Source organism: Klebsiella sp. 7-CIP_Kleb., from assembly GCF_050378655.1.
Lineage (GTDB): Bacteria > Pseudomonadota > Gammaproteobacteria > Enterobacterales > Enterobacteriaceae > Klebsiella > Klebsiella quasipneumoniae.
Genome location: NZ_JBNRLJ010000002.1, coordinates 54517 through 110443 on the forward strand (window position 1 = coordinate 54517; position 55927 = coordinate 110443).

At 60.6% G+C, this 55927-nt stretch carries 56 protein-coding genes and 1 pseudogene (2 of these 57 running past the window's edge); 32 read left to right on the plus strand and 25 right to left on the minus strand.

Going from position 1 to position 55927, the window contains the following annotated elements; translation table 11 throughout:
• The 4 genes in view from trpD to trpA are tightly spaced (at most 9 nt apart) and all read left to right on the plus strand, a layout consistent with a single transcriptional unit that may run on beyond the window.
• Positions 1-545: the final stretch of a bifunctional anthranilate synthase glutamate amidotransferase component TrpG/anthranilate phosphoribosyltransferase TrpD gene (gene trpD / locus ACQUTI_RS07845; protein ID WP_004148109.1), read on the plus strand. It extends 1051 nt beyond the left edge of the window; only the last 545 of its 1596 coding nucleotides appear in the window; its start codon lies off the left edge, out of view; it ends in the stop codon at positions 543-545.
• Between the two features lie 3 nt (positions 546-548).
• Positions 549-1907, plus strand: coding sequence for a bifunctional indole-3-glycerol-phosphate synthase TrpC/phosphoribosylanthranilate isomerase TrpF (gene trpCF / locus ACQUTI_RS07850; RefSeq protein ID WP_004203862.1), 1359 nt, complete (start codon positions 549-551; stop codon positions 1905-1907).
• 9 nt (positions 1908-1916) lie between these two features.
• Positions 1917-3110: a tryptophan synthase subunit beta gene (gene trpB / locus ACQUTI_RS07855; RefSeq protein ID WP_004203860.1), complete on the plus strand. Its 1194-nt coding sequence runs from the start codon at positions 1917-1919 to the stop codon at positions 3108-3110.
• Complete coding sequence (trpA, locus tag ACQUTI_RS07860) at positions 3110-3919, plus strand: tryptophan synthase subunit alpha (protein WP_122543466.1); 810 nt, start codon at positions 3110-3112, stop codon at positions 3917-3919. Before trpB ends, trpA begins: the two co-directional genes overlap by 1 nt.
• A gap of 3 nt (positions 3920-3922) precedes the next feature.
• Here the strand turns inward: trpA and ACQUTI_RS07865 are convergent, their stop codons facing one another.
• The gene (locus tag ACQUTI_RS07865; RefSeq protein WP_017898672.1) at positions 3923-4405 is read right to left on the minus strand and encodes a MarR family winged helix-turn-helix transcriptional regulator; all 483 of its coding nucleotides are present in this window, start codon (positions 4403-4405) and stop codon (positions 3923-3925) included.
• Between the two features lie 74 nt (positions 4406-4479).
• Between ACQUTI_RS07865 and ACQUTI_RS07870 the strand changes: the two genes are divergently transcribed.
• Positions 4480-5427, plus strand: coding sequence for a quinone oxidoreductase family protein (locus ACQUTI_RS07870; protein ID WP_043521244.1), 948 nt, complete (start codon positions 4480-4482; stop codon positions 5425-5427).
• Positions 5428-5581: 154 nt separating this feature from the next.
• Here ACQUTI_RS07870 and ACQUTI_RS07875 read toward each other — a convergent pair.
• Positions 5582-6123 (minus strand): annotated as a pseudogene (locus ACQUTI_RS07875) (LysR family transcriptional regulator); the annotation flags it as partial.
• A gap of 355 nt (positions 6124-6478) precedes the next feature.
• Here ACQUTI_RS07875 and ACQUTI_RS07880 point away from each other — a divergent pair.
• Both ACQUTI_RS07880 and ybiX read left to right on the plus strand, forming a co-directional pair.
• Positions 6479-8764, plus strand: a complete 2286-nt coding sequence (locus tag ACQUTI_RS07880) for a catecholate siderophore receptor Fiu (RefSeq protein ID WP_194007447.1) — start codon at positions 6479-6481, stop codon at positions 8762-8764.
• Positions 8765-8812: 48 nt separating this feature from the next.
• Positions 8813-9490 (plus strand): PKHD-type hydroxylase YbiX, encoded by a 678-nt coding sequence (ybiX, locus tag ACQUTI_RS07885; RefSeq protein WP_023318024.1) that lies wholly within the window; start codon positions 8813-8815, stop codon positions 9488-9490.
• A gap of 78 nt (positions 9491-9568) precedes the next feature.
• Here ybiX and ompW read toward each other — a convergent pair whose 3' ends face one another.
• Positions 9569-10207, minus strand: a complete 639-nt coding sequence (gene ompW / locus ACQUTI_RS07890) for an outer membrane protein OmpW (RefSeq protein WP_004203849.1) — start codon at positions 10205-10207, stop codon at positions 9569-9571.
• A 269-nt stretch (positions 10208-10476) separates the two neighbouring features.
• Here ompW and ACQUTI_RS07895 point away from each other — a divergent pair, with 269 nt between their 5' ends.
• From ACQUTI_RS07895 to yciA, 4 genes are all read left to right on the plus strand, one after another.
• Positions 10477-10890 carry a YkgJ family cysteine cluster protein gene (locus ACQUTI_RS07895; protein WP_004203847.1) on the plus strand — a complete coding sequence of 138 codons (414 nt, stop codon included), beginning with the start codon at positions 10477-10479 and terminating at the stop codon, positions 10888-10890.
• 25 nt (positions 10891-10915) lie between these two features.
• Positions 10916-11659 (plus strand): YciC family protein, encoded by a 744-nt coding sequence (locus ACQUTI_RS07900; RefSeq protein WP_004203845.1) that lies wholly within the window; start codon positions 10916-10918, stop codon positions 11657-11659.
• 54 nt (positions 11660-11713) lie between these two features.
• A complete protein-coding gene (locus ACQUTI_RS07905) occupies positions 11714-12253 on the plus strand; it encodes a septation protein A (RefSeq protein WP_004203842.1) in 540 nt (179 codons plus the stop codon).
• Between the two features lie 106 nt (positions 12254-12359).
• Complete coding sequence (yciA, locus tag ACQUTI_RS07910) at positions 12360-12758, plus strand: acyl-CoA thioester hydrolase YciA (RefSeq protein ID WP_122543464.1); 399 nt, start codon at positions 12360-12362, stop codon at positions 12756-12758.
• Between the two features lie 29 nt (positions 12759-12787).
• Here yciA and ACQUTI_RS07915 read toward each other — a convergent pair whose 3' ends face one another.
• Entirely contained in the window at positions 12788-13324 is a 537-nt protein-coding gene (locus ACQUTI_RS07915; RefSeq protein ID WP_004203839.1) for a YniB family protein, read from the minus strand.
• A 188-nt stretch (positions 13325-13512) separates the two neighbouring features.
• Between ACQUTI_RS07915 and hxpB the strand changes: the two genes are divergently transcribed.
• From hxpB to ACQUTI_RS07935, 4 genes are all read left to right on the plus strand, one after another.
• Positions 13513-14181, plus strand: coding sequence for a hexitol phosphatase HxpB (gene hxpB / locus ACQUTI_RS07920; RefSeq protein WP_048294543.1), 669 nt, complete (start codon positions 13513-13515; stop codon positions 14179-14181).
• A gap of 149 nt (positions 14182-14330) precedes the next feature.
• Positions 14331-15092 carry a 2-dehydro-3-deoxy-D-gluconate 5-dehydrogenase KduD gene (gene kduD / locus ACQUTI_RS07925; protein ID WP_254465583.1) on the plus strand — a complete coding sequence of 254 codons (762 nt, stop codon included), beginning with the start codon at positions 14331-14333 and terminating at the stop codon, positions 15090-15092.
• Between the two features lie 91 nt (positions 15093-15183).
• Positions 15184-15774, plus strand: a complete 591-nt coding sequence (locus ACQUTI_RS07930) for a metal-dependent hydrolase (protein ID WP_004203834.1) — start codon at positions 15184-15186, stop codon at positions 15772-15774.
• A 135-nt stretch (positions 15775-15909) separates the two neighbouring features.
• On the plus strand, positions 15910-17301 hold the full coding sequence (locus tag ACQUTI_RS07935; RefSeq protein ID WP_017898666.1) for an L-cystine transporter: 1392 nt from the start codon (positions 15910-15912) through the stop codon (positions 17299-17301).
• Between the two features lie 57 nt (positions 17302-17358).
• Here the strand turns inward: ACQUTI_RS07935 and cedA are convergent, their stop codons facing one another.
• The gene (gene cedA, locus ACQUTI_RS07940) at positions 17359-17613 is read right to left on the minus strand and encodes a cell division activator CedA (protein ID WP_008807754.1); all 255 of its coding nucleotides are present in this window, start codon (positions 17611-17613) and stop codon (positions 17359-17361) included.
• Between the two features lie 190 nt (positions 17614-17803).
• Between cedA and katE the strand changes: the two genes are divergently transcribed.
• Positions 17804-20062, plus strand: a complete 2259-nt coding sequence (gene katE, locus ACQUTI_RS07945) for a catalase HPII (protein WP_428923236.1) — start codon at positions 17804-17806, stop codon at positions 20060-20062.
• Between the two features lie 55 nt (positions 20063-20117).
• Here the strand turns inward: katE and chbG are convergent, their stop codons facing one another.
• The 8 genes from chbG to osmE all read right to left on the minus strand — a co-directional run bounded on the left by chbG (position 20118) and on the right by osmE (position 26042).
• The gene (gene chbG, locus ACQUTI_RS07950; RefSeq protein WP_043521254.1) at positions 20118-20876 is read right to left on the minus strand and encodes a chitin disaccharide deacetylase; all 759 of its coding nucleotides are present in this window, start codon (positions 20874-20876) and stop codon (positions 20118-20120) included.
• 12 nt (positions 20877-20888) lie between these two features.
• On the minus strand, positions 20889-22235 hold the full coding sequence (locus tag ACQUTI_RS07955; protein ID WP_043521257.1) for a 6-phospho-beta-glucosidase: 1347 nt from the start codon (positions 22233-22235) through the stop codon (positions 20889-20891).
• 110 nt (positions 22236-22345) lie between these two features.
• The gene (gene chbR, locus ACQUTI_RS07960; RefSeq protein WP_004203825.1) at positions 22346-23170 is read right to left on the minus strand and encodes a transcriptional regulator ChbR; all 825 of its coding nucleotides are present in this window, start codon (positions 23168-23170) and stop codon (positions 22346-22348) included.
• A 27-nt stretch (positions 23171-23197) separates the two neighbouring features.
• Complete coding sequence (gene chbA / locus ACQUTI_RS07965) at positions 23198-23545, minus strand: PTS N,N'-diacetylchitobiose transporter subunit IIA (protein ID WP_004203824.1); 348 nt, start codon at positions 23543-23545, stop codon at positions 23198-23200.
• Positions 23546-23598: 53 nt separating this feature from the next.
• Positions 23599-24957 carry a PTS N,N'-diacetylchitobiose transporter subunit IIC gene (chbC, locus tag ACQUTI_RS07970; RefSeq protein WP_004203823.1) on the minus strand — a complete coding sequence of 453 codons (1359 nt, stop codon included), beginning with the start codon at positions 24955-24957 and terminating at the stop codon, positions 23599-23601.
• Positions 24958-24968: 11 nt separating this feature from the next.
• On the minus strand, positions 24969-25085 hold the full coding sequence (locus ACQUTI_RS07975; protein ID WP_032425961.1) for a hypothetical protein: 117 nt from the start codon (positions 25083-25085) through the stop codon (positions 24969-24971).
• Positions 25086-25104: 19 nt separating this feature from the next.
• Complete coding sequence (gene chbB / locus ACQUTI_RS07980; RefSeq protein ID WP_002901547.1) at positions 25105-25425, minus strand: PTS N,N'-diacetylchitobiose transporter subunit IIB; 321 nt, start codon at positions 25423-25425, stop codon at positions 25105-25107.
• A 278-nt stretch (positions 25426-25703) separates the two neighbouring features.
• Positions 25704-26042: an osmotically-inducible lipoprotein OsmE gene (gene osmE / locus ACQUTI_RS07985; RefSeq protein WP_023289302.1), complete on the minus strand. Its 339-nt coding sequence runs from the start codon at positions 26040-26042 to the stop codon at positions 25704-25706.
• Positions 26043-26324: 282 nt separating this feature from the next.
• Here osmE and nadE point away from each other — a divergent pair, with 282 nt between their 5' ends.
• Positions 26325-27152 (plus strand): ammonia-dependent NAD(+) synthetase, encoded by an 828-nt coding sequence (nadE, locus tag ACQUTI_RS07990; RefSeq protein WP_122543460.1) that lies wholly within the window; start codon positions 26325-26327, stop codon positions 27150-27152.
• Positions 27153-27251: 99 nt separating this feature from the next.
• Positions 27252-28115, plus strand: a complete 864-nt coding sequence (gene cho, locus ACQUTI_RS07995) for an excinuclease Cho (RefSeq protein WP_004203820.1) — start codon at positions 27252-27254, stop codon at positions 28113-28115.
• 87 nt (positions 28116-28202) lie between these two features.
• On the opposite strand, the gene spy is transcribed toward cho, so the two are convergent.
• From spy to astC, 6 genes are all read right to left on the minus strand, one after another.
• Positions 28203-28688: an ATP-independent periplasmic protein-refolding chaperone Spy gene (gene spy, locus ACQUTI_RS08000; RefSeq protein WP_165455290.1), complete on the minus strand. Its 486-nt coding sequence runs from the start codon at positions 28686-28688 to the stop codon at positions 28203-28205.
• 343 nt (positions 28689-29031) lie between these two features.
• On the minus strand, positions 29032-29997 hold the full coding sequence (astE, locus tag ACQUTI_RS08005) for a succinylglutamate desuccinylase (protein WP_004203816.1): 966 nt from the start codon (positions 29995-29997) through the stop codon (positions 29032-29034).
• A 9-nt stretch (positions 29998-30006) separates the two neighbouring features.
• A complete protein-coding gene (astB, locus tag ACQUTI_RS08010) occupies positions 30007-31332 on the minus strand; it encodes an N-succinylarginine dihydrolase (RefSeq protein ID WP_122543458.1) in 1326 nt (441 codons plus the stop codon).
• On the minus strand, positions 31329-32807 hold the full coding sequence (gene astD / locus ACQUTI_RS08015; RefSeq protein ID WP_017898661.1) for a succinylglutamate-semialdehyde dehydrogenase: 1479 nt from the start codon (positions 32805-32807) through the stop codon (positions 31329-31331). The genes astB and astD overlap by 4 nt, the downstream gene beginning before the upstream one ends.
• Positions 32804-33838 carry an arginine N-succinyltransferase gene (gene astA, locus ACQUTI_RS08020; RefSeq protein WP_122543456.1) on the minus strand — a complete coding sequence of 345 codons (1035 nt, stop codon included), beginning with the start codon at positions 33836-33838 and terminating at the stop codon, positions 32804-32806. The genes astD and astA overlap by 4 nt, the downstream gene beginning before the upstream one ends.
• Positions 33835-35055, minus strand: coding sequence for a succinylornithine/acetylornithine transaminase (astC, locus tag ACQUTI_RS08025; RefSeq protein ID WP_032455857.1), 1221 nt, complete (start codon positions 35053-35055; stop codon positions 33835-33837). The genes astA and astC overlap by 4 nt, the downstream gene beginning before the upstream one ends.
• A gap of 438 nt (positions 35056-35493) precedes the next feature.
• Between astC and xthA the strand changes: the two genes are divergently transcribed.
• Positions 35494-36300, plus strand: coding sequence for an exodeoxyribonuclease III (gene xthA, locus ACQUTI_RS08030; protein WP_004203811.1), 807 nt, complete (start codon positions 35494-35496; stop codon positions 36298-36300).
• 156 nt (positions 36301-36456) lie between these two features.
• Here the strand turns inward: xthA and ACQUTI_RS08035 are convergent, their stop codons facing one another.
• Positions 36457-36600 carry a hypothetical protein gene (locus ACQUTI_RS08035; RefSeq protein WP_017898588.1) on the minus strand — a complete coding sequence of 48 codons (144 nt, stop codon included), beginning with the start codon at positions 36598-36600 and terminating at the stop codon, positions 36457-36459.
• Here ACQUTI_RS08035 and ACQUTI_RS08040 point away from each other — a divergent pair.
• From ACQUTI_RS08040 to ACQUTI_RS08070, 7 genes are all read left to right on the plus strand, one after another.
• Positions 36532-37170: a TVP38/TMEM64 family protein gene (locus tag ACQUTI_RS08040; RefSeq protein WP_227544985.1), complete on the plus strand. Its 639-nt coding sequence runs from the start codon at positions 36532-36534 to the stop codon at positions 37168-37170. The genes ACQUTI_RS08035 and ACQUTI_RS08040 overlap by 69 nt on opposite strands.
• Complete coding sequence (locus ACQUTI_RS08045) at positions 37157-37867, plus strand: TVP38/TMEM64 family protein (protein WP_122543452.1); 711 nt, start codon at positions 37157-37159, stop codon at positions 37865-37867. The genes ACQUTI_RS08040 and ACQUTI_RS08045 overlap by 14 nt, the downstream gene beginning before the upstream one ends.
• On the plus strand, positions 37864-38424 hold the full coding sequence (locus ACQUTI_RS08050) for a carboxymuconolactone decarboxylase family protein (protein WP_122543450.1): 561 nt from the start codon (positions 37864-37866) through the stop codon (positions 38422-38424). Before ACQUTI_RS08045 ends, ACQUTI_RS08050 begins: the two co-directional genes overlap by 4 nt.
• Before the next feature lie 2 nt (positions 38425-38426).
• Complete coding sequence (locus tag ACQUTI_RS08055) at positions 38427-39605, plus strand: ABC transporter substrate-binding protein (protein WP_138100173.1); 1179 nt, start codon at positions 38427-38429, stop codon at positions 39603-39605.
• Positions 39578-41113 (plus strand): ABC transporter permease subunit, encoded by a 1536-nt coding sequence (locus tag ACQUTI_RS08060; RefSeq protein WP_254465562.1) that lies wholly within the window; start codon positions 39578-39580, stop codon positions 41111-41113. Before ACQUTI_RS08055 ends, ACQUTI_RS08060 begins: the two co-directional genes overlap by 28 nt.
• Positions 41113-41745, plus strand: a complete 633-nt coding sequence (locus ACQUTI_RS08065) for an ATP-binding cassette domain-containing protein (protein ID WP_254465561.1) — start codon at positions 41113-41115, stop codon at positions 41743-41745. The genes ACQUTI_RS08060 and ACQUTI_RS08065 overlap by 1 nt, the downstream gene beginning before the upstream one ends.
• Positions 41746-41838: 93 nt before the next feature.
• A complete protein-coding gene (locus tag ACQUTI_RS08070) occupies positions 41839-43146 on the plus strand; it encodes a sulfurtransferase (RefSeq protein WP_004203802.1) in 1308 nt (435 codons plus the stop codon).
• 50 nt (positions 43147-43196) lie between these two features.
• On the opposite strand, the gene ACQUTI_RS08075 is transcribed toward ACQUTI_RS08070, so the two are convergent.
• Complete coding sequence (locus tag ACQUTI_RS08075; RefSeq protein ID WP_254465560.1) at positions 43197-43811, minus strand: CDP-alcohol phosphatidyltransferase family protein; 615 nt, start codon at positions 43809-43811, stop codon at positions 43197-43199.
• 86 nt (positions 43812-43897) lie between these two features.
• On the opposite strand from ACQUTI_RS08075, the gene ACQUTI_RS08080 reads away from it, so the two are divergent.
• Both ACQUTI_RS08080 and gdhA read left to right on the plus strand, forming a co-directional pair.
• Positions 43898-44308 carry a pyrimidine (deoxy)nucleoside triphosphate diphosphatase gene (locus tag ACQUTI_RS08080; RefSeq protein WP_057216769.1) on the plus strand — a complete coding sequence of 137 codons (411 nt, stop codon included), beginning with the start codon at positions 43898-43900 and terminating at the stop codon, positions 44306-44308.
• 182 nt (positions 44309-44490) lie between these two features.
• Positions 44491-45834: an NADP-specific glutamate dehydrogenase gene (gdhA, locus tag ACQUTI_RS08085; protein WP_004203797.1), complete on the plus strand. Its 1344-nt coding sequence runs from the start codon at positions 44491-44493 to the stop codon at positions 45832-45834.
• A 43-nt stretch (positions 45835-45877) separates the two neighbouring features.
• Here gdhA and ACQUTI_RS08090 read toward each other — a convergent pair whose 3' ends face one another.
• The 3 genes from ACQUTI_RS08090 to selD form a co-directional block, all read right to left on the minus strand.
• Positions 45878-46858 carry an NAD(P)H-quinone oxidoreductase gene (locus ACQUTI_RS08090; RefSeq protein WP_117124067.1) on the minus strand — a complete coding sequence of 327 codons (981 nt, stop codon included), beginning with the start codon at positions 46856-46858 and terminating at the stop codon, positions 45878-45880.
• 175 nt (positions 46859-47033) lie between these two features.
• Positions 47034-48974: a DNA topoisomerase III gene (locus ACQUTI_RS08095; protein WP_004203795.1), complete on the minus strand. Its 1941-nt coding sequence runs from the start codon at positions 48972-48974 to the stop codon at positions 47034-47036.
• Positions 48975-48978: 4 nt separating this feature from the next.
• Positions 48979-50022, minus strand: a complete 1044-nt coding sequence (selD, locus tag ACQUTI_RS08100; RefSeq protein WP_023318002.1) for a selenide, water dikinase SelD — start codon at positions 50020-50022, stop codon at positions 48979-48981.
• 225 nt (positions 50023-50247) lie between these two features.
• Here selD and phoC point away from each other — a divergent pair, with 225 nt between their 5' ends.
• Entirely contained in the window at positions 50248-50994 is a 747-nt protein-coding gene (gene phoC, locus ACQUTI_RS08105; protein ID WP_004203793.1) for an acid phosphatase PhoC, read from the plus strand.
• Between the two features lie 734 nt (positions 50995-51728).
• Here the strand turns inward: phoC and ACQUTI_RS08110 are convergent.
• Positions 51729-52280 (minus strand): NAD(P)H nitroreductase, encoded by a 552-nt coding sequence (locus ACQUTI_RS08110; RefSeq protein ID WP_004176531.1) that lies wholly within the window; start codon positions 52278-52280, stop codon positions 51729-51731.
• A gap of 166 nt (positions 52281-52446) precedes the next feature.
• On the opposite strand from ACQUTI_RS08110, the gene sppA reads away from it, so the two are divergent.
• The 3 genes from sppA to pncA form a co-directional block, all read left to right on the plus strand.
• Positions 52447-54300, plus strand: a complete 1854-nt coding sequence (gene sppA, locus ACQUTI_RS08115) for a signal peptide peptidase SppA (RefSeq protein ID WP_254465559.1) — start codon at positions 52447-52449, stop codon at positions 54298-54300.
• Between the two features lie 138 nt (positions 54301-54438).
• On the plus strand, positions 54439-55458 hold the full coding sequence (gene ansA, locus ACQUTI_RS08120) for an asparaginase (RefSeq protein WP_064794772.1): 1020 nt from the start codon (positions 54439-54441) through the stop codon (positions 55456-55458).
• A gap of 9 nt (positions 55459-55467) precedes the next feature.
• Positions 55468-55927, plus strand: partial view of a bifunctional nicotinamidase/pyrazinamidase gene (gene pncA / locus ACQUTI_RS08125; RefSeq protein ID WP_254465558.1) — the 5' portion only. It continues 182 nt past the right edge of the window; 460 of the gene's 642 nt are visible here — the first part of the coding sequence; the start codon lies at positions 55468-55470; its stop codon lies beyond the right edge, outside the window.

Here is a 55927-nt window from a genome sequence, read left to right on the forward strand (position 1 = left end):
CGAAGTACCACACCGGTTTCCGCCACGCGATGCCGGTCCGTCAGCAGCTGAAGACCCGTACTCTGTTTAACGTGCTGGGCCCGCTGATCAACCCGGCGCATCCGCCGCTGGCGCTGATTGGCGTCTACAGCCCGGAACTGGTGTTGCCGATTGCGGAAACCTTGCGCGTACTCGGTTATCAGCGCGCTGCCGTGGTGCACAGCGGCGGGATGGATGAAGTCTCGCTGCATGCGCCCACGGTGGTCGCCGAGCTGCATAACGGGGAAATTAAAAGCTATCAGCTGACCGCCGACGATTTCGGCCTGACGCCTTACCATCAGGCGCAGCTGGCGGGCGGCACGCCGGAAGAAAACCGTGACATTCTGACGCGCTTGCTACAAGGTAAAGGTGAAGCCGCTCACGAAGCCGCCGTCGCCGCCAACGTCGCCATGTTGATGCGTTTACACGGGCATGAAGATCTGAAAGCTAACGCTCAGCAGGTACTGGATGTGCTGCACAGCGGCGCGGCCTATGACAGAGTGACCGCCTTAGCGGCAAGAGGGTAAAGAATGCAGACCGTTTTAGCAAAAATCGTTGCCGACAAAGCGATTTGGGTGGAAGCCCGCAAACAACAACAACCGTTAGCCAGTTTTCAGAATGAGGTCGTCCCGACGCAGCGCAATTTCTATGACGCGCTGGCCGGCACCCGCACCGCGTTTATTCTCGAGTGCAAAAAGGCTTCGCCGTCGAAGGGGTTGATTCGCGAAGATTTCGATCCGGCGGCGATCGCCAGCATCTACAAACACTACGCCTCGGCGATCTCGGTGCTGTGTGATGAGAAATATTTCCAGGGCAGCTTCGATTTTCTGCCGATCGTCAGCAAGGTAGCGCCGCAGCCGATCCTGTGTAAGGACTTCACCATCGACCCTTACCAGATCTACCTGGCGCGCTACTATCAGGCCGACGCCTGCCTGCTGATGCTGTCGGTGCTCGACGATGAACAGTATCGTCAGCTCTCGGCGGTGGCTCACAGCCTGAATATGGGCGTGCTCACCGAAGTCAGCAATGATGAGGAGCTGGAGCGCGCCATCGCCCTGAAGGCGAAGGTGGTGGGCATCAACAACCGCGACCTGCGCGATATGTCGATTGACCTCAACCGCACCCGTCAGCTGGCGGCGCGTCTCGGCCCTGATGTCACGGTGATCAGCGAATCCGGCATCCATACCTATGCCGAAGTGCGTGAGCTGAGCCACTTCGCCAATGGCTTCCTGATCGGCTCCGCCCTGATGGAGCAGGCGGATCTGGAAGCGGCGGTCAAGCGCGTGCTGCTCGGCGAGAACAAAGTGTGCGGCCTGACGCGCCCGCAGGATGCGCAGGTGGCCTGGGAGTCTGGCGCCATCTACGGTGGGCTGATCTTCGTCCCGACCTCGCCGCGGGCGGTAAATGACGCCCAGGCTAAAGCGGTGATCGCCGCCGCGCCGCTGCAGTACGTCGGCGTCTTCCGCAATGCGCCGCTGGATGAGGTGGTCGCCCGCGCCCAGGCCCTGGAGCTGGCCGCCGTACAGCTGCACGGTGATGAAGACCAGGCCTATATCGACGCGCTGCGCGACGCCCTCGCGGATAGCGTCCGCATCTGGAAAGCGCTGAGCGTTGGCGAAACCTTGCCGTCCCGTACACTCCGCCATGTCGATAAGTATCTGCTCGACAACGGCCAGGGCGGCAGCGGCCAGCGTTTTGACTGGAGCCTGCTGCAGGGCCAGGACCTGCGCAACGTCATGCTGGCTGGCGGCCTCGGCGCCGATAACTGTGTGGAAGCGGCCAAAAGCGGCTGTGCCGGACTCGATTTCAATTCAGGCGTAGAGTCGCAACCCGGGATTAAAGACGCCAGCAAGCTGGCCTCCGTTTTCCAGACGCTGCGCGCATATTAAGGAGCAATAATGAGCACTTTACTGAACCCCTACTTCGGCGAATTCGGCGGCATGTATGTGCCGCAGATCCTGATGCCCGCCCTGCGCCAGCTGGAAGAGGCCTTTGTCAGCGCGCAGAAGGACCCGGCCTTTCAGGCGGAATTCACCGACCTGCTGAAAAACTACGCCGGTCGTCCGACGGCCCTGACCAAATGCCGGAACCTGACCGAAGGGACCCGCACTACCCTGTACCTGAAACGCGAAGATCTGCTGCACGGCGGCGCGCACAAAACCAACCAGGTGCTGGGCCAGGCTCTGCTGGCCAAACGGATGGGCAAAACCGAAATTATCGCCGAGACCGGCGCCGGTCAGCACGGCGTCGCCTCAGCGCTGGCCAGCGCCCTGCTCGGTCTGAAATGCCGTATCTACATGGGCGCCAAGGACGTCGAGCGCCAGTCGCCGAACGTCTTCCGTATGCGCCTGATGGGCGCCGAGGTGATCCCGGTGCACAGCGGCTCCGCCACGCTGAAAGATGCCTGTAACGAGGCGCTGCGCGACTGGTCCGGCAGCTACGAGAAGGCGCACTATATGCTGGGCACCGCCGCCGGTCCGCACCCGTTCCCGACCATCGTGCGTGAATTCCAGCGCATGATCGGCGAAGAGACCAAAGCGCAGATCCTCGAAAAAGAGGGCCGTCTGCCGGACGCGGTGATCGCCTGCGTCGGCGGCGGGTCAAACGCCATCGGCATGTTCGCTGATTTTATCGAGGAAACCCGCGTCGGCCTGATCGGCGTGGAGCCTGCCGGGCACGGTATCGAAAGCGGGGAGCACGGCGCGCCGCTGAAGCATGGTCGTGTGGGGATCTACTTCGGGATGAAGTCGCCGATGATGCAAACCGCCGACGGCCAGATCGAGGAATCTTACTCCATTTCCGCCGGGCTGGACTTCCCGTCCGTTGGGCCGCAGCACGCGTTTCTGAACAGCACCGGGCGCGCCGACTATGTGTCGATCACCGATGACGAAGCGCTGGAGGCGTTTAAAGCGCTCTCCCGCCACGAAGGGATCATCCCGGCGCTGGAGTCCTCTCACGCTCTGGCCCATGCGCTGAAAATGATGCGCGAGAACCCGGAAAAAGAGCAGCTGCTGGTGGTTAACCTCTCCGGCCGCGGCGATAAAGACATTTTCACCGTACACGACATCCTGAAAGCGCGAGGGGAAATCTGATGGAACGCTATGAGACGCTGTTTGCCCAACTGAAAAACCGCCAGGAAGGCGCTTTCGTCCCCTTTGTCACCCTTGGCGATCCGGGACCGGAGCAGTCGCTGAAAATTATCGATGCGCTGATCGAAGGCGGCGCCGATGCCCTTGAGCTGGGGATCCCCTTCTCCGACCCGCTGGCGGACGGCCCGACCATCCAGGGCGCGGCCCTGCGCGCCTTCGCCGCGGGGGTAACCCCGGCGCTGTGCTTTGAGATGCTGGCGGCGATCCGCCAGAAGCATCCAACGATCCCAATCGGCCTGCTGATGTACGCCAACCTCGTCTTCAGCCCGGGTATCGATGAGTTCTATGCCCAGTGCGCCCGCGTCGGCGTCGACTCGGTGCTGGTAGCCGACGTGCCGGTGGAAGAGTCCGCCCCGTTCCGCCAGGCGGCGATGCGCCATAACATCGCGCCAATTTTCATTTGCCCGCCCAACGCGGATGACGATTTACTGCGCCAGATCGCCTCTTATGGCCGCGGCTACACCTATCTGCTGTCGCGCGCCGGGGTGACGGGTGCGGAAAATCGCGCTGCGCTGCCGCTGCACCATCTGGTGGAGAAGCTGGCGGAATATCACGCTGCGCCGCCGCTGCAGGGCTTTGGCATCTCCGCGCCGGAGCAGGTGAGCGCCGCCATTGACGCCGGGGCCGCCGGGGCGATCTCCGGTTCCGCCATCGTCAAAATCATCGAACGTCATCTTGATGAGCCGCAAACCATGCTCGACGAGCTGAAAGCCTTCGTCCAGAGCCTGAAGGCGGCGACCAAAACCGCCTGACCGTCAGCCGCCTGGCATCGCGCCAGGCGGCGATGATTTCTGCAAACTGTCGGCGTATTTGCGCGTTAAGCGAAACAGCGCCTGCACTTCATCTTCCGGCCACTGCGCCAGCACCTGATTCATTAACCGCCGCCGCGCGACGGCGATCCTGTCGATCATCTGTTGTCCCCTGGCGCTAAGCGTCACTTCGCTGATCCGTCGGTCATGACGGTTCGGTTGCTTACCGGCAAGCCCCTGGGCTTCCAGTTTCTTCACCTGACGACTGACGGTGGTGTAATCGCGCCCTAAATGATCCGCCAGCTCAACCACCCCCACCGGGCCATAGCGCCCTACCGCCACCAGAAGCGGAAACAGCATCTGTTCCAGCTTGACGCCAGCTGCCTGGAGGATCTGCTCGTCGCGCACCGGCTGGTTCATCACGCTGATGATATCCAGCAGCGCGCCGTGAAAGTCGGTAATGTCGTAGCCATTATGTGCATCTTGCATGTATTAATTTTCCGCGTATAGTGCTGCAAAACAATATGTGTATTTTACACATAATTCCCGACAGGAGATAATTTATGAAAGCAGGCGTGGTTTTTGATCTCGCAGAAGGCCCGGTTTGGGCCGATTTCATCGAGCCGCAGCCCGCGCCCGGCCAGACGCTTATTGACGTCCGCGCCGCCGCGATGAGCCATGTGGTCAAGGCCCGGGCATCAGGACGCCATTACAGCTTCGACGGCAATCTGCCTTTTGTACCCGGTATCGATGGTGTCGGCACTACATCCCAGGGCCAGCGCGTCTACTTCGCCTTCCCCACTGCCCCCTTCGGCAGTATGGCGCAGCGGGCGCCGGTCGCCCTGCAGAATTGCCTGCCGCTGCCGGATGAGCTCGATGATATCCCGGCGGCGGCGATGGCCAACCCCGGCATGTCCGCGTGGGCGTCTCTGGTGACTCGCGCCCAGCTTCAGGCCGGCGAAACGGTGCTGATTAACGGCGCCACCGGCAGCGCCGGTCAGCTGGCGGTGCAGATTGCCCGCTACCTGGGCGCAAAAAAAATCATTGCGACCGGACGCAATGCGCAGTCGCTGGCGGCGATCGGCGCCGATGAATGTATTCAGTTAACGGCGGATGATAAGACGTTAACTGCACAGTTTTCAGCGGTCAGCGCCGCGCAGATCGATGTGGTCATCGATTATCTGTGGGGACACAGCGCGGAATTATTATTGCCGGCCCTGGCCAAATATACCCCGGCCGGCAGGCCGGTGCGCTATGTGCAAGTGGGGTCCCTGGCTGGGGCCGATATCGCGTTAAATGGCGCGGTTCTGCGTTCCGCCCCGCTCCTGCTGATGGGCAGCGGGATCGGTAGCCTGACGATGCCGCAGCTGCTGGCGGCGACCGGCGAAATGCTGCAGGCGGCGGTGCCGGGGAAATTGACCATCGCCACCACCCCGCGGCCGCTGCAGGAGATCGCGGCGGCCTGGCCGCAGGACGACAGCCAGAAGCGTACGGTTTTCACCCTCGGATAAAAAATCGCTTCCGCACAAAAGATGGGGTTGATATCTTAAATGAGAAATATTATCTTTCTCATCACTGAATAGTTGAGTAAATAACTCAGGTATTCAGTACGACATTGCTCACATTGCTTCCAGTATTTTTGCCCGCACTTGTGCGGGCTTTTTTTTACTCGCGACACACCTCTCGCACCCGCTGCCGCAGCCAGCGGTGGCCGGGGCCTGCTCCTGGCGCGGACGCCACGCCTGCGACACCGTAATCACCCCGGTGCTGACCGGCAGCGGAAAACTTACTATCCCCTGCGGCGAAGGATGACGCACGCAGGAGGCCGGCACCAGCCCCAGCGCGGCGCTGAAGCCCGGCACGACGGCGGCGATGCGCCGGTACAGCCCCCGCCCCGCTCTGCCAGCTGGTCATCCACCAGCCCATATACGATCCCATGCCGGGAAACGATAACATGTCCCCAGGCGACATAGCGCTCTGCATCTATCGCCGCCGCGGCGGTAAACGGGATTGAGCACCGCGCGCATATCGCTCAGCACACTGTGCGTTTTGCTGCGGATCCGCTGCGCATGCGGGGTGAACACCATTTTGCGTCCGGCCCGCACCAGCAGGGGATCGCCGGTCACGTGCCGCAAGCGAGTTAACGTTCGGATCATCGCCGAAGTGCTAAGGCCGAAACGGCGGGCGGCGCCCGGGAGTGGAGTATCTGGATGGCCACGGCCGCACGGTGCCCTGGTAAGCCCGCCGGGACGCCAGCCTCAGGGCGCCCTTCGGCGCCCGCCCGGCGTCTGTTATCCAAGGTCACCGCGCTATATTCCGCGTTGCCCTGCCGCCTTTACCGAGGTCACCCGCCTTTTTTGTTCAAAATTTATGAAATTTGTAAACGGTGGTGAAGAAATCAGTTTAAACGTCAACTTTTCTGTGTAAATATTAAGGCGAATGATAACTATTCTTTTTATCATTTATAGAATCACGCCGGGTCAGTGCAAGCCAGACGACGAATAACGTCGCTTTTGCGCGGCGTGATATGTGCTAATAACAAAAAATAAGCCTGCATTTATCATGGAAAAAAACGCTTCTCTGCCGTTTGGCAGTTTCAACTCATTGGCATTGTTTACGGGGCTGTGTCTGGGAGCCGCGCCGGCAACCGGCATGGCAGCCGAAAAATCAGTCAAAAATAATGAAGAGACGCTGGTGGTGGAAGCCTCCCCGCCTTCGCTTTATTCTCCCGGAGCCTCCGCCGATCCCAAGTTCAATAAACCACTGGTGGATACCACTCGCACCATCGCCGTGATCCCCGAACAGGTCATTAAAGATCAGGGCGTCACCAACCTGACTGACGCCCTCAAAAACGTCCCCGGCGTCGGGGCGTTTTACGCCGGGGAGAATGGCAGCTCAACCACCGGGGACGCCATCTTTATGCGCGGCGTGGACACCTCCAACAGTATTTATGTCGACGGCATTCGCGATATCGGCAGCGTGACGCGGGATACCTTCAATACCCAGCAGGTGGAAGTCATCAAGGGGCCCGCCGGCACGGACTATGGCCGCAGCGCCCCTTCCGGCTCGATCAATATGATCAGCAAGCAGCCGCGCCTTGACTCCGGGATCGACGGATCCGCCAGCATCGGCAGCGCCTGGTCGCGTCGGGGTACCCTTGACCTTAACCAGGCCTTCGGCGACAACGCCGCGTTTCGCCTCAACCTGATGGGCGAAAAAACCCACGACGCCGGCCGGGATAAGATTGAGAACGAGCGCTACGGCATTGCCCCGTCCCTGGCCTTCGGCCTCGATACGCCCACCCGTCTGTATCTGAACTATCTCCACGTCCGGCAGAATAACACCCCGGATGGCGGGATCCCCACCGTCGGCCTGCCGGGCTATTCGGCGCCTTCGCCGAAGTATGCCGCCCTCAATTCCGCCGGTAAGGTCGATACCAGCAATTTCTATGGCACCGACTCCGATTACGATAAATCCACCACCGACAGCGGCACCCTGCGCTTTGAACACGATCTGACGGACAATACCACCGTGCGCAATACCACCCGCTGGTCGCGTGTGAAGCAGGAGTATCTCCTGACCGCGGTGATGGGCGGCGCGAGCAATATCACCGCCCCCGACATCAATGACGTCAATACCTGGAGCTGGTCACGTCTGGTTAATACCAAAGATGTCAGCAACCGCATTCTGACCAACCAGACCAATATCACTTCGACCTTCAATACCGGATCGATAGGCCATGACGTCAGTGCCGGCGTGGAGTTTACCCGGGAAAACCAGACTAACTATGGCGTCAACGCCCTGACCGCTCCGGCGGTGAATCTCTATCATCCGGTGAGCAGCCTGTCGATTGGCGGGCTGGACAGAAACGGGGCGAACGCCAACGGCCAGACCGATACCTTCGGTATCTATGCCTTTGATACGCTGGCGCTGACCGACCGGGTTGAGGTCAACGGTGGGCTGCGTCTCGACAGTTACCATACCAAATATGACAGCGCCACCGCCTGCGGCGGCAGCGGACGCGGGGCTGTCGCCTGCCCGCCAGGACAGTCGACCGGCAGCCCGGTCACCACTGTCGATACCGCTAAATCCGGTAACCTGGTTAACTGGAAGGCCGGGGCGCTGTATCGCTTAACCGAGCAGGGCAATATCTACGTCAACTATGCCATCTCGCAGCAACCGCCGGGGGGCAGCAGCTTCGCGCTGGCTGCCAGCGGTAGCGGCAACAGCGCCAACCGGACCGACTTTAAACCGCAGAAAGCGAAATCCAGCGAACTGGGCACCAAGTGGCAAATCCTCGACAAGCGCCTGCTGCTCAGCGCGGCGTTATTCCGCACCGATATTGAAAACGAAGTGGCCGCCAACGATGACGGAACCTGGTCGCAGTACGGCAAAAAGCGCGTGGAAGGCTATGAGCTCTCCGCAACCGGGAACCTGACCCCGGACTGGACAATCATCGCCGGCTACACCCAGCAGCATGCCACGGTGACAGAGGGTCAGAATGTGGCGCAGGATGGCTCTTCCGCGCTGGCCTACACCCCGAAACATGCCTTTACGCTGTGGACGCAGTATCAGGCAACCAGCGATCTGTCCGTCGGCGGCGGTGTGCGCTATGTCGGAAGCCTGCGCCGGGGCAGCGATGGCGCGGTGGGTACCCCGGATCACACCGAGGGCTATTGGGTCGCCGACGCCAAACTGGGCTATCGGGTCAACAGCAATCTCGATCTGCAGCTCAATATGTACAACCTGTTTGATACCGATTACGTGGCTTCCATCAACAAGAGCGGCTATCGCTATCATCCGGGCGAACCCCGTACCTTTATGTTGACGGCGAACGTCCATTTCTGAGTCTGTACGTGGGGCCATCGCGCCCCACCTTTTTGAGAGAACACCGCAATGATGTATCACATTCCTGACGTGCTGACGGCGGACCAGGTAGCTGAATATGGCCGCCTGCTGGCGCAGGCCGAATGGGTTGACGGGCGGGTTACCGTCGGCAGCCAGGGGGCGACCGTCAAACAAAACCAGCAGATCGATACCCGCACGCCGCTGTATGCCCGTCTGCAGGCCGCCGTACTCGACGCGCTGCGCGGCCATCCGCAGTTTTTTTCCGCCGCGCTGCCGCGGACGATTTCCGCGCCGTTGTTTAATCGCTATGGGCCGGGAGAGACCTACGGTTTTCATGTCGATGGCGCGGTGCGCCAGAACGGGGATGCGGGCTGGATGCGGACCGACCTCTCGGCGACACTGTTCCTCTGCGAGCCGGAAAGCTATGAAGGGGGCGAACTGGTGATTGAAGATACCTATGGCCAGCACCGGGTGAAGCTCCCGGCCGGACATCTGGTGCTCTATCCCGCCAGTAGCCTGCACTGCGTCACCCCGGTCACCGGCGGGGTTCGCCAGGCCTCTTTCCTGTGGATCCAGTCGATGGTCCGCGACGATAAGCAGCGCGCGATGCTCTACGACCTGGACCGCACGATCCAGTCTCTCAAAACCCGCTTTGGCGACGGGGAAGAGGTCCTCTCCCTGCTCAATATGTATCACAACCTGCTGCGCCAGTGGACTGAAGTGTGATCCGCAGGCGAAGGTTTATCGCAGGGAGGGGTGAGGAGGCAACAGACTGGCCGTCCGCTGGCCAGTTTGCAGCAGGCGTTAGAACCGATAGCCTGCGGAGAACATAAACACCCACGGATCCAGGCGGGTGCTGACTTTCTGGTCCACACCGCCGGCTTTGAATTTCACATCGGTGTCGATATCCATGTACCACACCGACATATTCAGCAGCCAGTCACGGTTAATCAGGTAATCGAGGCCGACCTGCCCTGCCGCGCCCCAGGAGTCCTTCAGGCTCAGATCGGAAAGCCCGGCCGCCTTGCCGGTATCGTTAAAGTCTTCATTAAAGAAGGTGGTGTAGTTAATCCCCGCCCCCACGTACGGACGCACCTTGCTTTGCGCATCGCCAAAGTACCACTGCGCCATCAGGGTGGGTGGCAACTGATGGACGGTAGCGATGGTGCCGGTTGGCCCGGTACCAACCTTATGGCGGAACGGCGTAGCCGCCAGCAGTTCCACACCGATGTTATCGGTCGCCATATAGGTAAAGGTTAAACCCAGCTGAGTATTGTTACTGACGTTGAAACTGCCCAGACTGCCCAGCACATTGTCAGAGCCTTCCGTCGGTCGGACGGTGGCGGTCCCGGCACGAATGAAAAATTCACCCGCTTCATGCGCCCAGACGCTGCCGGTAGTAAGAGTGCTTAGAATCAATGCCGCCGCTGCTAACTTCTTCATATCCACTTCCTCATTATGGTTTTTCAGCGCGGCCAAATATACCTATAACGAGTTACGTTTGATCTGTTTTAGATCACACTAAAACCTTAGATTTAACATTTATTGATCCAGATTAATTTTTGATACCGATCGCAATACGCTAAATCCTTCGCACATCAATTTTCACTTTTCGCAAAAAAAATTATTTCTGCCCCTCTTGCCGCCGCTGAGGCGGCTGGATAAGTTAACTGCCGACAATCTGTGTTGATGCGTTTTTTTCAGGTGTAATTATGAGTGAAATCAACCCGTGCATGACGTGCGGTGCCTGTTGTGCGTATTTTCGAGTCTCTTTCTACTGGGCGGAAGCCGACGACGCGGGCGGCCTGGTGCCCGCCGCGCTGACCGAGCCGCTGACCCCCTTCCTGCGCTGTATGAGCGGCACTAATCAACGCCAGAGCCGCTGCGCGGCGCTATCGGGCGAGATCGGCGACGCCGTCCACTGCACTATCTATGAAAATCGTCCTTCGCCATGTCGCGAATTCGCCATGTCCGGGGAAAACGGCGAGGAAAACGACGCCTGCAACCGGGCGCGAGCGCGCTATGGGCTGCCGCCATTGCGGCCTCTTTACAAAGATATACCTGCCCTGACCGGCGCAGAGAGTGCTACGACGGAAGGATTTGCGGTACAATCGCCGGCTAGTTAACACCTGCGACACTCAAGGAGAATGCATGTCTATCACGGCGAAGTCCGTCTACCGTGACACCGGGAATTTTTTTCGTAATCAGTTCATTACCATTTTGCTGATTGCGCTGTTGTGCGCGTTCATTACGGTAGTACTTGGCCATGCCTTTTCACCCAGCGACGAGCAGCTGTCGATACTCAGCGAAGGCGACAACCTCGCCGGTAGCGCAGGCCTGTTCGAACTGGTGCAGAATATGACGCCGGAGCAGCAGCAGGTTCTGCTGCGCGCCTCGGCGGCATCAACCTTCTCGGGTCTGGTGGGCAATGCGATCCTCGCCGGCGGCGTCCTGCTGCTCATCCAGCTGGTCTCTGCCGGTCATCGTGTCAGCGCCCTGCGCGCCATCGGCGCCTCGGCGCCGGTGCTGCCAAAGCTGCTGCTGCTGATCCTCTTCACCACTTTCCTGGTGCAGATGGGGATGATGTTAGTGCTGGTGCCCGGCGTCCTGTTGGCCATTGTGCTGGCCTTTGCGCCGATCATGCTGGTGCAGGACAAAATGGGCATCCTCGGCGCCATGCGCAGCAGCATGCGCCTGGCGTGGGCCAATCTGCGGCTGGTGGCGCCGGCCATTATCGGTTGGCTGGTGGCGAAAACTCTGCTGTTACTGTTTGCTTCCAGCTTTGCCGCCCTGACGCCAAACGTCGGCGCGGTGGTGATTAATACCCTCAGCAACCTGATTTCCGCCCTGTTGCTGATCTATTTATTCCGCGTGTATATGCTTATCCGTAGCTAATTTTAACCTGGACCGGGGAATTTCCCGGTCCGTCCTGACAGACGGGATCGATGTATGAAGCAGTTTCTGGATTTTTTACCGCTGGTGGTCTTCTTCGCCTTCTACAAGCTTTACGATATCTACGCCGCCACCACGGCGCTGATTGTGGCGACCGCCATCGTGCTGATCTACAGCTGGGTGCGCTACCGTAAAATCGAAAAAATGGCGCTGATCACCTTCGTGCTGGTGGCCGTCTTCGGTGGATTAACCCTCTTCTTCCACAATGATGAGTTCATTAAATGGAAGGTGACGGTGATCTATGCGCTGTTCGCCGGCGCGCTGCTCTTCAGCCAGTGGGTGATGAAAAAGCCGCTTATCCAGCGCATGCTGGGTAAAGAGCTGACCCTGCCGCAGCAGGTCTGGTCGCGCCTTAACCTGGCCTGGGCGGCGTTTTTTATCCTCTGCGGACTGGCTAATATCTATATCGCCTTCTGGTTGCCGCAGAATATCTGGGTTAACTTTAAGGTCTTCGGTTTAACTGCCCTCACGCTGGTCTTTACCTTGCTGAGCGGGATCTACATCTACCGTCATATGCCGCAGGACGACCACCACTAATTCCCCGGCAGCCTGCGCCCGCCTCCGCGGGCGCCAGCCCTATTCTCTCTACGCCGTTTTCATAGTAGCATCCCGCTGATCGTCTTTGACCACAACAGAGTAGAGCATGACAACAAAAGATCTCGCCCCGAAGGGCGAAATGGTTTTACGCACCCTGGCAATGCCGGCAGATACCAATGCCAACGGGGACATTTTTGGCGGCTGGCTGATGTCGCAGATGGATATCGGCGGCGCCATTATGGCCAAAGAGATCGCCCAGGGTCGCGTGGTGACCGTGCGCGTGGATGGGATGACCTTTTTACGCCCGGTGGCCGTAGGCGACGTGGTGTGCTGCTATGCCCGCTGCGTGAAGCGCGGCAATACCTCAGTGACCATTAACATCGAAGTGTGGGTGAAAAAAGTCTCTTCAGAACCGATTGGCCAGCGCTACAAGGCGACGGAAGCGCTGTTTATCTACGTTGCCGTCGATAATCAGGGTAAACCCCGCCCTCTGCCGGCCGAATAAGATGGCGCCCGGCTAACCGGGCACCTGGCTTAGAGAAAGCCCAGCAGCGAGAAGAAGAAGTAGCCGATAACAATCACCATCACCGGCAGCACGTACAGCGGGAAATACTGCACCAGGATCGTATGTCGCGGCACCACAATGCGTTCGGCGAGCTGCTCGCGAGTTAACCCTTCCGCGCCTTTCGCCTGCTCGAGGATCAGCTGATCCTCAATCCCCTCGCGGAGAAATTTCGCCTGCCGCGCCATCCGCGCGCCGGAGGCCTGCAGCGCCATGCCGACGAACACCAGAATGAAGATAATCCAGAAGCCGATGTTCAGGCTATGGTGAAAATCCGGCAGCGGTGAGTTGTACCAGAAAAAGTTCAGGAACGGCGTGTTAAAGCGCATCATCTCAATCATGACGTGCGCAAAATCCATCATCACCGCGTCAATGCCGGGTTTCTTTTCACTGTGCTCATACATAAATTTGAGGACAGAAATCAGCGTCGACAGCACGGCGGGAATAAAGATGACCCATCCCAAAATACGTTTGATGACCGCAATGCGTCCAGCTTGTTGGTACGTCATGAGTTCCCCTTGTTAAAGACGCGTTAGTGGTTCGCCTGCCGCCCGTTGCGTGGCGCAGGCGCCCCTCGCTTACCCGAATGTGTCGGGTATAAGTCTATCTTCCACGGCGAATTTCGCCCAATAACGCGCGGTATGATATACCATGAATGCCGATTCGTTTATCTGATTACGCAACAGGAGAAGGACATATGTCAGCGAAGCGCCGCATTGAGGCTGCGATTTTTGATATGGACGGGTTGCTGATTGACTCTGAGCCGCTTTGGGATCAGGCGGAGGTCGAGGTCATGGAGAGCCTGGGGGTGGATACCCGCCGCCGCGATGAACTGCCCGACCTGCTGGGTCTGCGAATCGACCTGGTGGTGGATCTGTGGTACGCGCAGCAGCCGTGGCGCGGCGTAGACCGCGCAGAAGCCACCGCGCGCATTATCCGTCGCGCCATCGAACTGGTGGAAGCCTCACGTCCGCTGCTGCCGGGGGTGCGCGAGGCGGTGGCCCTGTGCAAAACCCAGGGGTTGAAGGTTGGGCTGGCCTCAGCCTCGCCGCTGGTGATGCTGGAGAAAGTGCTCAATATGTTCGAGCTGCGCGACCAGTTTGATGCCCTCGCCTCGGCGGAGCACCTGCCCTGGAGCAAACCGCACCCGCAGGTGTATCTCAACTGCGCCGCCGCCCTCGGGGTCGACCCACAGCGCTGTGTCGCGCTGGAGGACTCGGTCAACGGCATGATCGCCAGCAAAGCTGCGCGCATGCGCGCTATCGTCGTGCCGGAAGCAGAGAACAGCCGCGACCCGCGCTTCGTGCTGGCGGACGTCAAGCTGCCGTCACTGCAGGCCCTGACCGTCGAGACGCTGCTCGGGTAAGGCCGCTGGCGGGTGACGCGATCGCCGTCACCCCCCAGCAAAGGAAATCAAAACGTCGTTTCATTTTAATTGTAATTTTGTTTTCCTGCCTCTATGCTGGTTACAGGTGGCGTTATCGTACGCCTGAAGATCAGCACACAGAGGTGAATATGGTACTGAACGCCTTCGACCTGACGGGTAAGGTCGCCATCGTGACCGGTTGCGATACCGGCCTGGGACAGGGAATGACGCTGGGCCTGGCGCAGGCCGGATGCGATATCGTCGGCATCAACCGCAAAATTCCCCACGACACTGCCGCGCAGGTTCAGGCGCTGGGCCGCCGCTTTCATGCCATTCAGGCGGATCTCAGCCAACAGGATGATATGACCGTTTTGGTCGAGCAGGCGGTGGCGGCGATGGGCCGGGTCGATATTCTGGTCAACAACGCCGGGATTATCCGCCGCCATGATGCCCTGACCTTCACGGAAAGTGACTGGGATGCGGTGATCGATCTGAATCTGAAAGCAGTTTTTTTCCTCTGCCAGGCGGTCGCCAGGCAGTTCATTCGCCAGGGTGAAGGCGGGAAAATCGTTAACATCGCCTCGATGCTCTCGTTTCAGGGCGGGATCCGCGTCCCCTCCTATACCGCCTCGAAAAGCGGCGTGCTGGGGCTGACCCGCCTGCTGGCTAACGAATGGGCTGGTCAGGGTATCAACGTCAACGCCATTGCGCCCGGGTATATGGCCACCAATAACACCCAGGCGCTGCGCGAAGATGAGGAGCGCAACCAGGCAATCCTTGAGCGTATCCCCGCCGGTCGCTGGGGTGTGCCAGATGACCTGCAGGGGCCGGTGGTGTTTCTCGCCTCGTCCGCCGCCGACTATATTCACGGCTATACCCTGGCCGTCGACGGCGGATGGCTGGCGCGCTGAGAATTTGTGACAAAGAGTTACACCGTCACCTCTTCCGTGCACTGTATAAAAACCCTATACTGTATGAATCGACAGTTTAGGGTGTGTTATCATGACGGCGGAAGGCCATCTCTTCTTTTCAATCGCCTGCGCAGTATTTGCCAAAAACGCAGAGTTAACGCCGGTGCTGGCGCAGGGCGACTGGTGGCATATTGTGCCCTCCGCGGTCTTGACCTGCCTGCTGCCGGACATCGATCACCCAAAGTCGTTTCTTGGCCAGCGGCTGAGCTGGATCTCAAAGCCCGTGGCACGGGCCTTTGGCCACCGCGGCTTCACCCACAGCCTGCTGGCGGTGTTTGGCGCGCTGACGCTATTCTACCTCAAGGTGCCTGACAGCTGGATTGTCCCGGCGGACGCCCTCCAGGGCCTGGTGCTGGGCTATCTCAGCCACATCCTTGCCGATATGCTCACCCCAGCCGGGGTGCCGCTGCTGTGGCCCTGCCGCTGGCGCTTTCGGCTACCGATCCTTGCGCCGCGCAAAGGCAACCAGCTGGAGCGCGCCTTATGCATGGCGCTGTTCATCTATGCCGTCTGGATGCCGCAGACGCTGGCGGACAACACCGCGATACGCTGGTCTTCCGGGGTGATTAATTCCCTGCAGATCACTTTCAATCGCTTCATAAGTCACCAGAGTGGGCGATAAACCGACAGAAAACACCTTTTGGTTATAACCCATTCCATTTGAATATAAGTCCTTGATAACGCCTTCTGCTAACCTTGCGGTCATAAGAGCTGGTTATCCACCAGCCCGGGTTATAAAAATATCAGGAGAACGGGGATGAACTTTCCATTAATAGCGAACGTAGTCGTGTTCGCCGTATTGTTGTTTGCGCTGGGGCAAACGCGCCATAAACAGTGGAGCCTGGCCAGGAAGGTCCTGGTCGGCCTGGCGATTGGCGTGATCTTCGGTCTGGCGCTACAGCTGATCTACGGGTCTGACAGCCAGGTGCTGAAGGATTCCATCCAGTGGTTTAATATCGTCGGCAACGGTTATGTCCAGTTGCTGCAAATGATCGTTATGCCGCTGGTCTTCGCGTCAATCCTTAGCGCGGTGGCCCGCCTGCACAATGCCTCGCAGCTGGGGAAAATCAGCTTCCTGAGCATCGGGACTCTGTTGTTCACCACCCTGATCGCCGCTCTGGTTGGCGTGCTGGTGACTAACATGTTCGGCCTCACCGCCGAGGGACTGGTCCAGGGCAGCGCGGAGACCGCCCGTCTGAACGCCATTCAGAGCAACTATGTGGGTAAAGTGGCCGATCTCAGCGTCCCGCAGCTGATCCTCTCCTTCGTGCCGAAGAACCCGTTTGCTGACCTGACCGGGGCTAACCCGACCTCGATCATCAGCATCGTCATTTTCTCGGCGTTCCTCGGCGTCGCAGCCCTGAAGCTGCTGAAAGAGGATGTGGAAAAAGGCCAGCGCGTCCTGACCGCCATTGATACCCTGCAGGGCTGGGTGATGAAGCTGGTTCGTCTGGTGATGCAGCTGACCCCTTACGGCGTTCTGGCGCTGATGACCAAAGTGGTTGCCGGGTCGAATCTGCAGGATATCATCAAGCTTGGCGGCTTCGTGGTGGCCTCGTACATCGCGCTGGGCATCATGTTTATCGTCCACGGCCTGCTGCTGGCGATTAACGGCGTCAGCCCGCTGAAGTATTTCCGTAAAGTCTGGCCGGTGATCACCTTCGCCTTCACCAGCCGCTCCAGCGCCGCCTCCATTCCGCTGAACGTGGAAGCGCAGACCCGTCGTCTCGGCGTACCGGAGTCGATTGCCAGCTTCTCCGCCTCCTTTGGCGCCACCATTGGTCAGAACGGCTGCGCCGGTATCTACCCGGCCATGCTGGCGGTGATGGTCGCACCGACCGTAGGCATCAACCCGCTGGATCCGATGTGGATTGCCACCCTCGTGGGCATCGTCACCGTCAGCTCGGCGGGCGTCGCCGGAGTGGGCGGCGGGGCCACCTTCGCCGCGCTGATCGTCCTGCCGGCGATGGGCCTGCCGGTGACCCTCGTGGCGCTGCTGATCTCCGTCGAGCCGCTGATCGATATGGGACGTACCGCGCTGAACGTTAACGGCTCCATGACCGCCGGGACGCTGACCAGCCAGTGGCTGCGCCAGACCGACAAGTCGATTTTCGATAGCGAAGAAGAAGCCGAACTGGCGCATCGCTAAACGGTAAGCACAAAAAAACCGCTGATAATCAGCGGTTTTTTTATTTCTGCAGCAGACTCAGGCTTCAATCTCTCCTTCCTGACGCACCTGGTTAGCCCAGCGCTGCGCCGACTCCGGCACGCTGAACGCCGGTGAACGGCGAAAATGCTCTCCCATCAGCAGAAAGGCGACATACTTCCCGCGCAAAATCCAGACATCGCGAAAATGGTCCATTTTCACGGCATGTTCCGGGGGCGCAGGCTCCACGCGCGGCACGTAGCTAATGACAGGGCGATTTTGTTGGCGCAATGGTTTCATAACAAATGGATTCACTAAGCAAAGCGGGAAACAGAAACCTCTATCATAGCCGATCGTGGCCCCGTTCGTCGCCCCCCTGCCGCCGATGCGCATTTTAGGATAACTCCCTGCCCCCTCGCCGGGCGCAGGCAGCGTAATGTTCTATAGTTAGAAGGGTTTTGGTTTATCAACGACCACTTTTAGCAATGAAAGCAGGAGACGAGCAATGTCTGATAAGCACCCAAACCCTCACCACCAGCAGGCACCGGTCCACGGCAGCGAGGAAGCGCAGCCGGGTCTCGACTCGCTGGCACCGGATGACCGGGAGTGGCGCCCCACGCCGAAACCCACCGCCCCTGGCGCTGAACCAACCGCCCCTGGCAGCCTGAAAGCGCCTGATACCCACAGCAAAAAACTCGATACCCTGGAGCCACAGCGCAAAGGCGGAGAAGACTATCCGCTGACCACTAACCAGGGCGTGCGCATTGCCGACGATCAGAACTCGCTGCGCGCCGGTACCCGCGGCCCAACGCTGCTGGAAGATTTCATTCTGCGGGAGAAGATCACCCACTTCGACCACGAGCGAATTCCGGAGCGTATCGTTCATGCCCGCGGCTCAGCGGCCCACGGCTACTTCCAGCCCTACAAAAGCCTGACAGCCTTGACCAAAGCCGATTTTCTCTCGGCAGCCGATAAAATCACCCCGGTCTTTGTGCGCTTCTCCACCGTGCAGGGCGGCGCGGGGTCGGCGGACACCGTTCGCGATATTCGCGGCTTCGCCACCAAGTTTTACACCGATGAGGGGATTTTTGACCTCGTTGGCAACAATACCCCGGTCTTCTTTATCCAGGACGCGCTGAAGTTTCCCGACTTTGTCCACGCCGTGAAGCCTGAGCCCCACTGGGCCATTCCCCAGGGACAAAGCGCTCACGATACGTTCTGGGACTATGTTTCCCTGCAGCCGGAAACGCTGCACAACGTGATGTGGGCGATGTCCGATCGCGGCATCCCGCGCAGCTATCGCACCATGGAAGGCTTTGGCATCCACACCTTCCGCCTGATCAATGCCGAGGGCAAAGCCACCTTTGTTCGCTTCCACTGGAAACCGGTCGCCGGCAAGGCGTCGCTGGTATGGGATGAAGCGCAGAAGCTGACCGGCCGTGACCCCGATTTTCATCGCCGCGACCTGTGGGAGGCCATTGAAGCCGGGGACTACCCGGAATTTGAGCTCGGCCTGCAGTTGATCCCCGAAGAGAATGAATTTGATTTTGACTTCGACCTGTTAGATCCCACCAAGCTGATCCCCGAGGCGCTGGTGCCGGTGCAACGGGTCGGCAAAATGGTCCTCAATCGCAACCCGGACAACTTCTTTGCCGAAAACGAACAGGCGGCCTTCCATCCAGGGCATATCGTCCCGGGCATCGATTTCAGCAACGATCCGCTGCTGCAGGGGCGCCTCTTCTCCTACACCGATACCCAGATAAGCCGCCTCGGCGGACCGAATTTCCATGAAATCCCGATCAACCGGCCGACCTGCCCGTACCACAACTTCCAGCGCGACGGTATGCACCGGATGGAGATTGACACCAACCCGGCCAACTACGAACCCAACTCGATCAACGATAACTGGCCGCGCGAGACGCCGCCAGCCGCCAAACGCGGCGGTTTTGAGTCCCTCGCCGAGCGCGTCGACGGCGAGAAGATCCGTCAGCGCAGCCCGTCATTCGGCGAATATTACGCCCAGCCGCGTCTGTTCTGGCTGAGCCAGACGCCGATTGAGCAGCAGCATATTATCGATGGCTTCAGCTTCGAGCTTAGCAAAGTGGTCCGCACCTGGATCCGCGAGCGGGTGGTCGATCACCTGGCCCATATTGATACCCGGCTGGCGGAAGCGGTCGGGGCGAATTTAGGTATCGAACTGAACGATGAGCAGCGCAGCCTCACTCTGCCCTCCCCGGTCAACGGCGTGGAGAAAGATCCCACCCTCAGCCTCTACGCGGATGCCGAAGGGGATGTGAAAGGTCGTGTGGTGGCGGTGCTGCTCAATGAGCGTACCTCGGCGCAGGATCTGGTCCATCTCCTGCAGGCGCTACAGGCCCGGGGCGTGCACAGTAAACTGCTCTATTCGCGGATGGGGGAAGTCGTCGCCGACGATGGCTCTCCCCTGCCGATCGCCGGCACCTTCGCCGGCTCCCCGTCGCTGACGGTGGATGCCGTGGTGGTGCCCGGCGGCGATCTCAGCGCCCTGAGCCAGAGCGGCGACGCGCGCTACTACCTGCTGGAGGCCTATAAGCATCTGAAGCCGATCCTGCTGGCAGGCGATGCGCGGCGGTTAACGTCGGTTCTGCAGGTCCCGGCCCAGGGCGAAGAGGGCGTCATCGTCACCGATGCTCTCGACACCCCGGCGGCAGATAAACTGCTCGCCCTGATGACGGCCCACCGGGTGTGGTCGAGAAGCCCGAAAATCGCCGCTATACCGGCGTAGCAAAAAGCCCGGCACGGTGTGCCGGGCTTGACTCACTTTCCTTTCCCCGTCGGGTTTACACGTCGCGGTAGGTTCCCAGGCGATAACCCCGGTCGGCCACGGCCGCTTTCAGCGAGGCGGACGTCAGCACATCAAGCTCGCCCAGCCGCGGGTAGCAGTAGGCGCTGCCCATGATGGTCTGGTCGACAAAGGCCGGATGACACATCACCTCCAGAGAGCGCTCCTCGCGGGCGATTGAGGCGTCCAGCGTCTGCAGGAACAGCGCCTCAGAGACGGCTTCCCCGTAAAACTCGCTGCTGAAGCCTGCGCTGCTGCGCGCCGCCTGCGGATCGAGACCGCTCTGCGCCGCTACCTGGCGATCGATACGCAACGCGATGCCCTTGTCGCGGGCAAAAGCCGCGACGATGGGGTAGATCGGAGCGATCATATGCACATGGTGATGACTGTCGAGATGCGTCGGCTCATGACCGAAGAGTTCGATAAAACGACGGTACTGACACGCCAGCTCATGGGCAATCTCCTCCAGCGGCAGGTTATCTTCTTCCGCCTGCTGCCAGATCCATTTGCCCAGCCGGCCGTCGCGGGTTAACCCCGGCATGGCCGACAGCGGTTCGCCCAGCGTCAGCACAAAGTGCATCCCGACCGCCAGCTCCGGCGTACTGCGGCTCAGCTGGGCGGCGTGGTCAATAGCCGCGCCGTTGACCAGCGCCGTAGTCGATGTCACCACGCCGTTGCGGCAGGCCTCGATAATGCCGTAGTTCTGCCCTTTACTGAGGCCGAAGTCGTCAGCATTGACGATCAATACGCGTTCCATTACCCGCTCCCGTTACGCTTTCAGTTTTTCGATCGTCACCGCAAAGTTCGGCAGCCATTTTTCATGGGCCAAAATCATCTCCCGCGCCAGCTGCTCGGCGTCACGATCGGAATGGATCAGCGGGCTTAAGTTCAGCGCCAGCAGCACGTCGTTCAGCTCACCGCTGATCGCCGCCTGGCTGGCCGCCACTTCAAACCCTTTGATGGTGTAGATAAGCCCCAGCACCTTCTCGTCGAAATGGGTGATGCGCGGCGTCGGCTTCGCGCCATCGCGACCTAAGGTGCAGCTCATCTCGACCGCCCAGTCCGCCGGGATATTATCGATATGGCCATGATGCGGGATATTCACATAGTGCTCAGTCTGCTTATCGTTATAGATAGCGTTGATCACTTCGCAAGCGGCATCGGAGTAATAGGCGCCCCCGCGCTGCTCCAGCTCCTTCGGCTTGACCTTGAGATCCGGATTTTTATACAGCTCAAACAGCTGCTTCTCCACTTTCTGCACCACCTGGGCGCGCGCGCCGCCCTTATAGTACTCGCCCATCTCAATCGCCAGCATCTCTTTTGGCTTAAAGTAATAGAGCAGATAGGAGCATGGGATCAGGCGCAGGGAGCGGATCAGCCCTTCGCTGAACGGCAGGTCGAAGATATTTTTTACCGAGTTCGCGGTCAGGCGGCCGGAGGCGACGCCGTCCAGCAGTTCATCGAAGCGCGAGACGCCGTTAACCAGCACGTCGCGGACGAACACCAGGTGGTTCAGACCGAACAGGTCGATGTGCAGCTCATCGCTCGGGCTGAGCTGCAGCACGTCGGTGATGAACATCTTCATGCCGATGGGAATGTTGCACACCCCGATAAAGCGTTTGAAACTGGTGTGACGATAGACCGCCTCGGTGACCATGCCCGCCGGGTTGGTGAAGTTGATGATCCACGCGTCCGGGCAGATCTCCTGCACATCTTTCACGATGTCGAAAATCACCGGGATGGTGCGCAGCCCCTTAAACAGCCCGCCCGCCCCGTTGGTCTCCTGGCCAAGATAACCGTGGCTCAGCGGGATGCGCTCATCTTTTTCCCGCGCCTTCAGCTGGCCCACGCGCAGCTGGGTAGTGACGAAATCAGCGCCCTGCAGCGCCTCGCGGCGGTCCAGCGTTTTATAAACCTTCATCGGCACGCCGGCTTTTTCCACCATCCGCTCGCACAGCGCATGGATAATATCGAGCTTCTCCTGGCCCTCTTCCACATCCACCAGCCACAGCTCTGTCACCGGCAGTTCATGATAACGTTTCAGGAAACCTTCCAGTAATTCCGGGGTATAGCTGCTACCGCCGCCAATGGTGACGACTTTTAATTTCTGGCTCATCTTTTTCTCCCTTAGACGCTGCGTGTAGACGCAGGCCGCTCTCCGCATATATGCGGACAGTTAACTTAAATTAGTTATGGTGTAAGCCTGGCGGCTAATACCGCCTGGGCTTAATTAATACTGGTCAAATGTTTGCGATAACTACTCGGTGTAAACGAGGTCAGCTTTTTAAAGGTTTTAATAAACAGGCTCGGGCTGCTGTACCCTGATTCATAGGCAATATCCGTCACCGAATAGTTGGTAATTTCCAGCTGCTTTTTGGCAAAATTGATACGGATATCGTTAATTATCTGCATCGGCGTTTTACCATAATAGCGCTGGGTCGCCCGGGTTAAATATTCCTGCGTTTTTCCCGATAGCCGAACCATATTCTCGAGGGCGCTCTCGCCAAACTCCAATTTATCGTGCATAGCCTCAACGGTATTTTTTAACCATTGCGGGACGACGTCTGCAACCGGCTCTTCGCGATAGTGACGTAAACGGTTAATGACATAAAAGGAGACCAGCTCGATAAATTCGTCAAATTCCGTTTCGCGAAAATTGAGTGAGGCGATGACCGACTCAATGTAGCCGAGAAAAGCGCTCTGCACGGCGTAGACCTGCGACGCCACCAGGCCAAACGGCAGCAGCGGCAGATAATGTTTCTCAAAGAAGCGCCTGCTGATGCCGACGTTAAGGATGCGCGTCGCACCAAATTCATAGAAGCTCTGGTGGTGCGAACCCATCGGGATAAAGACAAAATCCCCGCGCTCCAGCAGCACCCGTTTGCCATTGATCTCCTGGTAATAGCGCCCGGTTAATACGACGGTAAATTCGTAGTAATCATGCTGGTGGAGCCCGCTCACGCTTTCCGTTTTGTTATAGATGACCACATGAAAGTTCTTCCCGTTGAACAACTGCTGTTCTCTGGCGGTACTGATCTCGGTGGTCATCATCCTGGGCTGCCTCATCGTCGCGATGGCCTATTGTACCTTCTCGTGCAGCTCAATCAATTCCGCTACCAGCTCGCGGGCCAGCATGGAGGTCATCAGGTGATCCTGAGCATGCACCAGCACCAGGCTGACCTTCATTTTCCCCTCGCCCTCGTCGCTTTCGATAAGCTGGGTCTGCACCCGATGCGCCTCGCTCAGCGCCTGACGCGACTGCTCCATCATCGTTTTCGCCGCGGCAAAATCCCCCTGCTTGGCCTGCTTCAGCGCGGCATAGGCCAGACTACGCGCTTGGCCGGAGTTGATAATCAGCCCCATCACCACCTCTTCGAGGTCGTTTTCCGGGGTCTCTACCGCGTCGATGTTGTCCAGATCAAACATAATATTTCCCTCATTTCTCAGGCGGTACGGGACGTTGCCCGTACCGCGCGGTATCAGAATTTTAGTGCGTTGGCGATGTCTTCTTCGCTCTCTTCCTGCTCGATAACGGTCTGCGCTTTATTCGACAGCACCACAAACGGCAGGTAGACCAGGGTGGAGACGCCAAGGTTGAACAGGGCGACCAGCAGAGCGGCGACACTGCCGTTACTGTTAAAGAACGCCCCCAGGCCAGTTGGCATGGTCCACGGCGCCAGGTTGGTCACCGGTGGGATAATCCCCAGGCTGTAGGCGGCGAGAGTAATGGCCGCCAGAATCGGCTGGACCAGCACGAACGGGATGAACATCACCGGGTTCATGATGATCGGCAGGCCAAAAAGAATCGGTTCGTTAATCTGGAAGATGCCTGACGGCAGCGCCAGCTTCGCGACCTGACGATGGTCAGCGCGGCGGGAAGCGATAAAGATGGCGATAATCAGACCCAGCGTCGCCCCGGAGCCACCCAGCAGGATGTAGGAGTCGAGCATCGGCTTGGCCCAGAAGTGGAACTGTTTACCCGCTTCGATCGCCGCATCAACCGATCCGTACTGGTTGTACAGGGCGATGTTTTCCAGCGCCCACGGCGTCATGATGCCGTTATCCAGCGCGGTCAGCGCCAGCGAACCGTGCACCCCGAAGAACCACAGCAGGGAGTTAAAGATGACGTATGCCCAGCCGACCACGCTGCCCATCGCCGCCAGCGGCGTGGAGATGGAGTCCATGATGATCTGATGGAAGTTGCTGCCGTAGCTCGACAGGGCCCACGAGATAATGCCGAAGATGGAGAGGATCAAGAAGCCAGGGATCAGCGCAGAGAAAGAGCGCGATACCGATCCCGGCACGCTGTCCGGCAGTCTGATCACCCAGTTGCGACGGATCACGAAGGTGAACAGTTCCGCGACGACCAGACCGATAATCATACCAGAGATGATGTTCTGCCCGCCCAGCCAGTTGGCGCCGACGGCATAGGCTTCGCCCACGCTGTATGGGGTCACGGTCATGAAGGCCGCTACCGCCAGCAGGCCAGCGGCCATCGGGTCGACTTTGCGTTCTTCCGCCAGCGCGGAGCCGATAAAGAATGGCGCCATCAGCGACATAATGCCGAGGGTGCCGTTATAGACGTTGCCGCCGATAGCCTTAAAACCGTTTAAGGTTTCAATGGTAGAGGCATCCAGGCGAATGCCCATGGAGTAAAAGAAAGAGCCTTCGCCGAAGCTCAGAAAAACGTTGTTAATTAATACAAACATGGCCCCGGCGAGGGTCAACGGCATGAGTTTAATAAATCCATTTTTAATCGCATTAATATGCGGCTGCTTTCCTATTTTCACTGCAAAAGGAAGGAGTACCTTTTCAAGCGAGTCGATCACTTTACTCATAGTCAATACCCTTAAAAGCCGCAATAAACTATTACGGCGATGATGTATGAAATTACTCTTTGACGGGAAAATAAACTCTTTATTTTTTGACGGCCGGCAACAGAATGCCGCCAGGCGTCAAAATACATCGAGTTTTAAAATTTAAAATTATTGTGCTGCAGCTTTCTTAATGGCCGCGACGGCGGCTTTCAATACCCCTAAACCATCCACCTTGCCATACAGAAGAGAATCGATGACTTCTACCGGTTTATTTGGCAGCAGGCGCTGAATTTCCGGTAACATATACGCAATTTGTGGCCCTAATAATACAACGTCGGCTTCCGGTCCCTTTTCACCCGCGAGAGTTTCAGGATAGGCTTCAATAATGACCGGGACTTCGTATTTTTCCGCCTGCGCCCGCATTTTGGAGACCAGCAGTGACGTGGACATGCCTGCCGAGCAGAACAGATAAATGTGTTTCTTTTCCATGAACGCTTCCTCAATGTGTGAGACCAGGGCCTTCAGTAACCGCTGAGAGCCGGTAAGACTGGTAACATCCGGTTAATTCTGTTTATGGGTTGAGTATACGGCAAGCTGAGCCGTCGTGATAATTCCCTGTTGAACAGAATTGTCTCTCATTGACCTCCGGTTTTGACTACCCTCACATTTTCACCCAAATAATTCGCGCAATTAAATAAGCATCAGGACTCACAAAAAAGCCCGACCAGTGGTCGGGCTTACGTACAACTCAGTCAACAGTAGGGCGCTTACTTAGCGTTGCGCGGATCCGTATCATACTCAGCGCAGGTCTGGTAGCCGGAGTTCATCACGTGCCCCGTTTCGTCGAGGGCCACAAAGTAGGTCTCCACTTTACCATCTCGTTGACCGAGGATATAGGTCTGGCAGGTGCCGCGGGCATGGACCATCGTCACTTCCGTTGAAGGTTTGCCAGCGATCTGCATCACCTGCTCACGCGACATTCCTTTCTTCACATCTTTCACCACCGGCTGGGTAAACTGGTCTTTGGTACGATCGTAAGCGGTACAGCCCGCGAGTAAGGTTAACGCGACGGTGACGCCCAGTATTCCTGCTAAGCTTTTGTTCATTTTGGTTCCTCTCTTCCACTGTGTAACGATAAGCCTGGAATAAATAGTGTTATTTTTCAAGCCGAACAGCGAAATCATGTCTGATTGTGTTATTGCGTAAACAGGATTGACGCTCCGCCGACGACCGGCGCTTTCTCCTGCGCGCGGGCATCTATAATGAAATCCTATGTCATTGATTGCCTTCTTTTCCGGCAGTCAAAACCTCGGTCCTTGTCGTTTCAGCGGCAAAGAGGTAGCTTTAAGCCAACAGGTTGCCAAACAGATTCACTTTCGGAGGGCGCGATGACGCTACAACAAGAGATTATTCAGGCGCTGGGCGCGAAGCCGCAGATTGATGCCGCAGGCGAGATCCGCCGCAGCGTCGATTTCCTGAAATCCTATCTGCAGACTTACCCTTTTATTAAATCGCTGGTGCTGGGTATCAGCGGCGGCCAGGACTCGACCCTGACGGGGAAACTGTGCCAGATGGCGATCAATGAACTGCGCGCCGAAACGGGCGACAGCAGCCTGCAGTTTATCGCCGTCCGTTTACCCTACGGCGTGCAGGCGGATGAGCAGGACTGCCAGGATGCCATCGCCTTTATTCAGCCTGACCGCGTGTTGACGGTGAATATCAAAGCCTCGGTACTGGCAAGCGAACAGGCGCTGCGCGAAGCGGGGATCGAACTGAGCGACTTCGTTCGCGGCAACGAAAAAGCCCGTGAGCGCATGAAAGCCCAGTACAGCATCGCCGGGATGACCAAAGGGGTGGTGGTCGGCACCGACCATGCGGCGGAAGCGATTACCGGCTTCTTCACTAAATATGGCGACGGCGGCACCGACATCAACCCGATCTTCCGCCTGAACAAACGTCAGGGCAAACAGCTGCTGGCCCATCTCGGCTGCCCGGAACATCTGTATAAGAAGCTGCCGACCGCCGATCTGGAAGACGATCGCCCCTCCCTACCGGATGAAGTGGCGCTGGGGGTGACCTATGAGAATATCGACGACTATCTGGAAGGCAAAACGCTGGACCCCAGCATCGCCAAAACGATCGAAGGCTGCTATCTGAAAACCGAACACAAGCGTCGGCCACCGATCACCGTATTTGACGATTTCTGGAAAAAATAGTCCCTCCCCCGCCCCGGCCCGCGCCGGGGTTGTTTTTTGCGCTTTTCGCCGCAAAAACCGCCTGCTATACTGGATAGATAGACAGTATCAGGAGTTATTGTGGCCAGAAAGCAATCTGCCCCGCGTCTGGAGTTTGAGGCGGCGGCGATCTATGAATATCCCGAACACCTTCGCCCGTGGCTGGAGGCGCTGCCGAAGCTGCCGGGCGTCTATCAGTTTCACGGCGATAGCGACACGATGCCGCTCTATATCGGCAAGAGCGTCAACCTCCGCAGCCGGGTGCTCTCCCACCTGCGCACCCCTGAAGAGGCGGCGATGCTGCGTCAGTCCCGGCGTATCACCTGGCAGCGCACCGCTGGCGAGCTGGGAGCGCTGCTGCTGGAGGCGCGGTTGATTAAAGAGCAGCAGCCGCTGTTTAACAAGCGGCTACGGCGTAACAAGCAACTCTGCGCCTGGCTGCTTGCGGACGACCGGCCGCAGATTGTCTATGCCCGCGAGGTTGATTTCTCGCACCAGCAGCATCTCTATGGTCTGTTCGCCAACCGGCGGGCGGCGCTGCAGATGCTGCAGAGCCTTGCTGACGAACAGCGCCTCTGTTACGGCCTGCTCGGTCTGGAGCCGCTCAGCCGCGGCCGCGCCTGCTTTCGATCCGCACTGGGCCGCTGCGCCGGCGCCTGCTGTGGAAAGGAGAGCGTGGAGGCGCACCGTCAGCGTCTGCTGGCGCAGATGAGCAAGCTGCAGCTGGTGTGCTGGCCGTGGGCAGGACCGGTGGCGCTGGAGGAGCGCGGCCCGGATATGACGCAGTATCATGTCATTCATAACTGGCTGTGGCTGGGAGCCGTCGACTCGCTCAAAGAGGCCGCTGCGCTGACCCGCCTGCCCGCCGGATTCGACCAGGATGGTTACAAAATCCTCTGTAAGCCTCTGCTCAGCGGCAACTACCCGTTGCATCCGCTTGGCTGAAAGACCAGAAAGAAAAAACCGCCGGCCCTGCCCAACGCCTGATGGCATTATTGGGCAAGACCGGCGGTCTTGATTCAGTGCGCTACATTATTCAGCGGGTGCAGGCATTTTACCTGCCGGTGCGTTGCGTTCTGTCAGATGCTTCTCAAAATTGGCATTGAACTGTTTTTTCTGGTCTGGGGTCAGAATGTTGTAGATCTTGTTCTGCGTTTCCAGGCGGGACAGCGCCATCGCTTTGTGCTGCGCTTCCATCTTATCGATCTGCGCTTCCGCTTTCGCCTTGTCGAAGGTATCGCTGGCGATCAGCTCGTGCATCGCGCGACGTTCGTCAAGGGACGGACGCTTCATGTTTTCGCGCTGGCTCTTCATGATGTCGCGGATCTGCTGCTTCTGCGCATCGGTCAGGTTCAGCCCTTTAAACATCATGTCATGCTGACCCGGGCCGCCTTTATGATGCATCATCATCGGCTTGCTGTCGCTCGGCGCGGTGGTGGTATCGGCGGCGTGTGCCAGGTTAGCCGCGCCCAGAGCCAGAGTAGAGGCAACAAACAGTGCAGTGAGTTTCTTCATCATTCAATCCTTACTTTACGTTATTCTTACGGCGCGTTGCCGTGTTGACGAGATTAACTTTACGACGTTTATCGTCAATTAGTCAGAGCAAGAGTAAAACAATGAAAGTGTAAAAAACAGTTTCTCACCAATTATGGAGGAAATAAGGAATTTGAACGAAGAATTGCAATAAAAAATAAATAACTTGCTGTTTTGCACAGGAATTATGGAGAGTATAAAGGAGCGACGATTAAAAACAAAGCATTTTACCAGGAATAATCTGCAAATTTACACTGGCGCACGAAAAAATAAGAAGATGAATAACCACGCGCGAAATAAAGCAGGCCGCCCGGCGGACGGCTTGCCCTCAGGATAATTTTTCCAGCATCAGGCCAGCGCGCAGCCCCCTGGCCACCGCCGGATTGGGAAACAGAACATACTCCGGCTCTGCCCCCACCACATACCGCGTCTCCCCCTCCTCCGCCAGCAGCGTGCCTGGGGCGAAGGGGGTGAAGTTCAGCGTCTGTTCCGCCATATGCAAGCGGAAATCATCGCTATGGCGGGTGATCTGCTGCACCACCCGGTAGCGCAGCGGCGCCGGGGCGTCGGCAATGGCCAGATCCCCCACCAGCAACCGGGAGATAGCCCCCTCGGCGGCGGCAAACTGCGTTAGATCGTTTTCCCCCAACGGCAGCGCTTTACCCAGTTCAAGAGTGCAGGCCAGCGCCGCGAACCGTTCGCAGCTGAAATGGGTGAAGGTCCCGCCCGGCTGGCGATGAAATACCAGCGCCTCCAGCCCGGCGCCGCCCAACCAGTGAAGAAAATCCTCCTCCCAGGGCGTATCGCGGGCCGGGAGCACGCCGAAGCGCGGATGCAGCGACCCGCGGATCGCGGTATGCAGATCGAGGTGCCAGCGCGGACCATCATGGTCGCGATAGAAACGGGCCACCGCCTGCTCCAGCCGCTGCGCCCGCTGCGTCTCCTCGCTGGCCGGGAACTGCCGCCAGCGCTCGCCAAACATCCGGTTCATATCGCTGTGCAGATAGCGTTTATTCGCCCGCAGCGCCGGCGGGTTACCGACGATCACCAGCAGCCGCCAGCGCAGGGGGAGAGCCTCCCGGACCAGCCGCTGCACCAGCCGGTCGACAATCTCCACCGGCGCCGTTTCGTTGCCATGGATGGCGCAGGAAAGCACCAGCCCGCGCTCGCAGCGCGCATGCGGCGTCAGCTCGAGGATCCCCTCGCCGAGCCAGTGCCAGCGGAAATGGGCCGTCTCGCCGTGAAAGTGATGGGGCAATCGCCCCGCCAGGGTTAATGCCAGAAAGTGTTCCACCGCGCCCCCTTATTGCTGAAATGGATAAACCGAACCGAGCTGCAGGATCTGGGTCAACCGATCCAGCGCATCGCGCCCTTCCCGCAGCAGCTGTGGGTCGGCGAGGTCGGCCTGGGTGAGGCGGTCGCGATAGTAGCGATCCACCCAGTCATTGAGGGTGGCAAACAGCGTATCGTTCATCAGGACGTGCGGATTGACCGCCTGATACTCCTCGGACGTCAACACCACCCGCAGGCGCAGGCACGCCGGACCGCCGCCGTTGGCCATACTCTCGCGCAGATCAAACACCTGCAGCGCGGCGATGGGGTTATCTGCGGCCAGCAGCTCATTAAGATAGTTCCACACGCGCGGATGCGCCTGGGCTTCCTGGGGCAGGATCAGCGCCATGCTGCCGTCCGCCCGGCTCAACAGCTGACTGTTGAACAGATAGGTAGCAACCGCCTCTTCCACCGTGACCCGGCTGGCGGGAACCACCAACGGGGTAAAGCCCGGCACCTGCTGCGCAAGCTGCTGCAAAACCGCGTCCTGGTCGGCAAAGGCCTGCTCATGGCAGAACAGGACCTGACGGTTGCTCACCGCGATGACGTCGTTATGAAAAACCCCCTTATCGATCGCCGCCGGATGCTGGCGGGCGAAGATCAGCTGGCGGGGATTGACCTGATTGAGGCGCGCCACCGCCTGGCTTGCCTCAAGGGTTTGCCGCGCCGGATAACGACGCGGCGCCTCCTCGCTTCCCCGACGGCGGCCATAGACAAATAGCTGGACGCCGGGGGCGCCAAATTCGCCGCCGAGACGGTTATGGTTCGCCGCCCCTTCGTCGCCAAACCAGGCAGAGGCAGGCAGCGCCGGGTGGATGGCAAATCGCGTGCGGTCCGGGAATATCGCCTGCAGCAGCGCTCCGGTGGTGGAGGCTTCACTGGCGCGGTGTAATTTATCCTGCAGATTCGCCACCGTCAGATGCACCAGGCCATCCAGCGAATCGGCGGAGGGACAAACCGTCGCGGCGTTCGCCACCCACATCGCCGAGGCCGAACTCACCGCCGACAGCAGATCCGGATCCTGCTGGGCCGCACGGGCCACCACCTGCTCATCGCTGCCGCTAAAGCCCAGCTGACGCAGGAGCGACACGTTGGGTCGTTCCTGAGGGGGGATCACCGCCTGCGGATAGCCGGCGTCGGCAAGGGCTTTCATTTTTTTCAGCCCCTGCTTCGCCGCCAGCTGCGGGTTCGACACCCGATAGCGGTGCCGGGTGGAGGCCTCATTGCCAAAGGAGAGCCCTGCATAGTGATGGGTCAGTCCGGGCAGACCATCAAAGTTGACTTCGCGGGCGGTCATAACGCCTCCCCGGCCCGGAAGTCGAGCCCCGGATTGAGACTGGCGGGCAGCGTCAGGGTCGGCGATTCGAGACTGGCCATCGGCCAGGCGCAATAATCTGCGGCATACCAGGCCCCGGGGCGATGATTGCCTGAGGCTCCGGTGCCGCCGAACGGCGCGGTACTCGCCGCCCCGGTCAGGGGTTTGTTCCAGTTGACTATCCCGGCCCGTGCCTCAAGCAGCAGCCGATCGAACTTCTCTCGTTCCGGGGAGATTAACCCGCAGGAGAGGCCGAAGCGGGTGGCGTTGGCCAGGGCAATCGCCTCTTCGAAAGTATCGTAGCGCCAGACCCCAAGCAGCGGGCCGAACACCTCTTCATCCTCGACCTGGGCCATGTCGCTCATGTTGACAATCCCCGGCGTCAGCAGCGACGTCCCGGCCTGCAATAACCGCGGCTCCAGCAGGGTGACCGCGCCAGCAGCGACCCGCTGCAGCCAGGCCTGATGCACTTTCTGCGCGGCCTGTTCAGAGATAAGCCCGCCGAGAAACGGCTGCGGCTCAGCGTCCCACGCCGCGGGGATCAGCCGTTGGCTGACCGTCACCAGCCTGGAGAGGAAGGCATCCCCCGCCTCTCCGCGCCGGACCAGCAGACGTCGGGCGCAGGTGCAGCGCTGGCCGGCGGTAATAAAGGCGGACTGGATGGTCAGATGCACCGCGGCATCGACGTCCCGTGGGTCGTCAACGATCAGCGGATTATTGCCGCCCATCTCCAGCGCGAGGATCTTTTGCGGCTGCCCGGCCAGCTGGCGATGCAGATGAAAACCGGTGGTCGAGCTGCCGGTAAATAGCAGCCCGTCGATGTCCGCCTGGCCGCTGAGCGCCTCGCCGGTTTCCCGTCCGCCCTGCAGCAGGTTGAGCACGCCGGCGGGCAGGCCAGCTTGCTCCCACAGCTTCACCACCGCTTCGCCGCTGTGCGGGGTTAATTCGCTGGGTTTAAAGACCACGGTATTGCCCGCCAGCAACGCCGGCACGATATGCCCGTTCGGCAGATGGCCCGGAAAGTTATAGGGACCAAAGACCGCCAGCACGCCATGCGGCCGGTGACGCAGCGTCGCGGCGCCATCGGGCAGATCGCTGTGCTGTTCACCAGTGCGGGTGTGATACGCCTTCACCGAGATCGCCACCTTGTTGATCATCGCCGTCACTTCCCCGGCCGCCTCCCAGCGCGGCTTTCCGGTCTCGGCGCCGATAATCGCCGTCAGCTCCGCCTTGCTGGCCTCCAGCAGGCTGGCAAACTTTTCGACGATGGCCTGGCGGTCGGCAAACGGCAGCCGCGCCCAGGCCGGGAACGCCTGGCGGGCAGCCGCGACCGCCTCGGCAACCTGCCCGGCATCCGCCGCCTCGCCCTGCCAGACAATCTTCAGGTTGACCGGATCCTGTTTGCTGAAGCGCGGCCCATCGCCGGGCCGCCATTCACCGTTAATCCACAGACTCATGCGGTTTTCTCCTCAGGGATCAAGCGCACCATGCGCACCTGGTCGCCAGCATGACACTTCAGCATATCCAGCTCGCGGGCGCTGAGGATCAGGGTGTCGCCATCCGGGTCGGCATGCACCAGCAGGGCGCGGAACTGGTGATACTGTTCGTTCGCCACCAGGCACAACGGCCAGTCGCCGGGTGGCGTTTCGCCGGCCTCGGTGGTCACCAGACGGCTTTTGCGGATCGCCCGCACCCGGTCGATATCGCACTCCAGGGTCGGGCCTCCGTCGAAAATATCGATGTAGTTCAGGTAGCGGAATCCCTCTTTCTCCAGCACCGTCCGGGCCGGGGCGGTCTGCGGATGGACCTTGCCGATCACCGCCTGCGCCTCGGGGGTGAGGAAATCGATATACAGCGGATGCTTGGGCATCAGGGCGGCAATGAAAGCCTTTTGTCCGGTGCCGCACAGGTAGTCGGCGCGGGAAAACTCCATGGCGAAAAAGCGTTTGCCCAGGCTCTCCCAGAACGGGGAATAGCCGTGCTCGTCAATCACCCCGCGCATCTCGGCGACCACCTTCTCATTGAAGCGCTCGCGAAAAGCGGCCATAAATAAGAAGCGCGATTTCGACAGCAGATAGCCATTGCCCTCTTTGCGCCACTGCGGGTCGAGGAACAGGGTGCACAGCTCACTGCTGCCGGTGTGGTCGTTGCTGAGAAACAGCGTCGGCAGCGCCTGGTAGACGTTAAGCTCCTTCGAGGCATGGACCTGAGTGCCGACCCGGTAGTTGTACCAGGGATCGTTGAGGCCCACCGCCACCTCTATCGCGCAGATGCCCACCACCGTGCCGCTCTCGCTCTCCTCCAGCACAAAGACATAGCCCTGCTCGCTTTTCGGCAGCTCGCCGCGCCAGGTTTGCTGCGAGCGGGCGATCCGCGCCGCGAGGGTCGCTTCATCCACCGGCAGCGAGGTCAGCCCGCCGCCGGTCTCCGCTGCCAGCTTCAGCAGCCCGGGCAGATCGCCCGGCTCCACCGGTCGAATAACCATCATGATGAGACTCCCGCCAGGAAACGCGAGCAGGCCCGCTCGACGCGATCCAGACCGCTGTTCACCTCTTCTTCACTGACGTTCAGCGCCGGAGCGAAACGCACCACGTTGGCGCCGGCGATCAAGATCATCACCCCCTCTTCCGCCGCCAGGTTGCTGAGGGCTTTCGCCTTCCCGGCCCAGGCGTCGTTCAGCACGCAACCGAGCAACAGCCCCAGGCCGCGGATCTCCTTGAACAGGCCATAGCGGGCGTTGATCGCCTGCAGACGTTCGCAAAACCACTGATGGCGCTGTCTGACGCCGGAGAGCACTTCCGGGGTGTTGACGATCGACAGCAGCTCGCCGGCCACCGCCCCCGCCAGCGGGTTGCCGCCGTAGGTGGTGCCGTGGGTGCCGACGGTCATCACGCTGGCGCAGGCCTCTGTGGCCAGCAGCGCGCCGATGGGGAAGCCGCCGCCCAGCGCTTTGGCGGTAGTCAGCACATCGGGCGTCACGCCGTAGTGCATATAGGCGTACAGCTCGCCGGTGCGTCCGACCCCAGTCTGCACTTCATCGAAAATCAGCAGGGCGTTGTGCTGGTCGCAAAGCTGACGCAGGCCGCGTAAAAACTCGACGCTGGCCGGCACCACGCCCCCTTCACCCTGCACCGGCTCGACGATCACCGCGCAGGTTTGGTCATTGATTAAGGCCTTTGCCGACTCGAGATCGTTAAACACCGCATGCTGGATCTGCGGCGGCAGCGGAGCAAAATCCCGGGAGTAGGCCGGCTGACCGCCCGCCGAAACGGTGAACAGCGTCCGCCCGTGGAAAGCGTTCTGAAAGGCGACGATGCCGCTTTTCTCGCTGCCAAAGCGATCGTGGGCATATTTACGCGCCAGCTTGAGCGCCGCCTCATTAGCCTCGGCCCCGGAGTTACAGAAGAAGACCCGATCGGCGAAAGTGGCATCAATAAGCATTTTGGCCAGCCGCAGGATCGGCTCATTCGTATACCCGTTGCCGGTATGCCAGAACTTGCCCGCCTGCTCGGTGAGGGCCTGCACCAGACGCGGATGCGCATGCCCCAGCGCGTTCACGGCTATACCGCCGGCAAAATCGATATACTCTTTGCCCTGCTGATCCCACAGCCGCGACCCGGCGCCCCGCACCGGAATAAACGCCGCTGGCGCGTAGACCGGCATCATCCATTCATCAAAGTGGTTACGCGTAATTGACTGAGACATATCGACCTCTTCCGGTAAATTAAAAGTAGCAATAATGTTAATAAATATGAGTTATTACGCTGTAAATGTAGATTGCACGGTTCGTGCCAGCCAGCGATAAAAATGCATAAACCGGATGAGATAACGCAATATCAACGAGTTACAACCTAACGCCATTCATATAAAATGCATATTTAGTGAATAACTATCAGATGAAGGGGGATGAACAGTGATTAAAGAAGATAAGTTATGCAACGGTAAGATATAATTCTGTAATTGTGATCTTCTGCGAAATTTATCGTAGATATTTGCCCTTTTTTGGCGCGGCGTGCCCGCAAAAGGGGCACCCACGGCACGATCATGCGCAGCGATTGGCAGAATGACGCATCGGATGGCAGCCAGCCTGGCGAATTTCTGCTACCATCCCTGCACTATTCACCTTGCACAGTGGCAGCGACTATGAAATTCGTCTCTTTTAATATCAACGGCCTGCGCGCCCGCCCACACCAACTGGCCGCCATCGTCGAAAAACACCAGCCGGACGTGATTGGCCTGCAGGAAACCAAAGTTCACGACGACATGTTCCCTCTCGAAGAGGTCGCCAGACTCGGCTATAACGTCTTTTATCACGGCCAGAAAGGCCATTATGGCGTCGCGCTGCTGACCAAAGAGACGCCGATTGCCGTCCGCCGCGGTTTCCCTAACGATGGCGAAGAGGCTCAGCGCCGCATCATCATGGCGGAGATCCCGTCGCCCTTCGGTAACGTCACGGTGATTAACGGTTATTTCCCGCAGGGTGAAAGCCGCGATCATGAGACCAAATTCCCGGCCAAAGCGGCGTTCTATCAGAATCTGCAGAACTACCTGGAGAGCGAGCTCAACAAAGAGAATCCGGTACTGATCATGGGCGATATGAACATCAGCCCTACCGATCTCGACATCGGTATCGGTGAAGAGAACCGCAAACGCTGGCTGCGCACCGGCAAATGTTCCTTCCTGCCGGAAGAACGGGAATGGATGGATCGCCTGCTGGGCTGGGGCCTGGTGGATACCTGGCGTCAGGCTAACCCTGACAATCATGAGCACTTCTCGTGGTTTGATTACCGCTCCAAAGGCTTTGACGATAACCGTGGGCTGCGCATCGACCTGCTGCTGGCCAGTCAGCCTCTGGCCCAGCGCTGCGTGGAGACCGGGATCGATTATGAGATCCGCGGGATGGAAAAACCATCCGACCACGCGCCGGTGTGGGCCACCTTCCGGCCGTAAGTCACGTCCTTCTCTCGCCTCCCGCCGCGCGGGGGGCAGAATTTCCTGAGCAAAATCAACAAAGCGACGGTAAACCATTGTGACCGTCGTCGGAACAGGATACTGTCGCGCGCACTTTTTGACGTCCACCGCGTCCAGGCTGTACAGGAGACCCCTTCATGAAAAAGAAGCCATCATCCGGCCATTGGTAAAGGGCTGGTACTTCTCGCGCTGGCGGCCACGCTGGCCGTTATCAGCCACCGCGTTGGTCTTCACGATCTGCTGACTCACCTGCATCTGCTGCAGGAGACCCTCCGCCATCATGGCGCCTGGGGCTATCTGGTCTATGTTGCGCTATTTATCATTGCCACCCTGTGCCTGATCCCCGGCAGCCTGCTGGTGATCGCCGGCGGGGTGCTTTTCGGCCCGCTGACCGGCTCTCTGCTCTCGTTTGCCGCCGCCACCGTCGCCTCTTCGTTGTCGTTTTTGATCGCCCGCTGGCTGGGGCGCGATCTGCTGCAGCGCTATGTAGGCCATACCGCCGTCTTCCAGGCCATTGAGCGCGGTATCGCCCGCAGCGGCAGCGATTTCCTGATCCTCACCCGCCTGGTGCCGCTCTTTCCCTACAACATTCAGAATTACGCCTACGGCCTGACGGCGCTCCCCTTCTGGCCTTTTACTCTGATCTCCGCCGTGACCACCCTGCCGGGCCTGGTCATCTATTCGGTGATGGCCAGCGAACTGGCCCGCGAAGGAGCGACCCTCGCTTTCGCGCTCAAGTTGAGTCTCGCCGGCGGGCTGCTGTTTGCCCTGGTGCAGATGGGCAAACGGTTTGCCCGCGCCCGCCGTGTGGCAACGCCCGGCGAGGAGGTGCGCCATGACCCGACCTGATCGCCGTCACCTGCGCCGCGCCAGGCTGGCCCTTGCCGTGGTGGCTGTCGCCGGGCTGACCGCCTGGCTGTGGTTCCCCGACGGGCAAGCCTTTCTGCAACACAGCCTGACGGCGTTAGCGTCGCTGAATCCTCAGCATGTTAAAGACTTTATCGCCGCCTGGGGGACGCAGGCGGCGCTGGTCTCTTTTGCGCTAATGATCCTCCAGGCGATCGTCGCCCCGCTGCCGGCCTTCCTGATCACCCTGGCGAACGCTGCGCTGTTCGGCGCCTTCTGGGGAGGCATGCTGTCGTGGTTCAGCGCCATGGTCGGGGCCGGGCTCTGCTTTTGCATCGCCAGAGCGCTGGGGCGCGAGATGGTGGAGAAGCTCACCGGCCGCACGGTGCTGCGCAGCGTCGACGGCTATTTCGCCCGCTATGGCGCGCAGACGATCCTGGTCTGCCGCCTGCTGCCGTTTGTCCCTTTTGATCCGGTCAGCTATGCCGCCGGACTGACCTCGCTGCGCTTCTGGCCCTTTATGCTGGCCACCGGCGTGGGCCAGCTGCCGGCGACCATCGTCTATTCCTGGGCCGGGAGCCTGCTGACCGGAGGCGCTTTCTGGCTGGCCACCGGCCTTTCGCTGCTTTTGGCCCTGGCGGTGGTCATCTCCATCGCCAAAAATATTTACCGTGAACGTCATAAGAGATCGTCGCCATGAGCTTACCCCCGCTGGATACTGTCCCCCTGATCCTTCGTCCGCAGGCCTGGCTGCACCGCCGGCATTACGGCCAGGTGCTGAGCCCCATTCGCTGGTGGGGACGGATCCCGTGGCTGTTTTACCTGGTTTCGCTGTTCGTGGGCTATATTGAACGCCGCCGCTCACCGTTGGATCCGGTGTTGCGCTCGCTGGTCAGCGCCCGCATCGCCCAGCTGTGCCACTGCGAATTCTGCATCGATATCACCAGCATGACCCTCGCGGCGCGGAGCGGGAGCCAGGACAAGCTGCTGGCGGTCGCCGACTGGCGCAGCAGTAAGCTGTTTAGCGAGCAAGAGCGTCTGGCGCTGGCCTATGCCGAAGCCGCCACCCAGACGCCGCCGGAGGTGGATGATGCCCTGCGTAGCGCGATGGCCGCGCATTTTGACGCCCGGGCGCTCACCGAGCTGACCGCCCTGATTGGCCTGCAAAATTTATCGGCGCGGTTCAATGCCGCGATGGCGATCCCTGCCCAGGGGCTGTGCAAGATACCTGGTTCTTCCCCGCACCATAAGGAGTAACGATGCGCCGTTTGCGTGATTTCAGCCTCTGTCTGTGCCTGCTGCTTCTCTGGCCGCTGGTGGTTCAAGCCGACGACAGCTGGCGGCAGACCCAGACGGAAGCCCGCGGCCAGACCGTCTGGTTTAACGCCTGGGGTGGAGACCCGGCCGTCAACCGCTATCTGGCGTGGGTCAGCGAGGAGGTCAAACGCCACTACGCGATCGACCTGCGTATTGTCCCTATCGCCGATGCCGCCGACGCGGTGAAACGCATCCAGACTGAGGCGCAGGCCGGCCGTCGCCGCGGCGGGTCGGTGGATCTCCTGTGGATCAACGGCGAGAACTTTCACACCCTAAAACAGGCCAACCTGCTGCTCACCGGCTGGGCAGAATCGCTGCCCAACTGGCGCTATGTCGATCTGCAAAAACCGGTTCAGGAAGATTTTTCTGTCGCCACCGAGGGCGCGGAGTCGCCGTGGGGCAGCGCCCAGTTGACGTTTATCGCCCGCCGCGGGCAAACGCCGCAGCCCCCCGCCAGCCCGCAGGCGCTGCTGGCCTTCGCCAGAGCCCATCCCGGCAGCGTGACCTACCCGCGGCCGCCGGACTTTACGGGTACCGCCCTGCTGGAGCAGCTGCTGATCGCCCTCACCGACCAGCCTGCCGCCCTGCGCCAGCCGCCGGAGACGGCGACCTTCTCGGCGGTCACCGCCCCGCTGTGGCGCTATCTCGATGCGCTGCACCCGACGCTGTGGCGGGCGGGTAAGGATTTCCCGGCGTCGCCGGCGCGGATGGACGCCATGTTCAACCAGGGCATCCTCCGCCTCTCGCTGACGTTTAACCCGCTCCATGCCCGCCAGAAGGCCGTCAGCGGGGAGTTACCGGCGGACAGCTACAGCTTCGGCTTTACCGGAGGGACCCTCGGCAACGTCCATTTCGTTACCATCCCGGCCAACGCACGCGCCGTCGCCGCGGCCAAAGTGGTCGCCAATTTCCTGCTTTCCCCTGAGGCGCAATTGCGCAAGGCGGATGCCGCCGTCTGGGGCGATCCAAGCGTACTGGACCCGCAGCGTCTGCCTGACAAACAGCGTCAGGCGCTGGCGGCCACCCTGCCGCAGGATCTGCCGCCGGTGCTTGCCGAGCCACATGCGGCGTGGGTTGACGCGCTGGAGCAGGAATGGCTGCGCCGCTACGGTACCCACTGATCCTGCTGGCCTGGGGAACGATGGCGGTCATCTATCTGCCCTTATTCCCCGCCGCCGCAGGGCTGATGTGGCCGGCGCTCTCCCCGGTCCACTGGCGGGCGCTGTTCGCCGACCCGCAGCTGGGCCAGGCGCTGGCCGCCACCCTTGTTTCCACGCTGCTGTCCGTCGGCGGTGCGCTACTGATCGCCCTGACCATCGTCGCCGCTCTCTGGCCTTCGGCCCGCTGGCGGCGGCTGGCTTCCCGCCTGCCTTTGCTGCTGGCGGTGCCCCATCTTGCCCTGGCGACGGCGGCGCTGCTGCTGTTCGCCGAAGGCGGCTGGATCTGGCAGCGGCTGCCGTTTTTGACGCCGCCGGTCGACCGGTACGGCATCGGGCTTGGCCTGACGATGGCCCTTAAAGAGAGCGCCTTTGTGCTGTGGGTGATCTACGGCCTGCTGGGGGAGGCGCGCCTCGCCGACCAGGCGACAGCGCTAAAGAGCCTCGGTTACGGCCGCTGGCAGTGCCTGCGCTGGCTGGTGCTGCCTGCGCTGCTGCCCGCCCTCGGCATGGTGCTGCTGGCCGCCGCGGCCTGGAGCCTGTCGACGGTAGACGTCGCCCTGGTGCTGGGGCCCGGCAATCCGCCCACCCTCGCCGTGCTGGCGTGGCAGTGGTTAAGCCAGGGCGATGACATGCAGCAGGCGAAAGGGGCACTGGCCAACCTGCTGCTGCTGGCGATCCTCGGCGGGCTGGCGCTGGTCGCCTGGGGCGGATGGCGGCTACAGCGTCGGCGTCTGCCCGATCTGCGCGGCATTCGGCATCCCCATCCCCACGCCCTGCCCGGCCGCCTGCTGGCGAGTGCCCTGCCGCTGAGCGGCCTGCTGTGCGCGCTATTGCTGGCGTGGCTGGCGCGCTCGGCGCCGCCGCAGATGGATGCCCTGGGCAACAGCCTTGGCCTCGCGCTGATGGCTTGCGCCCTCGGCGCGGCCGTCTGCCTGCTGTGGCTGGCCTGCGGCCCGAAGCGGGGAGATGGCTGGGTCTGGCTGCCGCTGGTGCTGCCGGCCCTGCCGCTGGCCGATGGCCAGTACCGGCTGGCGCTGTACGCCTGGCTAGACGGCGAATGGTGGACCGTCCTGTGGGGCCATCTGCTGTGGGTGGTGCCGTGGATGCTATTTATTTTGCGCCCGGCCTGGCGCCAGCGCGATCCGCGGATGACGGTGATCGCCCGCACGCTCGGCTGGGGACCCACGCGTATTTTCTGGCTGTTGACTCTGCCCTCGCTGACCCGCCCGCTGCTGACCGCCCTGGCGGTGGGCTTCTCGGTGAGCATCGCGCAGTATCTGCCAACGCTATGGCTGGGGGCAGGCCGTATCCCGACGCTCACCAGCCAGGCGGTGGCGCTCAGCAGCGGCGGCGAGGCGCAGACGCTTGCCGCCCAGGCGCTGTGGCAATTACTGCTGCCGGCGGTATGCTTTATCCTGACGGCCCTGCTGGCCTGGCTGGCAGGCCGCTATCGACGAGGACTTCGCTAGTGCTAACCGTAAACCATCTGACCCTGAGCGTGAACCGTCAGCCGCTGCTGCGGGAGGTCGACTTTTCGGTGGCCCCGGGTGAAGTGCTGACGCTGATGGGCCCTTCCGGCAGCGGAAAATCGACGCTGTTTGCGTGGATGATTGGCGCCCTGGCCGGCGACTTCCGCGCCGAGGGCGAGCTGTGGCTCAACGGGCGGCGGTGCGATACGCTGCCCACGGAGCGCCGGCGCATCGGCATCCTGTTTCAGGACCCGTTGCTGTTCGACCATTTCAGCGTCGGGCAAAATTTACAGCTGGCGCTACCGGAAAGCGTGCGCGGCGAGGCGCGAAAAGCCGCGGTGGAGCAGGCGCTCAGTCGCGCCGGGCTGCATGGCTTCGCCGCGCGCGATCCGGCCACGCTCTCCGGTGGACAGCGGGCGCGGGTGAGTCTGCTGCGCGCCCTGCTGGCGCGCCCCGAAGCGCTGCTGCTGGATGAACCCTTCAACCGCCTGGATGCCGCCCTGCGCGCCGCGTTCCGCCGCTGGGTATTTGAGGAACTGGCCCGCCAGGCCATTCCGGCGATCCTGGTGACCCACGATCGCGAGGACTGTCCGCCGACGGGGCGCTGCCTGACGATGGAGCGCTGGCAATGAAGAGCAATAGCGTGCAAACCTGCGTTACCGCAAAGAAATCAACGCCTGGCAAGCGGAGAATACGCCCTCCACTTTTTACCGTCGGGCATTTCGATGAAACGTGTTTCTCAATTGACCGCACTCGCCCTGTTCATGGGGCTTGCTGCTTCCACCACCTTCGCCGCTGAAACCATGCCAGCGCTCACTCTTTCCCACCTGCAACAGCAGCACGGCGTGGCCATCGACACCCGCCTGAGCGCTTATTACAACGGCTGGCCGCAGCGCGCCAACGGCCCGGAAGGGCATGAGCCGCAGGCGCTGAATCTTTCCGCCCGCTGGCTCGGCGCCATGAGCGACGAGCAGCTCCGCGGCTGGGCTAAGCAGCACCAGCTCCAGGCCGATACCCCCCTCGCGCTGTACGGCAGTCCTGAGGATAACGCCAGCGTCGCGGCGCGACTGAAACAAGCGGGCTTCACCCGGCTCAACACCCTGAGCGACGCCCTGAGCCAGGGAGACCGTCTGCAAAAGCTGCCGCACTTTGAACAGCTGGTTTATCCGCAATGGTTGCACGACCTGCAGCAAGGGAAAAGCGTGGCCGCCGCCCCGGCCGGCGACTGGAAAGTAGTTGAGGCCGCCTGGGGGGCGCCGAAGCTCTATCTGCTGAGCCATATCCCGGGCGCGGGCTATATCGATACCAATGAGGTGGAGAGCGAACCGCTGTGGAATAAAGTGTCCGATGCGCAGCTGAAGGCGATGCTGGCGAAGCACGGCATCCGCCATGACACCACGGTGATCCTCTACGGTCGCGACGTTTACGCCGCGGCGCGTGTGGCGCAGATCATGCTGTACGCCGGCGTCAAAGACGTGCGCCTGCTGGACGGCGGCTGGCAGACCTGGTCCGACGCCGGTCTGCCGGTGGAGCGCGGCATGCCGCCGACGCCGCAGCCGGCGCCAGATTTTGGCGCGCCGATCCCCGGCCAGCCGCAGCTGATGCTGGATACCGAGCAGGCCCGCGGCCTGCTCCACCGTCAGGACGCCTCGCTGGTCAGCGTCCGCTCGTGGCCGGAGTTTATCGGCACCACCAGCGGCTACAGCTATATCAAACCGAAGGGCGATATCGCCGGCGCCCGCTGGGGCCATGCCGGAAGCGACTCCACGCACATGGAAGACTTCCATAACCCGGACGGCACCATGCGCAGCGCCGACGATATCGCTGCCCTGTGGCGCCAGTGGAACATCCTGCCGAACCAGCAGGTGGCGTTCTATTGCGGGACCGGCTGGCGGGCCTCGGAAACCTTCATGTATGCCCGGGCCATGGGCTGGCCGCACGTCGCTGTCTATGACGGCGGCTGGTACGAATGGAGCAGCAACCCGCACAATCCGGTCGCCCGCGGCGAGCGCGGCCCGGAAAGCAGTCAGTAACCCCCCCCCACCAGCGCGTCGCCACCAGCCGGCGACGCGCGCTTTCCCGCTCACGCCACCCGCTTTAAGGTCTGGTAGCCGCTGGCGATACGCGTCGCCGTCGTCAGCCAGCATAGCGCGCCAAACAGCCACGCCAGCCAGGCAAAATGCGCCGGAAACAGGCAGCTGAGGACAAACAGCAGGATGGTTTCCGTCCCCTCCGTCAGCCCCCCGAGGTAGTGCAGCGATTTATGGGCATAGCCGGGATTGGCGATCTGGTGCTTTGCCGCCAGCGCGGCAAAGGCGAGAAAGCTGCTGCCGGTGCCGATAAAGGCAAACAGCAGCCAGCCGCCCGCCAGAGCGTTATTTTGCGGATCCGCCAGGATAAAACCGAACGGCACCAGGGCATAGAAGAGAAAATCCAGTGAGATATCGAGAAAACCGCCGGCGTCGCTCAGCCCGCGCCGCCGCGCCAGGGCGCCGTCCAGGCCGTCCAGCAGGCGGTTGAGAAGAATGGCCGCCAGCGCCGCGCCATACCACCCTAATGCCAGAAATGGCAGAGCCAGCACGCCGATGGCAAAACCGAGCAGCGTCAGCCTGTCTGGTGAAATACCCGGGCGGTCAAGCGCGCCGGCGACAGCGGTAAGGAGGGGTTTGAGGCGAGGATGCAGGTGGCTATCAAGCACGAGGGTCTCCAGCAGAGTTGGCGGTTGTCAGTGAAGGTCTATGGCGGTGATAATAGGCCAGTTTGGCCTTATTAACGTTGATGCTTATGCTAAAAATGATTGAAGTTGTCGCCGCCATTATTGAACAGGATGGCAAAATTCTGCTGGCGCAGCGCCCGCCCCACGCCGACCAGCCGGGAATGTGGGAGTTCGCCGGCGGCAAAGTGGAGCCAGGTGAAAGCCAACCGCAGGCGCTGACCCGGGAACTGCAGGAGGAGATGGGCATCATCGCCCACCCGGCATGCTATATCGCCAGCCATCAGCGGGAAGTCTCCGGTCGTCAGATCCATCTGCACGCCTGGTGGGTGCCGGATTTTCAGGGCGTGCCGCTGGCCCACTATCACAGCCAGCTGCGCTGGTGCCTTCCTGCCGACGCCTTAACCCTCGATCTCGCCCCGGCCGATATCCCCCTCCTGCACGCCTTTATCGCCCAGCGCCCGTCCCTTTCCCTCCGCTGATCCGCTCGCCGCCTCGTCATCGTTTTTAGTTATGACGGGCGGGCAATTATAAATTTTGCTGACGGCTTAATTTTTCCTTGCTTGCCTAAGGATTAGCGGTGTTATAGTCGGAAAATCGGTTTTTTCAAGGACCGAATCATAATAAATACATGCAACCACAACCATAAGGGGAACTTATATCTATGGATCAGACGTGCACTCTGGAAGGCTTTCTCACCCGCGTTCAACAGCGCGATCCTCATCAAACCGAATTTGCTCAAGCCGTCCGGGAGGTCATGACCACCCTGTGGCCTTTCCTTGAGGAAAATCCGCGCTATCGTCAGCTTGCTTTGCTGGAACGTCTGGTGGAACCGGAGCGCGTGATCCAGTTCCGCGTGGTGTGGGTGGACGACCGCAATCAGGTCCAGGTCAACCGCGCGTGGCGCGTGCAGTTCAACTCGGCCATCGGCCCGTATAAGGGCGGAATGCGCTTCCACCCGTCGGTAAACCTGTCGATTCTCAAATTCCTTGGCTTCGAGCAGACCTTCAAAAACGCCCTGACCACGCTGCCGATGGGCGGCGGGAAAGGCGGCAGCGATTTCGATCCTAAAGGCAAGAGCGATGGCGAAGTGATGCGCTTCTGCCAGGCGCTGATGACCGAGCTTTATCGCCATCTGGGCCCGGATACCGACGTACCGGCGGGCGATATCGGCGTCGGCGGCCGCGAGGTCGGCTTTATGGCCGGAATGATGCGTAAGCTCTCCAACAACAGCGCCTGCGTCTTCACCGGTAAAGGCCTCTCCTTCGGCGGCAGCCTGATCCGTCCGGAAGCCACCGGTTACGGCCTGATCTACTTCACCGAAGCGATGCTCAAACGTCACGGCCTCGGCTTCGAAGGCGCTCGCGTGGCGGTTTCCGGCTCCGGCAACGTCGCGCAATACGCCATTGAGAAAGCGATGGAGCTTGGCGCGCGGGTGGTCACCGCCTCCGACTCCAACGGCACCGTCGTTGACGAAGCGGGCTTCACCAAAGAAAAACTGGCCCGCCTGATCGACATCAAAGAGCGTGCCCACGGCCGGGTGGCCGACTACGCCCGCGAATTTGGCCTCACCTATCTCGAAGGCCAGCAGCCGTGGTCAGTGCCGGTGGATATCGCTCTGCCTTGCGCCACCCAGAACGAACTGGATGCCGACGCCGCTCGCCAGCTGATTGCCAACGGCGTGAAGGCCGTGGCGGAAGGCGCCAACATGCCAACCACCATCGCCGCGACCGATCTGTTCCTTGAAGCTGGCGTGCTGTTTGCCCCGGGCAAAGCGGCCAACGCCGGCGGCGTGGCGACGTCCGGTCTGGAGATGGCGCAGAACGCCGCGCGCATGGGCTGGAAAGCGGAAAAAGTGGATGCCCGTCTGCATCACATCATGCTGGATATCCACCACGCCTGCGTGCAGTACGGCGGTGAAGCGAAGCAGACCAACTACGTGCGCGGCGCCAATATCGCTGGTTTCGTCAAGGTGGCGGACGCCATGCTGGCCCAGGGCGTGATTTAACCTCCCCTCACGCCATCCCGGCGGCTGCCCGCCGGGATGTCTCTCACGATGTCATCGTGATCACCACTTTCCCCAGATGCTGACCACTGTCCAGACAGGCATGCGCCTCGGCAATTTCCGCCATCGGGTAGCTGGCGTAGATCATCGGCTTGCATTTCCCAGCCTCAAGCAGCGGCCAGACGTGGCGCCGCAGCGCCTCGGCAATCTCCTGTTTCTCCGCCGCCGTCCGGCCGCGCATGGTGGAGCCGGTGACGGTGGCCCGCTTGAGCATCAGGGTCTGAATGTCGACCTCATGGGCCATTCGCCCGCCCATAAAGCCGATGATGACCAGCCGCCCGTCCTTTTTCAGCAGCCCCAGGTTGCGGTTAAAGTAAGGGCCGCCCACGATATCCAGAATGACATCCACCCCTTCATCGTTGGTCAGCTGATGAATTTTCTCAGCAAAATCTTCGGTTTTGTAGTTGATCGCCGTGGCGTAGGGCCGCAGCGCGGCAATTTTTTCGTCCTGGCCAACGGTGGCATAGACGGTCATCCCCAGCGCGTGACACAACAGGATCGCGGTGGTGCCAATCCCGCTGGCGCCGCCGTGGATCAGAATGCTCTCGCCGGGCTGCAGCTTACCGAGCTGGAAAACGTTCGCCCACACCGTGAAGAAGGTTTCCGGAATGGCGGCCGCTTCGCTATAGCTGAGGCCCGCCGGGATCGGCAGCGTCTGGCCTGCCGGGACGGCGCAGTATTCGGCATACCCGCCGCCGTTGGTCAGCGCGCAGACGCGATCCCCGGGGGCAAAGGCCGCGACCTGCGCACCAACCTTCACGACCACGCCCGCCACCTCGAGGCCGGGCACGGGGGTAACCCCCTCAGGCATGGGATACAGACCCTGGCGCTGCAAAATATCCGGCCGGTTGACGCCCGCCGCTTTCACCTCGATGAGCACCTCATGTTCCCCGATAGTGGGGATCTCACCTTCGCGGATCTGCAATACCTCCGGGCCACCCGGTTGGCTGATAGCGATATATTTCACGGGTCCTCCTTATCGCCTGTGAGAGAATTAAGCAAGGCATCGGGAAGGGCAATGGGCGCCCCCGTTCTGCGGGGCGATCGTCCCCCCCTTCCCGGCTGTTTAGTGTAGACCATTGACCAGTCTGGCGGAGAAACGGCGGCCGTGGGGAATGGCCTCCTCACGGCCGCCGGGCAGGTTATTGCGGCGGCGGCGCGGCATCCTCTGCCGCTTTTTTGCCTTTCGCTTTGCCTTTACTGAACGATTTTTTCGCCCCGCCCGGCGCCACCAGACCGCGGAACTGGCGCACCGGCGTGCTGCGCGCCTGCTCGATTAGCTGATACAGCGTGCCCACCAGCGGCTGCATAAAGTCCTGATAGCGGCACTGTTTCTCGCTGATTTGCGTCAATACCGACTCCCAGTGGGCGGTCATGTCCGGTCGACCGGCCATCTCCGGCAGGGAATGAATCAGCGCCCTTCCGGCCTCCGAGGAGTGGATATAGCGCCCCTTTTTAGTCAGGAAACCGCGCTTAAACAGCAGCTCGATAATCCCGGCGCGGGTTGCTTCGGTGCCGAGGCCGTCGGTGGCGCGGAGGATCTTCTTCAGATCTTTATCCTGCACGAAGCGGGCAATCCCGGTCATCGCCGACAGCAGCGTGGCGTCGGTAAAGTGGCGCGGCGGCTGCGTCTGGCGCTCCACCACTTCGCCCCTCTCGCACAGCAGTTCATCGCCTTTGGCCACCACTGGCAGCGGCGTGCCGTCGTTCTCTTCATCGCGCTCTTTGCTGCCAAGCAGCGTCCGCCAGCCCGCCTCGGCCAGAAAACGCGCTTTGGCGACAAACTTACCGTTGGCGATCTCGAGGTCAATCTGGCATTTACGGAACACCGCGTCCGGGCAGAACTGCATCAGATACTGGCGGGCGATCAGGGTGTAGACCTTCGCTTCGTTATCGGTGAGTTTGACCTGGCTGCTGCGGGCGGTCGGGATAATCGCATGGTGCGCGTCGACCTTTTTATCATCCCAGCAGCGGTTGCGGATCTCCGGATCCACCACCGGCTGCGGCAGCAGATCCGCCGCATGGACGGCAATCGCATTCAGCACCGCATGGCGGCCGGCGAAATGTTCTTCCGGCAGATAGCGGCTGTCCGAGCGCGGATAGGTGATGAGCTTGTGGGTTTCATACAGCTTCTGGCAGATATCCAGCACGTTTTGCGCGCTGAAGCCGAAACGTTTGGCCGCCTCAATCTGCAGCGCCGACAGCGAAAACGGCAGCGGCGCGGGTTCGGAATCGCGCTTATCGTTATAGCCGGTCACCAGCGCCGGCTGGCCTTCAATACGCTTAACCACGTGCTCGGCCAGCGGACGATGCAGCAGGCGCCCTTCTTCATCCTGGTAAGGTTCGCAGGCTTCGCTCGGCACCCAGGTCGCGACAAAGCGCTCCTCCTGCGGCGTGACGATATGCGCTTTGACATCGAAGAAGTCTTTGGCGACGAAGTTTTCAATCTCTTCATCGCGGCGCACCACCAGGCCGAGCACCGGGGTCTGCACCCGCCCCACGGAGAGCACCCCCTGATAGCCGGCGTTGCGCCCCAGCAGGGTATAGGCCCGGGTCATATTGATGCCGTACAACCAGTCGGCGCGCGCCCGCGCCAGCGCCGACACGCAAAGCGGCACAAACTCGCTGTTAGCGCGCAGGCGGTTGATCGCCCGCTCAACCGCCTGCGGGTTAAGATCGTTTATCAAACAGCGCTGCACCTGCTGACGCTTCTCCGGCGCCAGCTGCAGGTAGTCGAGCACCTCATCCACCAGCAGCTGCCCCTCACGGTCGGGGTCGCCGGCGTGGATAACCTCCTCGGCCTCGCCCAGCAGGCGCTTGATGACATTCAGCTGTTTGGTGACCGAAGGTTTTGGCTGCAGCTGCCATTTCTCCGGCACAATCGGCAGATCGGTGAGATTCCAGCGGGCATAGCGGCTGTCATAGACGTCCGGCTGCGCCTGCTCCAGCAGGTGACCGATACACCAGGTGACCACCTGCCCATTGCCGCACTCAATAAAGCCATCGCCTTTGCGATGCGGTTTAGGCAACACATCGGCGATAGCCCGACCGAGACTCGGTTTTTCTGCAATAAACAACCGCATCGAATCAACGGATCTCGATCATGGGTCGTCCGCCGCGGGCGGTCACCAGCTCGCCGATGGCGGCCAGCTTAATACCGAACTCCGCCGCGGCAGCCTGCACTTCCGCCTCCGCCTCCGGGGTCACCGCCAGCAGCAGACCGCCGGAGGTCTGCGGGTCGCAGAGCAGATCGCGCCACTCCGTCGGCATCTCGCCCATCAGATGGCCGTAGCTGGCAAAGTTGCGCCCGGTGCCGCCCGGCACCGCGCCGGCGGCGATATACTCCTCCACCCCCGGCAGTTTCGGGATATCGGCATAGCGCAGTTGCGCCTGCACGCCGGCTCCGCGACAAACCTCGCTGAGGTGGCCGAGCAGGCCAAAGCCGGTGACGTCGGTCATCGCCTTCACCCCGTCGATAGCGGCAAACGCGGCGCCGGCGAGGTTCATCTGGCACATGGTCTCCGTCGCCAGCCCCTGATGCTCCGGCTTGAGCAGCGATTTTTTCTCTGCGGTGGTCAGCACGCCGATCCCCAGCGGTTTGGTGAGATACAGTTTGCAGCCCGCCTGCGCGGTGCTGTTTTTCTTGATGCGCTCGGTGGGCACCACGCCGGTGACCGCCAGACCGAAGATCGGCTCCGGGGCGTCAATGGAGTGGCCGCCCGCCAGCGCGATCCCGGCCTGCTGGCAGGCAAAGCGCCCGCCCTCCACCACCTCGCGGGCGATTTCCGGCGCCAGGGTGTTGATCGGCCAGCCGAGAATGGCAATCGCCATAATCGGTTTCCCGCCCATGGCGAAAATATCGCTGATGGCGTTGGTGGCGGCAATGCGGCCAAAGTCGAACGGATTATCGACAATCGGCATAAAAAAGTCGGTGGTGCTGACGATTGACGTGCCATTACCGAGATCGTAAACGGCGGCATCATCGCTGGTTTCGTTGCCGACAAGCAGGTTCGGGTCGACGAACTTCGCCTGCTCGCTATGCAGGATGGTTTCCAGCACTTTCGGGGAAATTTTACAACCACAACCGGCTCCGTGGCTGTATTGCGTTAAACGAATGGCTTGCTCGCTCATGGACATCTCCTGTCATTGCAATCCCGCTATGTTAGCGCCCAAACGCCAGGGTGGTAAGTACGACAGTCTGAAATCGCGTATGGTTGCTCATTAAGCAGACAAAAAGCCGTTTTTGCGAGACGCGGCAATTTTTTCCCGACCATTTTCACTTTTACTTAAAGATGACAGAAATGTGACAACACAGGACTGTCTTCTCTGGAATGATTATGACGTAAGGAAATTCTAATGAAAAAGCGTGTTCTTGCCCTTTGCCTGGCCAGTTTTTTCTCCGTTAACGCCTTCGCACTGGTTCCCCCCGGTAACGATGTCACCACCAAGCCCGATCTCTACTATCTGACCAATGCCCAGGCCATCGACAGCCTGGCGCTGTTGCCGCCGCCGCCGGCGGTGGGCAGTATCGCGTTCTTAAACGATCAGGCGATGTATGAGCAGGGGCGCCTGCTGCGCAACACCGAGCGCGGGAAGCTGGCGGCAGAGGATGCCAACCTCAGCGCGGGCGGCGTGGCTAACGCCTTCTCCAGCGCCTTCGGTTCGCCGATCACCGAAAAAGACGCGCCGCAGCTCCATAAGCTGCTGACCAATATGATTGAAGACGCCGGCGATCTGGCGACCCGCGGCGCGAAAGAGAAGTATATGCGCATTCGGCCGTTTGCCTTCTACGGCGTCTCCACCTGCAACACCACCGAGCAGGACAAGCTGGCGAAAAACGGCTCTTACCCGTCCGGGCATACCTCCATCGGCTGGGCCACCGCCCTGGTGCTGGCGGAGATCAACCCGCAGCGGCAGAACGAAATTTTGAAGCGCGGCTATGAGCTTGGCGAGAGCCGGGTGATCTGCGGCTATCACTGGCAGAGCGATGTCGATGCGGCGCGCATCGTCGGCTCCGCGGTGGTCGCCACGCTGCACACCAACCCGGCCTTCCAGCAGCAATTGCAGAAAGCCAAAGACGAATTCGCCAAAACGCAGAAGTAACGTCATCACCGTTGAACTCCCGGATACGGCGCCTGGCGCGCCTTGTCCGGGCGACAAATCGCGATTGATTCGAAGGGTAGGGTTTGAAGGCCGGGTCAGGCGCCAGCCGCCGCCCGGCATAGATGCGGCTCCGAGCTTGCTGCCGTCGCCCGGCGGCGCTGCGCTTGCGCGGCCAGCCGGACGGTTCCCTCTCCCTCCGGGAGAGGGCCAGGGTGAGGGGAAGCACTGCAGTGTGGTTGTTTATGTTATCTGTGGCTTCAGCGTAGTTTGCGCTCCCGGTTAATCGTCTGCGTTATGTCACTCATGGCGCCGGGAGCGCACAGGGGGCGGCCAGTCGCCGCCGCCCCCTGTACCCCCGGGATCCGGCCAGCAAAATCGCCGCTGCGCGGTCCCTTCGACTTATCCCTGCAGGCTTCGGGTCGGGCCGAGGCAGCGTCCATGCAAAACACGGCCCTCAGCCCGCATCCATGCGGGCTGCCCCGGCCTGCCGGGAACGTCTCAGCGATTTTGAGGCCGCCAGCACCGGCAGTTTCAGCAAGAAAAGTGAATAAATTAACGACAGGTCGTACGAACGTAGGCCGGGTAAGGCGACAGCCGCCACCCGGCACAAAATCGGCTCCGTACCCGCTGTCCTTGCCCGGCGGCGCTGCGCTTGCGCGGGCCTACAGACAGTCAGAGCCGGATGCGTTGGCCGGGTAAGGCGCAAGCCGCAGCCCGGCATAACACCCGCTGACTCAGAATCGCGTCACAAACGGCGCGGTATCCGGCAGGGCAATGGTGGTTGAGGCTTTCAGCTGCGGCGTGCCCAGATAGAGGAAACCGACGATTTTATCCTGCTCGCGGCACTCGAAGCCGGCGCGCACCACCGGGCTCTCGGTCAATGCTCCGCTGCGCCAGATGCCGTTGAATCCCTGAGCCAGGGCCGCCATCTGCATCGCCATCACCGCGCAGCCAGCGGACATCTCCTGCTCCCAGCGCGGCACCTTCGGGTGGTCTTCACAACGCGCCACGACGGTAATGATTAGCGGCGCGCGGAACGGCGCATTTCGGGCTTTCTCTATGCCCTTCTCATCCTGACCGGCCTCCCTGGCCCCCTTTTCCAGCAGCTGACTGAAGCGTTCGCGGCCGTCATCGGCGATAATGAAAAAGCGCCACGGCTGCAGGGTGCCATGATCCGGGGCGCGCAGCCCGGCGCGCAGAATGTTTTCCAGCTGTTCGCCGGCCGGGGCCGGTTCCGCCAGGCGGGAAGCGCTGCGGCGATTAAGCAGTAGGTCGAGAGCATCCATCTGTATAACTCCTGTGATGTCATTTTTCATAAAATTAACATGCACAAGGATTTTGTTACAGCGCGGTCGGTGATTCCTGCTGACAACCGACGGCTCACTCTTTAGGATAGCCAGACGCGGCGGCCCCTGCGGCCTGCCCATTTTTAGATAACGTTAGGGAGAAGACATGCGAACCCTTTGGCGACTGATTGCCAGCTTTTTTAAATGGACGTGGCGGATACTCAACTTTATTCGCAAACTGGCCCTCAATGCGATCTTCCTGGTACTGGTGCTGGTGTGTATCGGCATCTGGAGCCAGTTCAGCAGCACCACCAGCGAACATGCCGCCCGCGGCGCGCTGCTCCTGGATATTACCGGCGTGGTGGTGGATAAACCTTCCGCCAGCAGCAAACTCGGCGTGATAGGCCGCCAGCTGTTTGGCGCCAGCTCGGACCGTTTGCAGGAGAATTCTCTGTTCGATATCGTGCAGACCATCCGTCAGGCGAAGGATGATCGTAATATCACCGGTATTGTGCTGGATCTGAAAAACTTCGTCGGCGGCGATCAGCCGTCCATGCAGTACATCGGTAAAGCGCTGCGCGAATTCCGCGACAGCGGCAAACCGGTCTATGCCGTCGGCAGCAGCTACAGCCAGGGCCAGTACTACCTGGCGAGCTTTGCCAACAAAATCTGGCTCTCGCCGCAGGGCGAGGTAGACCTCCACGGCTTCGCCACCAACGGGCTGTATTACAAGTCGCTGCTGGATAAGCTGAAAGTCTCCACCCATGTCTTCCGCGTCGGCACCTATAAATCCGCCGTCGAGCCTTTCATTCGCGATGACATGTCCCCTGCCGCCCGCGAAGCGGACAGCCGCTGGATTGGCGAACTGTGGCAGAACTACCTCAACACCATTGCCGCCAACCGGCAGATCACCACCCAGCAGCTCTTCCCGGGCGCCCAGGGCATTATCGATGGCCTGCGTAAAGTGGGCGGCGATACGGCGAAATATGCGCTGGACAATAAGCTGGTGGATGAGCTGGCGACCTCCACGGAAGTGGAAAAGGCGCTGACCAAACAGTTTGGCTGGAGCAAAGCGGATAACAATTATCGGGCGATTAGCTATTACGACTACAACGTGAAGACGCCGTCTGACCAGGGTTCCGCTATCGCGGTGATCTTCGCCAACGGCGCCATCATGGACGGCGAGGAGACCCCGGGCAACGTCGGCGGCGACACCACCGCAGCGCAAATTCGCGATGCGCGCCTCGACCCGAAAATTAAGGCCATCGTTCTTCGCGTGAACAGCCCTGGCGGCAGCGTGACCGCCTCGGAAATCATTCGTGAAGAGCTGGCGGCAACCAAAGCCGCGGGTAAACCGGTGGTCGTTTCAATGGGCGGCATGGCGGCGTCCGGCGGCTACTGGATCTCCACCCCCGCGGATTACATCGTGGCGAACCCAAGCACCCTCACCGGCTCCATTGGCATCTTTGGGGTGATCAACACCGTGGAAAATACCCTCGGGTCGATTGGCGTCCACACCGACGGCGTCGCCACGTCGCCGCTGGCGGATATCTCCAGCACCAAAGCGCTGCCCCCGGAAGTGCAGCAGCTGATGCAGTTGAGCATTGAGAACGGCTATCAGCGCTTTATCACCCTGGTGGCTAACGCCCGTAAGAGCACGCCGGAGAAAATCGACCAGATAGCCCAGGGCCACGTCTGGACCGGGGAAGATGCCAAAGCCAACGGTCTTGTCGACAGCCTCGGCGATTTTGACGACGCGGTGGCCAAAGCCGCCGAGCTGGCGAAGCTGAAAACCTGGCACCTTAACTACTATCAGGAAGAGCCAACCTTCTTCTCGATGGTGCTGGACAGCCTGACCGGCTCGGTACGCGCCTCGCTGCCGGCCGCCATTCAGGCCTGGCTGCCTGCGCCGGTGGCCGCGGCGGCCGAGACGGTGAAAGCGGAAAGCGACAAGCTGGCGGCGTTCAACGACCCGCAGAACCGCTATGCCTTCTGCCTGACCTGCGCCAACATTCGTTAATACGCAGCGGCTGCCCCGTCTCACGGGGCAGCCTTTTTTCCGCACCTGCCAGCGCCGCCACAAAGCGAGCGGCCAACACTGTATTTTTTCCTCCGTCTCTTTATACTGCGCCTGTCTACGACCAACCTAAGCGATGCTATGCAAAAAAAATCGATTTACGTTGCCTACACCGGTGGGACCATCGGTATGCAGCGCTCCGAACACGGCTATGTACCCGTTTCCGGCCATCTGCAGCGTCAGCTGGCGCTGATGCCGGAGTTCCATCGTCCGGAGATGCCGGACTTCACGATCCATGAATACCATCCGCTGATGGATTCATCCGATATGACCCCTGAGGACTGGCAGCACATCGCCGACGATATCCGCAGCCATTACGCGGAGTATGATGGCTTTGTGATCCTCCACGGGACCGACACCATGGCGTTTACCGCCTCAGCGCTGTCGTTCATGCTGGAAAATCTCGGCAAACCGGTGATTGTGACAGGGTCACAAATCCCGCTGGCCGAGCTGCGTTCCGACGGCCAGATCAACCTGCTCAATGCCCTGTACGTCGCCGCCAACTATCCGATTAATGAAGTGGCGCTGTTCTTCAACAATCGACTGTACCGCGGCAACCGTACCACTAAAGCCCATGCCGACGGCTTTGACGCCTTCGCCTCGCCCAACCTCGCGCCGCTGCTGGAGGCCGGGATCCATATTCGCCGTCTCGGTACCCCGCCGGCGCCGCAGGGCCGTGGGGAGCTGATTGTGCACCCCATCACCCCGCAGCCGATTGGCGTGGTGACGATTTACCCCGGCATCTCCGCCGACGTGGTGCGTAATTTCCTGCGCCAGCCGGTGAAAGCGCTGATCCTCCGCTCCTACGGCGTCGGCAATGCCCCGCAGAATGGCGAGTTTATTCAGGTGCTGGCGGAAGCCAGCCAGCGCGGCATTGTGGTGGTCAATCTGACGCAGTGTATGTCCGGCAAAGTGAACATGGGCGGCTATGCCACCGGCAATGCCCTCGCCCAGGCGGGAGTCATCAGTGGTTTCGATATGACGGTGGAAGCGACGCTGACCAAGCTACACTATCTGCTGAGCCAGCAGCTGGACGTTGACGCCATTCGCGCGGCGATGCAGCAGAATCTGCGTGGCGAACTGACCCCTGACGAAGCTTAAGGAGGACGTATGGCACATCGAGCGCTGTTACTGGTTGATTTGCAGAACGACTTCTGCGCCGGCGGCGCGCTGGCGGTTCCCGAAGGCGACAGCACCGTCGAAGTGGCCAACGCGCTTATCGACTGGAGCCTGGCGCGCGGCGAGCCCATCGTCGCCAGTCAGGACTGGCATCCGGCGGATCACGGCAGCTTCGCCAGCCAGCACCAGGTGGAGCCCTACACCGTGGGCGACCTGGATGGCCTGGCGCAAACTTTCTGGCCGGATCACTGCGTTCAGCACAGCGAAGGCGCGGCGCTGCATCCCCTGCTCCAGCAGCAGGCGATCGCCGCCGTGTTCCACAAAGGGCAAAACCGGGTCATCGACAGCTACAGCGCTTTTTTTGACAACGGTCACCGGCAGAAAACCGAACTGGACGGCTGGCTGCGTGGTCAGGGGATCGTGGAGCTGACCGTTCTCGGCCTCGCCACCG

Coding starts and splice junctions, on each gene's coding strand:
- ACQUTI_RS07895 (WP_004203847.1), top strand. CDS start 10,477: ATGAGTGAAATCAACCCGTGCATGACGTGCGGTGCCTGTTGTGCGTAT.
- katE (WP_428923236.1), top strand. CDS start 17,804: ATGTCTGATAAGCACCCAAACCCTCACCACCAGCAGGCACCGGTCCAC.
- ACQUTI_RS07930 (WP_004203834.1), top strand. CDS start 15,184: ATGACGGCGGAAGGCCATCTCTTCTTTTCAATCGCCTGCGCAGTATTT.
- ACQUTI_RS08080 (WP_057216769.1), top strand. CDS start 43,898: ATGCTAAAAATGATTGAAGTTGTCGCCGCCATTATTGAACAGGATGGC.
- xthA (WP_004203811.1), top strand. CDS start 35,494: ATGAAATTCGTCTCTTTTAATATCAACGGCCTGCGCGCCCGCCCACAC.
- astD (WP_017898661.1), bottom strand. CDS start 32,807: ATGAGTCTGTGGATTAACGGTGAATGGCGGCCCGGCGATGGGCCGCGC.
- ACQUTI_RS08050 (WP_122543450.1), top strand. CDS start 37,864: ATGAGCTTACCCCCGCTGGATACTGTCCCCCTGATCCTTCGTCCGCAG.
- nadE (WP_122543460.1), top strand. CDS start 26,325: ATGACGCTACAACAAGAGATTATTCAGGCGCTGGGCGCGAAGCCGCAG.
- ACQUTI_RS07870 (WP_043521244.1), top strand. CDS start 4,480: ATGAAAGCAGGCGTGGTTTTTGATCTCGCAGAAGGCCCGGTTTGGGCC.
- ACQUTI_RS08045 (WP_122543452.1), top strand. CDS start 37,157: ATGACCCGACCTGATCGCCGTCACCTGCGCCGCGCCAGGCTGGCCCTT.
- ACQUTI_RS07955 (WP_043521257.1), bottom strand. CDS start 22,235: ATGAGCCAGAAATTAAAAGTCGTCACCATTGGCGGCGGTAGCAGCTAT.
- selD (WP_023318002.1), bottom strand. CDS start 50,022: ATGAGCGAGCAAGCCATTCGTTTAACGCAATACAGCCACGGAGCCGGT.
- ACQUTI_RS07900 (WP_004203845.1), top strand. CDS start 10,916: ATGTCTATCACGGCGAAGTCCGTCTACCGTGACACCGGGAATTTTTTT.
- ACQUTI_RS08070 (WP_004203802.1), top strand. CDS start 41,839: ATGAAACGTGTTTCTCAATTGACCGCACTCGCCCTGTTCATGGGGCTT.
- gdhA (WP_004203797.1), top strand. CDS start 44,491: ATGGATCAGACGTGCACTCTGGAAGGCTTTCTCACCCGCGTTCAACAG.
- spy (WP_165455290.1), bottom strand. CDS start 28,688: ATGATGAAGAAACTCACTGCACTGTTTGTTGCCTCTACTCTGGCTCTG.
- osmE (WP_023289302.1), bottom strand. CDS start 26,042: ATGAACAAAAGCTTAGCAGGAATACTGGGCGTCACCGTCGCGTTAACC.
- ACQUTI_RS08055 (WP_138100173.1), top strand. CDS start 38,427: ATGCGCCGTTTGCGTGATTTCAGCCTCTGTCTGTGCCTGCTGCTTCTC.
- ACQUTI_RS08035 (WP_017898588.1), bottom strand. CDS start 36,600: ATGGCGGAGGGTCTCCTGCAGCAGATGCAGGTGAGTCAGCAGATCGTG.
- astB (WP_122543458.1), bottom strand. CDS start 31,332: ATGACCGCCCGCGAAGTCAACTTTGATGGTCTGCCCGGACTGACCCAT.
- ACQUTI_RS07935 (WP_017898666.1), top strand. CDS start 15,910: ATGAACTTTCCATTAATAGCGAACGTAGTCGTGTTCGCCGTATTGTTG.
- ansA (WP_064794772.1), top strand. CDS start 54,439: ATGCAAAAAAAATCGATTTACGTTGCCTACACCGGTGGGACCATCGGT.
- chbB (WP_002901547.1), bottom strand. CDS start 25,425: ATGGAAAAGAAACACATTTATCTGTTCTGCTCGGCAGGCATGTCCACG.
- astA (WP_122543456.1), bottom strand. CDS start 33,838: ATGATGGTTATTCGACCGGTGGAGCCGGGCGATCTGCCCGGGCTGCTG.
- hxpB (WP_048294543.1), top strand. CDS start 13,513: ATGTCAGCGAAGCGCCGCATTGAGGCTGCGATTTTTGATATGGACGGG.
- ACQUTI_RS07865 (WP_017898672.1), bottom strand. CDS start 4,405: ATGCAAGATGCACATAATGGCTACGACATTACCGACTTTCACGGCGCG.
- ACQUTI_RS07975 (WP_032425961.1), bottom strand. CDS start 25,085: ATGTATTTTGACGCCTGGCGGCATTCTGTTGCCGGCCGTCAAAAAATA.
- ompW (WP_004203849.1), bottom strand. CDS start 10,207: ATGAAGAAGTTAGCAGCGGCGGCATTGATTCTAAGCACTCTTACTACC.
- ybiX (WP_023318024.1), top strand. CDS start 8,813: ATGATGTATCACATTCCTGACGTGCTGACGGCGGACCAGGTAGCTGAA.
- ACQUTI_RS08095 (WP_004203795.1), bottom strand. CDS start 48,974: ATGCGGTTGTTTATTGCAGAAAAACCGAGTCTCGGTCGGGCTATCGCC.
- astC (WP_032455857.1), bottom strand. CDS start 35,055: ATGTCTCAGTCAATTACGCGTAACCACTTTGATGAATGGATGATGCCG.
- phoC (WP_004203793.1), top strand. CDS start 50,248: ATGAAAAAGCGTGTTCTTGCCCTTTGCCTGGCCAGTTTTTTCTCCGTT.
- trpA (WP_122543466.1), top strand. CDS start 3,110: ATGGAACGCTATGAGACGCTGTTTGCCCAACTGAAAAACCGCCAGGAA.
- kduD (WP_254465583.1), top strand. CDS start 14,331: ATGGTACTGAACGCCTTCGACCTGACGGGTAAGGTCGCCATCGTGACC.
- ACQUTI_RS07915 (WP_004203839.1), bottom strand. CDS start 13,324: ATGACGTACCAACAAGCTGGACGCATTGCGGTCATCAAACGTATTTTG.
- chbR (WP_004203825.1), bottom strand. CDS start 23,170: ATGATGACCACCGAGATCAGTACCGCCAGAGAACAGCAGTTGTTCAAC.
- ACQUTI_RS08110 (WP_004176531.1), bottom strand. CDS start 52,280: ATGGATGCTCTCGACCTACTGCTTAATCGCCGCAGCGCTTCCCGCCTG.
- trpB (WP_004203860.1), top strand. CDS start 1,917: ATGAGCACTTTACTGAACCCCTACTTCGGCGAATTCGGCGGCATGTAT.
- ACQUTI_RS08060 (WP_254465562.1), top strand. CDS start 39,578: ATGGCTGCGCCGCTACGGTACCCACTGATCCTGCTGGCCTGGGGAACG.
- trpCF (WP_004203862.1), top strand. CDS start 549: ATGCAGACCGTTTTAGCAAAAATCGTTGCCGACAAAGCGATTTGGGTG.
- sppA (WP_254465559.1), top strand. CDS start 52,447: ATGCGAACCCTTTGGCGACTGATTGCCAGCTTTTTTAAATGGACGTGG.
- chbC (WP_004203823.1), bottom strand. CDS start 24,957: ATGAGTAAAGTGATCGACTCGCTTGAAAAGGTACTCCTTCCTTTTGCA.
- yciA (WP_122543464.1), top strand. CDS start 12,360: ATGACAACAAAAGATCTCGCCCCGAAGGGCGAAATGGTTTTACGCACC.
- ACQUTI_RS07880 (WP_194007447.1), top strand. CDS start 6,479: ATGGAAAAAAACGCTTCTCTGCCGTTTGGCAGTTTCAACTCATTGGCA.
- chbA (WP_004203824.1), bottom strand. CDS start 23,545: ATGTTTGATCTGGACAACATCGACGCGGTAGAGACCCCGGAAAACGAC.
- chbG (WP_043521254.1), bottom strand. CDS start 20,876: ATGGAACGCGTATTGATCGTCAATGCTGACGACTTCGGCCTCAGTAAA.
- ACQUTI_RS07905 (WP_004203842.1), top strand. CDS start 11,714: ATGAAGCAGTTTCTGGATTTTTTACCGCTGGTGGTCTTCTTCGCCTTC.